The 57,671-nt window shown below is 44.4% G+C and carries 47 protein-coding genes, 1 tRNA gene and 1 pseudogene (2 of these 49 running past the window's edge); 21 read left to right on the top strand and 28 right to left on the bottom strand.

Annotated features, from left to right (window positions below):
• From EKM71_RS02830 to pglZ, 5 genes are all read right to left on the bottom strand, one after another.
• On the bottom strand, positions 1 to 665 hold the 5' portion of the coding sequence (locus tag EKM71_RS02830) for an ROK family transcriptional regulator (RefSeq protein WP_125573162.1). It extends 535 nt beyond the left edge of the window; only the first 665 of its 1,200 coding nucleotides appear in the window; its start codon is at positions 663 to 665; the stop codon falls past the left edge of the window.
• 278 nt (positions 666 to 943) lie between these two features.
• The gene (gene arsC, locus EKM71_RS02825) at positions 944 to 1,363 is read right to left on the bottom strand and encodes an arsenate reductase (thioredoxin) (RefSeq protein ID WP_125573161.1); all 420 of its coding nucleotides are present in this window, start codon (positions 1,361 to 1,363) and stop codon (positions 944 to 946) included.
• A gap of 51 nt (positions 1,364 to 1,414) precedes the next feature.
• Positions 1,415 to 2,749, bottom strand: a complete 1,335-nt coding sequence (locus EKM71_RS02820; protein ID WP_125573160.1) for a replication-associated recombination protein A — start codon at positions 2,747 to 2,749, stop codon at positions 1,415 to 1,417.
• Between the two features lie 56 nt (positions 2,750 to 2,805).
• Positions 2,806 to 4,188, bottom strand: a complete 1,383-nt coding sequence (gene brnQ, locus EKM71_RS02815; RefSeq protein WP_125573159.1) for a branched-chain amino acid transport system II carrier protein — start codon at positions 4,186 to 4,188, stop codon at positions 2,806 to 2,808.
• 360 nt (positions 4,189 to 4,548) lie between these two features.
• Entirely contained in the window at positions 4,549 to 7,089 is a 2,541-nt protein-coding gene (gene pglZ, locus EKM71_RS02810) for a BREX-1 system phosphatase PglZ type A (RefSeq protein ID WP_164504704.1), read from the bottom strand.
• Positions 7,090 to 7,205: 116 nt separating this feature from the next.
• Between pglZ and pglX (EKM71_RS02805) the strand changes: the two genes are divergently transcribed.
• Positions 7,206 to 9,341, top strand: a complete 2,136-nt coding sequence (gene pglX / locus EKM71_RS02805; RefSeq protein WP_225417982.1) for a BREX-1 system adenine-specific DNA-methyltransferase PglX — start codon at positions 7,206 to 7,208, stop codon at positions 9,339 to 9,341.
• A 53-nt stretch (positions 9,342 to 9,394) separates the two neighbouring features.
• On the top strand, positions 9,395 to 10,483 hold the full coding sequence (locus tag EKM71_RS02800) for a tyrosine-type recombinase/integrase (protein WP_125573157.1): 1,089 nt from the start codon (positions 9,395 to 9,397) through the stop codon (positions 10,481 to 10,483).
• A gap of 58 nt (positions 10,484 to 10,541) precedes the next feature.
• On the opposite strand, the gene pglX (EKM71_RS02795) is transcribed toward EKM71_RS02800, so the two are convergent.
• The 5 genes and pseudogenes from pglX (EKM71_RS02795) to EKM71_RS02775 form a co-directional block, all read right to left on the bottom strand.
• Complete coding sequence (gene pglX / locus EKM71_RS02795) at positions 10,542 to 14,039, bottom strand: BREX-1 system adenine-specific DNA-methyltransferase PglX (protein ID WP_125573156.1); 3,498 nt, start codon at positions 14,037 to 14,039, stop codon at positions 10,542 to 10,544.
• Positions 14,040 to 14,071: 32 nt separating this feature from the next.
• Positions 14,072 to 17,695, bottom strand: coding sequence for a BREX system P-loop protein BrxC (gene brxC, locus EKM71_RS02790; protein WP_125573155.1), 3,624 nt, complete (start codon positions 17,693 to 17,695; stop codon positions 14,072 to 14,074).
• A gap of 12 nt (positions 17,696 to 17,707) precedes the next feature.
• Positions 17,708 to 18,286 carry a DUF1788 domain-containing protein gene (locus tag EKM71_RS02785; RefSeq protein ID WP_125573154.1) on the bottom strand — a complete coding sequence of 193 codons (579 nt, stop codon included), beginning with the start codon at positions 18,284 to 18,286 and terminating at the stop codon, positions 17,708 to 17,710.
• 1 nt (position 18,287) lies between these two features.
• Positions 18,288 to 18,881 carry a DUF1819 family protein gene (locus EKM71_RS02780; RefSeq protein WP_125573153.1) on the bottom strand — a complete coding sequence of 198 codons (594 nt, stop codon included), beginning with the start codon at positions 18,879 to 18,881 and terminating at the stop codon, positions 18,288 to 18,290.
• 407 nt (positions 18,882 to 19,288) lie between these two features.
• A pseudogene (locus EKM71_RS02775) lies at positions 19,289 to 20,941 on the bottom strand (GmrSD restriction endonuclease domain-containing protein); the annotation flags it as partial.
• 200 nt (positions 20,942 to 21,141) lie between these two features.
• Here EKM71_RS02775 and EKM71_RS02770 point away from each other — a divergent pair.
• The 7 genes from EKM71_RS02770 (at position 21,142) to EKM71_RS02740 (ending at position 30,447) form a co-directional block, all read left to right on the top strand.
• Complete coding sequence (locus EKM71_RS02770) at positions 21,142 to 21,456, top strand: hypothetical protein (protein ID WP_125573151.1); 315 nt, start codon at positions 21,142 to 21,144, stop codon at positions 21,454 to 21,456.
• A gap of 604 nt (positions 21,457 to 22,060) precedes the next feature.
• On the top strand, positions 22,061 to 23,137 hold the full coding sequence (locus EKM71_RS02765) for a family 20 glycosylhydrolase (RefSeq protein WP_225417980.1): 1,077 nt from the start codon (positions 22,061 to 22,063) through the stop codon (positions 23,135 to 23,137).
• Positions 23,138 to 23,333: 196 nt separating this feature from the next.
• Positions 23,334 to 25,169 carry a DUF5776 domain-containing protein gene (locus EKM71_RS02760; RefSeq protein ID WP_125573150.1) on the top strand — a complete coding sequence of 612 codons (1,836 nt, stop codon included), beginning with the start codon at positions 23,334 to 23,336 and terminating at the stop codon, positions 25,167 to 25,169.
• A 217-nt stretch (positions 25,170 to 25,386) separates the two neighbouring features.
• Positions 25,387 to 26,433 (top strand): DUF5776 domain-containing protein, encoded by a 1,047-nt coding sequence (locus EKM71_RS02755; protein ID WP_125573149.1) that lies wholly within the window; start codon positions 25,387 to 25,389, stop codon positions 26,431 to 26,433.
• 641 nt (positions 26,434 to 27,074) lie between these two features.
• Positions 27,075 to 28,040, top strand: a complete 966-nt coding sequence (locus tag EKM71_RS02750; RefSeq protein ID WP_125573148.1) for a hypothetical protein — start codon at positions 27,075 to 27,077, stop codon at positions 28,038 to 28,040.
• Positions 28,041 to 28,425: 385 nt separating this feature from the next.
• Complete coding sequence (locus EKM71_RS02745) at positions 28,426 to 29,385, top strand: hypothetical protein (protein WP_125573147.1); 960 nt, start codon at positions 28,426 to 28,428, stop codon at positions 29,383 to 29,385.
• A 99-nt stretch (positions 29,386 to 29,484) separates the two neighbouring features.
• Positions 29,485 to 30,447, top strand: a complete 963-nt coding sequence (locus EKM71_RS02740) for a hypothetical protein (protein ID WP_125573146.1) — start codon at positions 29,485 to 29,487, stop codon at positions 30,445 to 30,447.
• 40 nt (positions 30,448 to 30,487) lie between these two features.
• Here EKM71_RS02740 and EKM71_RS02735 read toward each other — a convergent pair whose 3' ends face one another.
• The 10 genes from EKM71_RS02735 to EKM71_RS02695 all read right to left on the bottom strand — a co-directional run bounded on the left by EKM71_RS02735 (position 30,488) and on the right by EKM71_RS02695 (position 38,605).
• Positions 30,488 to 31,537 carry a helveticin J family class III bacteriocin gene (locus EKM71_RS02735; RefSeq protein ID WP_125573145.1) on the bottom strand — a complete coding sequence of 350 codons (1,050 nt, stop codon included), beginning with the start codon at positions 31,535 to 31,537 and terminating at the stop codon, positions 30,488 to 30,490.
• 137 nt (positions 31,538 to 31,674) lie between these two features.
• The gene (locus tag EKM71_RS02730; protein WP_125573144.1) at positions 31,675 to 31,968 is read right to left on the bottom strand and encodes a hypothetical protein; all 294 of its coding nucleotides are present in this window, start codon (positions 31,966 to 31,968) and stop codon (positions 31,675 to 31,677) included.
• Positions 31,969 to 31,974: 6 nt separating this feature from the next.
• Positions 31,975 to 32,589: a GH25 family lysozyme gene (locus EKM71_RS02725; RefSeq protein ID WP_263853559.1), complete on the bottom strand. Its 615-nt coding sequence runs from the start codon at positions 32,587 to 32,589 to the stop codon at positions 31,975 to 31,977.
• Positions 32,565 to 32,876 carry a GH25 family lysozyme gene (locus EKM71_RS11210; protein WP_125573142.1) on the bottom strand — a complete coding sequence of 104 codons (312 nt, stop codon included), beginning with the start codon at positions 32,874 to 32,876 and terminating at the stop codon, positions 32,565 to 32,567. Before EKM71_RS11210 ends, EKM71_RS02725 begins: the two co-directional genes overlap by 25 nt.
• A 15-nt stretch (positions 32,877 to 32,891) precedes the next feature.
• Positions 32,892 to 33,302, bottom strand: coding sequence for a hypothetical protein (locus EKM71_RS02715; RefSeq protein WP_125573141.1), 411 nt, complete (start codon positions 33,300 to 33,302; stop codon positions 32,892 to 32,894).
• A gap of 490 nt (positions 33,303 to 33,792) precedes the next feature.
• Positions 33,793 to 34,212 carry a transcriptional regulator gene (locus tag EKM71_RS02710; protein WP_164504702.1) on the bottom strand — a complete coding sequence of 140 codons (420 nt, stop codon included), beginning with the start codon at positions 34,210 to 34,212 and terminating at the stop codon, positions 33,793 to 33,795.
• Positions 34,213 to 34,468: 256 nt separating this feature from the next.
• Positions 34,469 to 34,843, bottom strand: a complete 375-nt coding sequence (locus EKM71_RS11030) for a hypothetical protein (protein WP_164504701.1) — start codon at positions 34,841 to 34,843, stop codon at positions 34,469 to 34,471.
• A gap of 491 nt (positions 34,844 to 35,334) precedes the next feature.
• Positions 35,335 to 37,629 (bottom strand): phage/plasmid primase, P4 family, encoded by a 2,295-nt coding sequence (locus EKM71_RS02705; protein ID WP_125573139.1) that lies wholly within the window; start codon positions 37,627 to 37,629, stop codon positions 35,335 to 35,337.
• A 488-nt stretch (positions 37,630 to 38,117) separates the two neighbouring features.
• Entirely contained in the window at positions 38,118 to 38,300 is a 183-nt protein-coding gene (locus tag EKM71_RS02700) for a hypothetical protein (RefSeq protein WP_125573138.1), read from the bottom strand.
• Positions 38,301 to 38,404: 104 nt separating this feature from the next.
• Positions 38,405 to 38,605, bottom strand: a complete 201-nt coding sequence (locus tag EKM71_RS02695) for an XRE family transcriptional regulator (protein ID WP_125573137.1) — start codon at positions 38,603 to 38,605, stop codon at positions 38,405 to 38,407.
• 279 nt (positions 38,606 to 38,884) lie between these two features.
• On the opposite strand from EKM71_RS02695, the gene EKM71_RS02690 reads away from it, so the two are divergent.
• The 3 genes from EKM71_RS02690 to EKM71_RS11150 all read left to right on the top strand — a co-directional run bounded on the left by EKM71_RS02690 (position 38,885) and on the right by EKM71_RS11150 (position 40,617).
• Entirely contained in the window at positions 38,885 to 39,292 is a 408-nt protein-coding gene (locus EKM71_RS02690) for a helix-turn-helix domain-containing protein (protein WP_125573136.1), read from the top strand.
• 14 nt (positions 39,293 to 39,306) lie between these two features.
• Positions 39,307 to 39,786, top strand: a complete 480-nt coding sequence (locus EKM71_RS02685; protein WP_125573135.1) for an ImmA/IrrE family metallo-endopeptidase — start codon at positions 39,307 to 39,309, stop codon at positions 39,784 to 39,786.
• A 582-nt stretch (positions 39,787 to 40,368) separates the two neighbouring features.
• Positions 40,369 to 40,617 carry a tyrosine-type recombinase/integrase gene (locus tag EKM71_RS11150; RefSeq protein WP_225417979.1) on the top strand — a complete coding sequence of 83 codons (249 nt, stop codon included), beginning with the start codon at positions 40,369 to 40,371 and terminating at the stop codon, positions 40,615 to 40,617.
• A 106-nt stretch (positions 40,618 to 40,723) separates the two neighbouring features.
• On the opposite strand, the gene EKM71_RS02675 is transcribed toward EKM71_RS11150, so the two are convergent.
• Both EKM71_RS02675 and EKM71_RS02670 read right to left on the bottom strand, forming a co-directional pair.
• A tRNA-Arg gene (locus EKM71_RS02675) sits at positions 40,724 to 40,795 on the bottom strand.
• A 45-nt stretch (positions 40,796 to 40,840) separates the two neighbouring features.
• Positions 40,841 to 41,167 (bottom strand): hypothetical protein, encoded by a 327-nt coding sequence (locus EKM71_RS02670; protein ID WP_125573134.1) that lies wholly within the window; start codon positions 41,165 to 41,167, stop codon positions 40,841 to 40,843.
• Between the two features lie 138 nt (positions 41,168 to 41,305).
• Here EKM71_RS02670 and EKM71_RS02665 point away from each other — a divergent pair, with 138 nt between their 5' ends.
• From EKM71_RS02665 to EKM71_RS02655, 3 genes are all read left to right on the top strand, one after another.
• Positions 41,306 to 41,761: a MarR family winged helix-turn-helix transcriptional regulator gene (locus tag EKM71_RS02665; protein WP_125573133.1), complete on the top strand. Its 456-nt coding sequence runs from the start codon at positions 41,306 to 41,308 to the stop codon at positions 41,759 to 41,761.
• A gap of 29 nt (positions 41,762 to 41,790) precedes the next feature.
• Positions 41,791 to 42,441: an NAD(P)H-hydrate epimerase gene (locus EKM71_RS02660; protein WP_191986158.1), complete on the top strand. Its 651-nt coding sequence runs from the start codon at positions 41,791 to 41,793 to the stop codon at positions 42,439 to 42,441.
• A gap of 219 nt (positions 42,442 to 42,660) precedes the next feature.
• A complete protein-coding gene (locus EKM71_RS02655) occupies positions 42,661 to 43,233 on the top strand; it encodes a M15 family metallopeptidase (RefSeq protein WP_125573131.1) in 573 nt (190 codons plus the stop codon).
• Between the two features lie 328 nt (positions 43,234 to 43,561).
• Here EKM71_RS02655 and EKM71_RS02650 read toward each other — a convergent pair whose 3' ends face one another.
• Positions 43,562 to 44,188 (bottom strand): LVIS_2131 family protein, encoded by a 627-nt coding sequence (locus EKM71_RS02650; protein WP_125573130.1) that lies wholly within the window; start codon positions 44,186 to 44,188, stop codon positions 43,562 to 43,564.
• A gap of 153 nt (positions 44,189 to 44,341) precedes the next feature.
• Between EKM71_RS02650 and EKM71_RS02645 the strand changes: the two genes are divergently transcribed.
• Both EKM71_RS02645 and EKM71_RS02640 read left to right on the top strand, forming a co-directional pair.
• A complete protein-coding gene (locus EKM71_RS02645) occupies positions 44,342 to 45,298 on the top strand; it encodes a linear amide C-N hydrolase (RefSeq protein WP_125573129.1) in 957 nt (318 codons plus the stop codon).
• Between the two features lie 160 nt (positions 45,299 to 45,458).
• Entirely contained in the window at positions 45,459 to 45,932 is a 474-nt protein-coding gene (locus tag EKM71_RS02640) for a C40 family peptidase (protein WP_125573128.1), read from the top strand.
• 270 nt (positions 45,933 to 46,202) lie between these two features.
• Here the strand turns inward: EKM71_RS02640 and EKM71_RS02635 are convergent, their stop codons facing one another.
• Positions 46,203 to 46,535: a helix-turn-helix domain-containing protein gene (locus EKM71_RS02635; protein WP_125573127.1), complete on the bottom strand. Its 333-nt coding sequence runs from the start codon at positions 46,533 to 46,535 to the stop codon at positions 46,203 to 46,205.
• A gap of 211 nt (positions 46,536 to 46,746) precedes the next feature.
• The gene (locus tag EKM71_RS02630) at positions 46,747 to 48,711 is read right to left on the bottom strand and encodes a S9 family peptidase (protein WP_125573126.1); all 1,965 of its coding nucleotides are present in this window, start codon (positions 48,709 to 48,711) and stop codon (positions 46,747 to 46,749) included.
• A 162-nt stretch (positions 48,712 to 48,873) separates the two neighbouring features.
• Here EKM71_RS02630 and EKM71_RS02625 point away from each other — a divergent pair, with 162 nt between their 5' ends.
• Positions 48,874 to 49,806, top strand: coding sequence for a ketopantoate reductase family protein (locus tag EKM71_RS02625; RefSeq protein ID WP_125573125.1), 933 nt, complete (start codon positions 48,874 to 48,876; stop codon positions 49,804 to 49,806).
• Positions 49,807 to 49,989: 183 nt separating this feature from the next.
• Positions 49,990 to 50,277 carry an EAL domain-containing protein gene (locus tag EKM71_RS02620; protein ID WP_125573124.1) on the top strand — a complete coding sequence of 96 codons (288 nt, stop codon included), beginning with the start codon at positions 49,990 to 49,992 and terminating at the stop codon, positions 50,275 to 50,277.
• 164 nt (positions 50,278 to 50,441) lie between these two features.
• On the opposite strand, the gene spx is transcribed toward EKM71_RS02620, so the two are convergent.
• Entirely contained in the window at positions 50,442 to 50,840 is a 399-nt protein-coding gene (gene spx, locus EKM71_RS02615) for a transcriptional regulator Spx (RefSeq protein ID WP_057879364.1), read from the bottom strand.
• A 528-nt stretch (positions 50,841 to 51,368) separates the two neighbouring features.
• On the opposite strand from spx, the gene EKM71_RS02610 reads away from it, so the two are divergent.
• Together EKM71_RS02610 and EKM71_RS02605 are read left to right on the top strand one after the other, a co-directional pair.
• On the top strand, positions 51,369 to 53,396 hold the full coding sequence (locus EKM71_RS02610; protein ID WP_125573123.1) for a cation:proton antiporter: 2,028 nt from the start codon (positions 51,369 to 51,371) through the stop codon (positions 53,394 to 53,396).
• Positions 53,397 to 53,986: 590 nt separating this feature from the next.
• A complete protein-coding gene (locus EKM71_RS02605; RefSeq protein ID WP_125573122.1) occupies positions 53,987 to 55,561 on the top strand; it encodes a bifunctional metallophosphatase/5'-nucleotidase in 1,575 nt (524 codons plus the stop codon).
• A 102-nt stretch (positions 55,562 to 55,663) separates the two neighbouring features.
• Here the strand turns inward: EKM71_RS02605 and rny are convergent, their stop codons facing one another.
• Together rny and EKM71_RS02595 are read right to left on the bottom strand one after the other, a co-directional pair.
• Entirely contained in the window at positions 55,664 to 57,274 is a 1,611-nt protein-coding gene (rny, locus tag EKM71_RS02600) for a ribonuclease Y (protein ID WP_125573121.1), read from the bottom strand.
• A gap of 100 nt (positions 57,275 to 57,374) precedes the next feature.
• Positions 57,375 to 57,671, bottom strand: the final stretch of a protein-coding gene (locus tag EKM71_RS02595; protein ID WP_225417978.1) for a YoaK family protein. 387 nt of this gene lie beyond the right edge of the window; only the last 297 of its 684 coding nucleotides appear in the window; the start codon falls outside the window, past its right edge — the gene reads right to left on this strand; its stop codon occupies positions 57,375 to 57,377.

The following is a 57,671-nucleotide window of genomic DNA, read 5'->3' as shown; positions in this document are numbered from 1 at the left end:
CCGGCTCCAATCCCACTGTGAATACTGATGGTAACCGCACTATTCAAGTGTCGGGCTCCGTTGAAATCCCGTTCATAAATAGCGGAAAGATTGGCTTCGTTTTCCAGAATCACGGGGACCTGATAAGCTGTCCCAAAGACTTGTTCCAAATCAACCCCGTCCATCTCAATAAATGGAGATGTCTTCACTTGATTATTATTTACAATTCCGTGAATGGAGAAGCAAATCCCCAGCAGGCCATGACTGGTCGTATCGCTGTGTTGCACCTGCCCAATGTACTGATTAATTTGATCGACCATTTCATGGATTGTTTTTCCCTGCATTTTGATTCGATCGTACTGGCGAACGTGACCATCAATCCCGGTAACCAAAGCGTGTAAATGACGATACCCTAGATCAAATGTCAACGTATAACCATAGTTCCGATTGATTTCGATCAATGTTGGCTTACGTCCCCCAGCCGTCGATGCCTCTCCTAGACCTAATTCCGTCAAATAGCCTTCTGCCATTAAGGTGTTATAGAGTGAGGAGACGGTCGACTTGTTCAAATGCAACTGATGTGAGATCTCAATTCGTGAGGTGGGGTGGTTGTTGAAAATTTGTTGTAACACTAGTCTTAAATTCTGATCATGTAATTGATTCCGATTCATGCTGCGTTGAACCATCCAATCACTCCTAAATAGTCATTTTATATTGAAACGATTGCCCTTCACTTAAAGTGATAATCGCGTTCCCAAACCAACCTGTCGCCGCGACTAACCATGAGTCGCCAGCATCCAGTGGACCTCCAATTGGTCTCACATTGGTTTAATGAACCAACCAACATCAGTATCCCCTATAAATGAAAAGAATTCAACCACTTATTCAATCTTTTTGAAACGCTTGCAAAACCTTTTTGGCCGCGAGAAAAAGAAGCCCCAATAATTGAGACTTCCTAAAAAGTTTATTTCGCTTGCAGTTCGGCCACAAGGTCGGTGACCCGTTGCTCAATCTCATCGCGGACTTCACGGAAGACCACTAGACGTTCAGCTTCACTCCCGGTGGCTTGTGCTGGATCGATGAATGGCCAGTGACGACGTTCCACAGAAGGCGGCGTCATGGGACACTTATCGCGGGCATCCCCACAGAGTGTCACGACGACATCACTACTCAGCAAGTAGTCCCTGTCAATTAACTTGGAAGCCTGCTGGCTAATGTCGATCTGTTTTTCGGCCATGGTCTTCACGGCTAGTGGATTTAGACCATGCACTTCGACACCGGCACTAGCAATCTGCCAGTCTTTAGGCGCTAGTGCACGGGCAAATCCCTCGGCCATTTGGCTACGACAAGCATTTCCGGTACAAAGAAAATAAAGTTGCGTCATAATAAAGCGCCTCATTTCTGGGTCTACCCAGTCGTTAATTTCTGCTAATGGCTATGAGTGATCCGCCTGATCGGCGGCATGCTCTTTACGCCAGTTCTTCACGTAATTCAGGCGTTTCTTGAAGAGCCCCTCGCGCCCCTGATCGGTGGGATCATAGTACGTGTGACCCACCAGATCATCGGGAAGCGTCTGCATCGTGGTTAACTTGTCCTTGGTGTCATGGGCGTACTGATAATCCTTACCGTAATCCAAGTCCTTCATAAGCTTGGTTGGTGCATTACGGATCTGTAGTGGTACCGGTTCGTCTCGTGTCTCCTGAACGTCCTTCTTAGCTGCTAGTCTTGCCTTATAGACGGCATTTGATTTGGGCGCTAACGCCAGATAAGTCACGGCTTCAGTCAGGTGAACATCGCACTCCGGCATCCCAAGAAATTGACAGGCTTGAAAGACATTCACGGCCACGTTCAAGGCATTCGTGTCGGCCAGCCCGATATCTTCACTGGCAAATCGAACTAGTCGTCGGGCAATATATAAAGGATCCTCGCCGCCTTCTAGCATCCGTGACATCCAGTAGATCGCCGCATCCGGATCACTGTTACGCATCGACTTATGCAAGGCGGAGATGATGTTGTAGTGTTCCTCACCAGATTTGTCATATAGCACGAACTTCTGATTAATAAGCTGTTTCAAGTCATCCATGGTTACGGTCACTTTTTGGCCTTGTTTATCACCGTTTAGGACCGCCATTTCCAGCGTATTCAACGCTGAACGGGCGTCTCCGTTGGCAAACTCTGCGATAGCGCGAATCTCATCGGGACCGATCGTAACCTGGCCCTTAAACCCGGCCGGATTGGCCAAGGCATTCTTCAAGAGTTGTTCAATATCATCGTTTTGAAGCGCCTTAAGCACAAAGACCTTACATCGAGACAACAGGGCAGAATTGATTTCAAATGACGGATTCTCGGTTGTCGCCCCAATCAAGACGATACTTCCGCGCTCCACATATGGGAGAAAAGCATCCTGTTGGGCCTTGTTAAACCGATGAATTTCATCAACGAAAACGATCGTCTTTTCCCCCACCGAAAGGTCATTAGCAGCCTGTTTCATAATTTTTTTAATCTGACTAATTCCACTGTTGACAGCACTAAATTGAAGAAATTTAGCCTGCGTCTGACGCGCAATAATCTCAGCTAGCGTCGTCTTTCCGACACCTGGTGGACCCCAGAAAATCATCGACGAGACTTGGTCATTTTCAATCAACTCGCGGAGAATCTTGCCCGGGCCCAACAGATGAGTCTGACCGACAAATTCCGCCAATGACCGCGGGCGTACTCGGCTAGCCAACGGCGACTGTTGTTGATTTGCAAATAGAGATTCCTGCTCCACGAGACTCACCACCCTTTTAGGTTAATGATAACCCGTTTAGCTTTGGAACAAAAGGGCTAACGGTCCTGATCAACCACGCTTATAGGCACCAACGCCCAACGTAGGCGCCCCCAAGCGATTCCCAGGACAAACCCCAGGAAGGTCGGCAAGATCCAGCCTAACCCCAAGCTGGCAAATGGCACAACTTGATGGTAGACCATTAACGCGGTATGGATTGGCGCTAACTGTGTTACAACGGCTGGCGAATGATTTAACATATCTAAGACGGCGGGAACCATGGTGAACGCAATCGTCAACTTGTAGACAATCCCCGCGTAAGGCCGATTCGAAACCGTTAGCGCAACGAGAATGAGGGCTAATGACAATGGATAGAGCAGCATGAGCACTGGCAACGACCAGTCAATAATGGTGTTGAGACCAGCGTTGGCGACCAGGAAGGAAACCAGTGTCGTGACACGTAACCACGCCAAGTAACTGACTCGGGGAAAGAGTTTGTGGAAGTCTTGGGCAAACGAGGTGACCAGTCCCAGCGCCGTGGTGAAGACACCCAGCGTTACTAGAACACCGAGAAAGAGCGTCCCAAAGTTGCCGAAGTAGTGGCCCACAATCTGAGACAGTGCCACCCCACCATTGTCGGATAGACTGAGTCGACTGAGGCTGAAGGCCCCCAATAGAACCAGGCCAAAATAGATGAGAATTTCCAGACCAATACTTAAAGCCCCCGCCTGAGCAGTCAGCTTAGTAAGTGCACGGTCGTGATAACCCAGGCCCCGAACGGCATGAACGAAGGTGACACTCAGAGCCAATAAAGCCACTGCGTCAACGGTGTTGTAACCCTCAAGAAAGCCATGAACCGTCGCATGCGTCTGGTAGGTTACCGTGGCAGCATGCTGAAGGTTTCCCATAGGATTGAGAAATGCCACGACGAAGATGACCGCTAACATCAGGAGAAAACCAGCGTTGAGATACTTCCCCACAACCTTGACTAGATTGTTCTGATGCGTGGCCAAAACGTAGGCCGCCCCGAAGAAGAGGGCCGTAAAAATCAGCATCCCCACTGGATTGAAACGCGTTGGCAGAAAAGGCTGCACGGCCATTTCATAAGCCGTGGCTGCCGTTCTGGGGGTCCCAAAGAATGGCCCGATGGTCAGGTGAACCAGGACTAGAAAGAGTGCCGCATAGTGCCGACCAACGGGCTTGGCGAGATCGAAGAGTCCATCACTTTTGGTTACTACGACCGCTAAGATCGCCAGCAATGGAAACAGTGACCCCGAGATGGCGAATCCCAACGCGGCCAGGAACCAATTGTGACCAGCCAGTTGCCCGAGATGCACGGGAAAAATCAAGTTGCCGGACCCGAAAAACATGCCAAAAATCAAGGAACTCACCACGAGTAATTGCCCCCAACTCTTCTTGGGGGTGACGTCTGCATTTTCCATATCGATGCCTCCATAGCTAGTCAATTTAATCGTCATAGCGTCAAAAAGAGCCCTCTCCCATTACGGGAAAAGGGCTCTACGAGTAGAACGGTACCACCTTTTATGTTGCGGTTACCCGCAACGCTCATCACGGACGAACATCCGCTAGCCAGATAATGGTGGCCACCACGCGTGCCTACTGATTCAGTCGCGAACTCGGAAATGATTTTCACCGGCAGTTATTGATCACTTTCCACTTGATGTGACTCACTTGGCAACGACCCGTCGGTTACTGTTTTCCTCAACGTTTTTGAAGTATTGAGATTGATTATAGGCGTGCAAAGATTAGAGGTCAATGGACATTTTAATTGTTTTCTAATTTTAAAAATTAAAGTCATTAAGATCGGCGATATCCATTGTAAATGGAATTTTCGTTTTCTCGTGACTACGTTGATTTTCAATTACCAAAGAATACATCTGGGTTTTGTCATAAGGCTTATCGGCTAAAATCAACTGAATACTTTGCATGCGATCCTTTACTGACTCCGAACGATTATTGGCGTTGATCGTCTGTTGGCCGGAGATCTGTTGGCCCTGCTCATTGACAAAATACAGAGTAAATTCAACCGGGATAACTGTCGCACTAATCGGTTGTGACTGGCGTAAAACTAGGGGCACCGTCAATGCCGTAATCTGCCGGTTCATACTGAAGAGTTCTAACGTCACGTCTTGTGCAGCTGAACGGTTAGAAGTCGTCTTCACTTCCAGCAGCGGTACTATCATTTCTTGCAGTGAGGAGCCCCCGTGAACATAGTTAAATGACCCGACTGCCTTGAAAACATTCGCTGTTTTTGGATAGTAAACATACCGCTGATCAGATCTATCTGCCAAAATATCACTTAGCTTTTGTCGACCGATCCCTGGTAAGTCAAAATCTCGTGCCGTCACCAAGTAACGTTGGGACTTCACATCATTTTCATCCGTCTCAATTTCGATCTTATCGGTGGCCTCCAATTGATCATGTCGATAGATATACCCATGGTCAGCCGTCACGTAGATATGCGCAATTCCCAACGTTCGTAGCCGCGTAATCAACTGGTGGATCTCAGTTATGGCCTCGTCGGTTGCCTTGAACACATCATCTTCCGTCTTCTGATTATCACCAACCGCATCGACCTTGTTGTGGTAAATATACACAACCTCTTGTCCGGCAAACTTCTCCCGCAACTCCTTGGACATGTCCCCCTTCAGTTCCTTCAAACTGTACGCGGCACTCTTAGGATTATGATGCCGTAAAATGGCCTGGCGTTGTTGTTGATTACCGGTCTTCTGGCCATCAACGATTAATTCTTTCTGCCGTGCCTGCAGGTCTAATTTGCGATTAGGAAGCATAAAGGGCATCCCCATATAAGTCACAGAAGGTAACCCTGTCACCAAATAATCCATCGACAGCGACGTCACCTGATCCTCTCGACTCAAACGTTTCTCTAATTCTTTAGCTGCCTCAAATCGAAAAGCATCGGAAATAATTACGACAATTCGATTCCGTTTTGGTGCAATGTAGAAACGGTAAAAATTACGTTGTAAGTGTTGCGGTTTAACCTCAGTCACATCGAATGCTTCATTCCACGCATAAATAGACTTATCTAGGTAATTATTGATATAAATCGACTCGATTAACGTCTTGGTTTTGGAAAAGGCCTCCGGTTGCCCGGTAAGTTGGTAGTCATAGGTAAACTTCCGATAATCGGTATCCATACGATAGTCTTGTGCCACATACCGGTCTATCATCGCCTGCTGCCCCTCAGCAGGCTGCTGATGACCTTTCCGGACAATGTTCCAGGCCCTACGCATCATGCGGTAAAGTCGAGAAAAACGTGGTTGACTGCCATAGTGCGTATTCAATCGCTGGCGGGTGAGCTCCGCTATCGTTTGATCATTCAACCGGCTATCCAAATCCTCAAGCTGTAACCGCTCTTGAATCCACAACAAGATCAGTTGGTCGAAACGTGGAAATATGTCAGACTTGGCCAAATCATCGATCTTAGTGTTTCTAAAGAGACGATCGCTATCTACCAGTTGCCAGACTAATTCAGCAATGCTGTCGAAAGTATCTTCACTAGACTCTTTCGTCTCGCTACGATGGCCGAACTGCTGAACGAAGGTCTGGACATTCGCCGCGTATTCACTAAGGTCATACTTCTTCAAACTAACCGGTACTGACTTTTCCATTTGCTGATAAGCCATGGTTACATAGAGATCTGCAACTAGTCCCTCAAGTTCTGGCGCTTCCTCAGTATATCCGAAACGAACCGCAATCTCTTCCCAGAACGATTGCAAGACCCCATACCGCGCAAACTCTTTTAAAACAGGATTGTCTTTAATGCCTTTAACCAGTAGTTCCTGTAGAAGATCAAAGAAGTCCACAATCGGTTGATTCAAAGGTGTCAAAGCAGCCATGATCGCTAACTCTGGTTTAGCTTTATAACTGTCAACGTCATACCGAGAAAAGACGGCCCGCCGGCGTGCATTAGCGAAGAAACTAGCATATTGCTTAATGAAAGGCTTTAGGCTCTCTGGTAATCCTAGCTCCTTACGTAAGATTTCTTTGGAATCAGCTGTAAAAATGCCAGAATACAGCACGATGTTTCGTAAATGGTCTTCCTCAAGTGCTGGTTCGGGGACCGGCGAATAGACCAATGCCTTCGTCTGATATGGTAAGGCCAATAACTGTTGCTTTGTTTCCAGCTGATGACCTGGGGCCATAACGATAACATCTGCAATCCCCGTTAAGGCTTCCTGAATCTCAGCAATACTCGTCGTAAAATCACCGTTGTCATCGTACCAGAAAACAAATTGCTGTTGATCGGTGAATCGTTTTTTCAAGGTTTTAATAATTTGATTAGTGTCGACATCTGCCACGATGCTTACTCCCTTTTAGTCGTTTTATGATATAGCCTAATCATAACGTAAACCCATACGACCTGCAGCAGAATTTATGAAATTAATCGTTCACTCCCAACTATCACGACGGGGTAATCCAGCATTTGATTACTGATGTTAGCGAGGATGATTTTAACGTGGCTGTTGGTGGTCAGGTGGAGATTATTGGGTGGCTGTATCAGTACTATAATACGGAGCCGAAAGATCAGGCATTCAAGAAGAAAAAATATCTTGAATCCGATATCCCTGCTGTGACCCAGCTTTTCACACCTGACTGGATTGTAAAGTACATGGTAGATAATTCACTGGGACGTTACTGGATTGATGTCCTGAAAGCTAGAGGAGATTACCGCTCCGACAAAGAAATTGCAGATGATTTTGGTTGGCGCTATTTCATGCCAGCCGCTAATCAAACGGAACAAGTTTCGATTCAGTCTGAATCAACTAAACTGTCAGCTGAAAACATTGAGAAGGTTACCCTTATCGATGCTGCAATGGGTTCCGGTCACATCCTGATCTATGCTTTCGAAGTCTTTATGCAAATCTATGAACGTGAAGGTTACTCACGTAGAGATGCAGCAAAGCTAATTATTCAAAAAAACATCTATGGATTGGATATTGATACTCGTGCCTTCCAATTGGCTTACTTCTCGTTAATGATGAAGGCTCGTGGCGCTAATCGTCGCTTTTTAACTTTGAACATTCGCCCAAATGTATTTGATATTCCAGAATCAGGCGAATTATCAAGTGCAGATTTTCAAGAATTTCTTCAGTCTGAGGATGAAGAAAAGCAGCTGGATTATTTGTTGGACAAATTTCGTTATGGAAACGAGTATGGTTCGTTAGTCCAGTTGGCTAAGCCCGTGGATTGGTCAATGATTACGCGGATTAGTAATCAGAAATTAAGTGCAGGACAACTGTCATTGAATTCTATTGTGTTAGTAGAGAATCAGGATAAGTTGCGTGAAATTAGTACCGTTGGGGAAATACTGTCACGACAGTTTACTATTGGTGCGATGAATCCACCGTACATGGGTTCCGGTAAGATGGATTCAGTCCTTGGAAAATATGTGAAAAAACATTTTCCTAATAGTAAGTCTGACCTCTTTGCGGTGTTCATAGAACGACTACGTAGTTTAACTGATAGGGATGGCTATTATGCCATGATTACACAACACGCTTGGATGTTTCTTTCGAGTTTTAAAAAATTACGTTCAGTTCTGAAGGCAGATACGCTGATTAACATGGCACATTTGGGTACACGAGCATTTGAAGAAATTGGTGGAGAGGTTGTTCAATCTACAACCTTCGTGTTCAAGCACCAGACTATTGCTAATTATATTGGTACTTATGAGCGATTAGTTAGTTTCGATTCACAGCAAAAAAAGGAACGGGCCTATCTAGCCGCAGTTAAAAACACTGATGTTAACTACCTTTATCGAACTAACCAAGCGAACTTTGCGAAGATTCCCGGGATGCCGATTGCTTATTGGATTCCTAAATCTTTAACTAACCAATTTAAAAACAACCCCTCAGTCTCGAACATATCTTTCGTGGGACTAGGTATGCGTACAGGAAATAATAGTCGTTTCTTAAGGCTATGGTACGAAATCAGAATTTCTTCATTCGATCCACATCTAACTAACCCTGATAAGACTTTCGATTATGTAAAGTGGGTACCTTATGATAAAGGGGGAAACTATCGTAAATGGTATGGTAATAATGAGTATGTCGTCAATTGGGCCAATGATGGCAAAGAAATCAAAGATGACACAAAGAGAAAATATCCACAATTAGGGGACAATTTAGGATGGAAAATCACCAATGAAAATTTCTACTTCAAGCAAGGACTAACCTGGTCGTTTATTAGTTCGAGTAATTTTGGTGTGCGATTTTCAACAATGGGATCGATCTTTGATGTAGCAGGTTCATCCTTATTTTCAGACAGTAATGATGTTCTTTTCTATTTAGAAGCACTATTGAACACAAAAGTTGCATTTTATATTTTGCAAGTACAAAATCCTACATTAAATTTTCAAGTTGTAAATATTAAGAATATTCCCTTGAAAGTTAAGAATACAGAAACTGTGACTATGCTTAGTAGTGCATCAAATAGTTTAGCAAAATTTGATTGGGATTCCTTCGAAACCTCCTGGGACTTCACCACCCATCCACTCCTAATTCACATCGCTGACGATAATCTATCACACTGTCGTTCTCCCGTTGGCTAACTAGTCAATCTGTGACAAAATTGTGCCAATAAACACGCAATGGAGGGAAAAACATGGTAAGTTATCGTAAACGTGGTAATTCTTGGCAGTATGAAATCTCCTATAAGGATCACAATGGAAAGTACAAGAAGCTTCGTAAATCAGGCTTTCTGCTCAAATCTGAAGCCATTCTGGCTGCTAGTAAAGTTCAGACAGAGCACCCTAACCTCACAACTGTCCAGTCAGGTAGTGAATCTTTAGTCTCCTACTACCAGCGCTGGATTCGAGTTTACAAACAAAATGCCGTAACACCAATTACCTATAATAAATATCAAAATACTGCTAAGCATGCCAACGAGCTATTTGGCGATCTCAAGTTAAAAGATTTAACCAAGCTGATCTACCAAGAACAGTTAAATAAGTTCGCCGAAGACCACGCTAAAAGAACCGTCTCTTGTTTCCACAAACAGCTTCGTGCCTGCATTTTGGAAGCGTTAGATGAAAAGATCATTACTACCGACCCAACTAGAAAAGCTGTGATAACTGGTAAAGAACGACTTAAGATTGCAAAAGCCTTGAACTATGATGATTGGAAGACGCTACTGCTCAATCTCGACACATCACAAATTGGCGAAATGATTGTTTACCTGGCGGCTGTCACTGGCATGCGTTATGGTGAAATCGTAGGGCTCACACCAAGTGACATCGACCTAAAAGATAATCTAATCACTGTGAACAAAGCCTGGGATTACAAGTATAAGACTGGGTTTATGAAGACCAAAACTCGATCCTCGGTCCGGGACATTGCCATCGACCAGCAGACCGTTCAAAAACTTCAAAACTTTTTAAATCTTCACTTTCTGAATTCAAATCGCCCCATCTTCATGAACATGGCTGGTCACATTTTGGTTAGTGCTGAAATCAATAAGATGCTGACAGAAAAGTTAGAACAACTTGGGATTCCCCGAATCACCTTTCATGGCCTACGACATACACACGCATCAATCCTGCTCTACAAAGGAGTTAGTGTCCTATCAGTCTCTCGTAGATTAGGTCACAGTAACATCACAACTACGCAATCAACGTACTTACACATCATCAAAGAACTTGAATCTCAGGACCAAGAAAAGATCATCTCAATCTTGAATAATATTTCAAAATAGTTGGCACATAACTTGGCACAAAGGGGACCTCTCATTGATTTGAGAAGTCCCCTTTAGCTTATTTCAGCTTAGATAAAATGGCGCTGCCATCTTGAAGTTTATCGTAATTGACGACAACCCCGTCATCTAAATCAAGTTTGATTTTCTGGTTAGCAATATGCTGAATCAATGGATCATACTTAATAATTTCAGTCAGTTGCTGATTTAAATGCTTGAGTTCTTTTTCATAGCGTTTCTTCTGACTTGCTACCGTCTCACTACTTGCTAGCTGAGTCAGCTGCTCAATTCGTAATTCATACTTTCCCTGCAGTGGATGTAGATAGTTCGTCCGAATCATTGCCAGTTCATCAGAATCGTAGCGATGGAGATACATCAATGCCTTAAAACCATTGTTCTTGCCACTACTAAATTCCCAGTATATTGGCCGCTTTTGATAGATCTTCTTATGATCCTTAAAGAAGTCTTCCACAAAATAGCGACGAATGGCTGTTTCATCTGAATCAGCCTTTTTACCAATCACAGAGGCGATATAGGCAACGTTCTCGTCAACTGTTTTTGACCCAAAAGTAGCCGCTAAGAATGTCTTCAAACGATAAATAATATCGCGTGAATCACCAAAGTAGTCAGCATCGTTTAGCATCAATAGGTTATCTTCGTTTGGCACAAATGACTGATATTTGCTTTGATCCCATTCGCCACCAGCAAAAGCCAATCCTTCAATATCTAATGAATAACGACCAAATACAACACCTACAAAGTACGACAGAAACGACTTAATGTCGCGTTCTTCATCAGCCAACCGTACAGAAACATCCTTGTCAGCTACTTCTGCCGTTAGTTCATCGTCCAGTCCATACAGATCAATAAAGATTCGATTTAACTCTTCTTCATTCGACTTGAGCTGAGCAAACCGCTCTCGGGTCTCACCTTGCCATAAGCTAAATGCGTTTTTAACCTTACCATCTATTTTATTTTGCTTATCGTCAGCGATGTGAATTAAAAGTGGATGGGTGGTGAAGTCCCAGGAGGTTTCGAAAGAGTCCCAATCGAATTTTGATAAATAAATAGCATTGTCAACCAAATCAATGACTATTGATGCATTATTCACTACAGGTAACCACGGAATCATTTGTATCTGACCAAGTCGATAGTCCAATGTTGGTGAAAGAAAAGAAAGAATGAATTCTGAAACTTTAGAGTTTAGCAATGCTAAGGCTATTTGATAAGGACTATTGATCGTAGAAAACATCATTGGTCCCTTAGAATCAAAGAAGTATTTTTGAATAGTGTATCTAAAAGAGGGCTTACCAGATGAAATGGCGGACCATGTTATGCCAGCTCTATTTTGGAAATCCAAATTTCTAATATTAGATTTAGGCATTGCTTTCATCGATGCACCATTATTTTGCCAATTTACGAAATATTCATTATTTCCATACCATTTTCTATACGATCCGCCCTTTTGATATGGATGCCAACCTCCATGTATTTCAGCAAGTTCAAACCAGAATCTCAAAAATTTCGCGTTGTTTCCGGTTCCAAGACCTTCTTTTCCTCGGAAATATTTAGAAAGTCTAATATCTTCTGAAAACAACGAGAATAATTTTCGACTAGCCCAATAAGCAATCGGCATTCCGGGAATCTTCGCAAAGTTCGCTTGGTTAGTTCGATAAAGGTAGTTAATATCAGGGTTGGCGATTGCCTCAAGAACCTTATCCTTCTGGACATCCATGCCACCTTTGAAAGCAGAAAGTTTTACGTAAGTACCAATGGATTCATTTGTCACATTCTTCATCACAAACGTATTAATTGGTACCGTTGCCTCCTCAAATGCAGAATACTCCATCTGAATGAGGCTATCAATTTTTTTCGTCTCAATCAAATACTTTCGTAATTTCTCATAGGTTTTGATGAACATCCATACAAATGGCGTCATGAAGGCGGAATAACCACCCGATTTAGCTAGATTACTGTTATTAAAAATGAACACTGAGAATAAGTCTCCAGAGTAGTCTGCATAGTGCTTCTTAACATACTTTTTCAGCGCCGCATCCATCTTGTTCATGTATGGTGGATTCGTCACAACCACTTCATAGTGATTCGTCAAAACTTCAGCAATTGACAGAACTCGTAATAGCTTCTCTTTAGTTTCTCGTAAACCAAAAACATCCAATCCCTCAACATCTACCGATGCAATGGCCTTTCGTAAATCTTGAAAATCATAGTCCTTATTGCCAAAGTCAATGATTGACCCCAATTCACGGGCATTACTGAATTTATCTATGATATCCTTCAAGTCCGCTTGAAATTTCTCGGGTATTCGCATCATAAATTCTTCTGAAATATCGTCAGTATCTTCAAAGACAAAAACGTTCGGTTCAAAATCACCATTCCATAGGGCGCGACGATTAAATTGACGAGTCTTCATCATCAACGCAAAGTAGGACAGTTGATACGCCCGCTGGTCAATTTCCAGCCCGAATAAATTATTCTTGATAATCAGGATAGCGGCATCTCTGACAGAATAACCTTGTTCTTGATAGATCTGCATTAAGACATCAAAGGCATACACCAAAATATGACCTGATCCCATGGCATTATCAATGACTTTTAAATCTTCAACAGATTCGCCATCGCTAATAATTTCGATATCACCAGGAAGTAAAAGCTCCAGCTTATCTTGGAGGCTACTCTCAGGATGGCGTTCCAGCCAATACTTTCCCAAGGAGTTATCAACCATATATTTAACAACCCAGTCCGTTGTAAAAAGCTGAGTTGCTGCGGGAATGTCAGCTTTTTTAACCGGGCCACCGGTGATATTGACGACTTGATCATGAGGTTCCGTATTATAGTACTGATACAGCCACCCAATAATCTCCACCTGACCACCAACAGCCACGTTAAAATCATCCTCGCTAACATCAGTAATCAAATGCTGGATTACCCCGTCGTGATAGTTGGGAGTGAACAATAATTCTGCATAATCATTAGTATTTTCGAATAAATATGGCAGGTTCTTGTTCAAAGCATTGGCCTGTTTAATAAATAACATATGATACTCGGCATCCATGTCTGTCGGTTGCTCAGTATCTAAAGCTTTATTGATCAGATCACGTTCTGTGGAGGAAAACCCACCCAAGTCACTTTCGACATCTAATGCATGGACCATGATATCTGGTTCATTTCGATTCTCAGTACTGGATAAGACTCGTGTCCGACTCGGCAGATAGTCATTCACTTCCATAAAACGAATCGCAATAATTCGGTTAAACCACGTATAGGCAACTTCTTCTACTAAATCATGAAAGGCTGTTTTAAAGTCACTTTTCGTTGCTCGTCGTTCTAACTCATCGACGAACCGTTGCCGCTTAACGATGTTCTGACCTGTAATCCCGCCTAGTTCATCCTTATAGTATTCAACTTCAGACGTTGAAATCGGTAACTTATCTGCCACACCTGCTTCAGAGATCCCCAACGAAGCCGCTTTAAGCTTAATGTCCTCAATGAGCGATCGGCGCGCGTTAACTGCAAATTTTTTAATTGCTGTTTTATCCATAATCTCTTCCTTCACTCTGACTGGGAACTTAATTACAGTTCAAAATTAATTTTGCCGTTTTCTTCTAGTTGCTGTTTAAGAGCAGCTCTCAGACTCTCAATCTGAACATCAATGTCCGTCGAATTATTCAAATCCCACGACTGGTTAATTCCTAACGCCCTAGCACTGATTGTCTTTCGTTGCATGATGACAGGTTTAACTTGATCGGAACCGCCATCATCATTTTCTTTTCCAATGGTTGGTGGTGTTATATGGATCACCTTTTTATTGCGATTGCGTTCTTCCAATAATCGGTCCATGCTATGAACTAAGCGCATTCGGACAGAACCCGCCTGTTGTGGAATAATAAACAATCCATTTAAGGTTGTCGCGTCCTGCGCATCATTCAGTAAACTTGCAAATTCACGTCGGATCTGGTCACCGAACTCCTCTGTGAGGTGCTCATCCGCACAATATTTTTCTGTCGCAACCTGTTCAGTTTGAATGTCTTGTTGTACCTGACTCAGGCCAGCATCAAATTCATCACTGAAAGCCTCACGAAATGCGATAACCAAGTCTTTAAGTGGCTTAATGTTTCCTTGTGGACGTTTCTTCATCAACTCATCAATTTTAACGATTAAGCCCTTAACTGCTGTACCGGTGACAAATTTTTGTGAGCGATCATAAACAACTTGCTGCGTGTACCCTGATTCCCAGATCTCTTGTTGCGTCTGACTCTGATAGAATTCGTTGATGCCACCCTCATCCATATCATCATGCCAGTCTAGTAAATCATCATGCTTTTGGCTCACTAAACCATAGAATCGGTCCGTATCAGTTTGTGCCAATAAAAGATCCATTAGCTCTCGCCCAGTCTCCAAAACATCTTGTCCGGGATAGTAACTCGGCTTTTGCAGGTAAATGTTTAAAGTCTTGCGCGCTTTGTTCAAACTATCTTGAAGTTCACGCATCAACGTGTCATCTTCATTATCACTAAAGATCTGCTTCTTAAACAGTTCTAGTGCAATGTCTCTCAGGTCTTTCTTCTTGCTCTCACTCACGGCATGGCGTGGTTCCATTTGAACCGCATCCAAATATTGTCGTTTCAAGAAGTACTTCGCCATTTCATTGGCTGGCACTCTCGCCTGCAAACTCAAGGCCTCACCGTTGACGTAGACTTTTAGCTTAGCATCAGCGAAAAGTTTTGCGACGAGCCACCTGGTATCGATTTCACGATAACCATATGGAATCTTATTGAAACGTTCCAGCACCGACTTAAACGAAATCTTGCTGTGACCAGTGTAATCGCGACTAATGCGTTCTAAAACCGCCTGAAGGGCACGTTCATTTTCAGTGGTTTTGACTAATTCACTGCTGTCCTTGAACAGCGCCACAATGTCATTCTCTTGCTTAACGACATCGATATAACTTAAATTCCGATAGATTTCATCAATTAATTGTTCTTCCGCTTGCCCTAAACTGGTAAAGAAATCCTTCTTGCCAGCATCGAGCCGATCACCTTGAACGTAAATATTGGCCTGTTGGAGAACATCTAGTAATTCCTTAGCCACCCGTTCCTTCAATACACCTAGTTCCGTCTTCTTAACGTTCACAATTCGCTGTGAGCGAGCATCTTGGGATTGTTCTTGCGGATTCAGGATAAATTTCTGTATCCGCAAAATCTGCTGTTGGTCATCGACGTATTGTGATTCACCCGGTAAATCAATAATGATTTGGGGCTGTTCTGGTGAATTAGACTGTCGCCGCAACTCACTGTCGTCTCGGTTATCGTCATTAGCTGCCGTAACAATCTTCAAATTGATATCTTGATTGGTTTTACCCACTGGTCGATTATCAACCCATTGATTAAAGACAAACGTATACTGCTGATTTAACTTAGGGTATGTGTACCGCCGCGAAATAGCAGCTGTGCTGAAGAGGTAATCCCCAATTGCTTGAGAAACCTCTCCAGAATCCACTCCTTGTCGCTGAATTTGCTTGCTAATGTCCTGTTCAGCATCGGTTAAGAACTCATACCCTTTGCTGGTCTTCTCTACGATGTTCTGCTCTTGCAGGACCTGTAAGGCTTGCTTAACCTTAGCTTCCAACTCAATTCGATCAGTATCAATTGAATCAATCATAAGCGTCACTAAATTATTCAAAGTTCCATCGAAGTCCTGAACGTATTTGATCATGAATAACGTCTCTAGAACTTGAACAGCAAAGGGATTGTCCTCACCGCTAGGATTAATCAATTCATTATTCTGTGCCCGTTGAATCACAATCATATGCGTGTGATCCAGGAAGTGACTGAGTCCCTGGAAGAAGATACTGAACGGCACTAATGCCCGTGTATCCTCGTTCTCCAAACGCCGGGCAGATTCTTGGAAGACTGCCAACATTGAACGTTCCCCGTTAGCCAAATGCTTCCCATCAGACCCATTCTCACGAATGGCCGTCAATGTATCCTGTAAGAGCACGACTTGATAGGGAACGAACGGATAAAGATCGGCAAACATCTTAGCATCGTCGTACCGTTTCCGTTCTTCCTTACCATCAAAGCTAATCAGATTATTAATGACATGTTGGTTTTCATCAAAGGTGGCTTCCAATAACTTCTCGCTAGACGCCGTCTTCGCCAGTAATCGTTTCTGAATAACTTCATCTACGTTGGCAGAGGACATGGCAATCCGGGTACTGAATCGTCCTTGAATCTTGGAAAAGTCTTGCCCATTAATATTCTTGGTCACCTTATCAATGGCTTGTTGACTGGTAACAATCACCCACGCTTTACCATGTGTATAGGTTCCCAGATCCTCAACGATGCTTTGGAGATTAAGCATCCGCTGTTGACTAGATCCGATATATTGACCAACCTCGTCCACCAAGAATGCCATGTGGTAATTTTCGTTCTGACTCTCAATATACTGATTGACTAATTTGGCAAAACTCTCAACACTGATGGGATACTCTTTCTTAAGTTGATCAATGAATCCATTGGCATCAGCTTCCGACATAAACCCAATTGCAACTAGCGTGTCTCGAATTGTCCCCTTCAGAAAAGCATATGCATTCCGCGCATCAAGCCAGTCCCGATTTTGCCGATCCAATTCCTTGAATTTTTCTTGGAATTCTGTGTACTTTCCTTGAGCAATCAAGTCTCGTTCGAGATCAGCAATCCAAAAGTCAGCCCCGAACAGTCCTAATTGTTCGTTAAATACCTGTAGAAAGACGTTCAAAATAGCATCTTTTTGAGATTTATTACCGTTCTTGGCTTTGGAATCAATGTTAAATAACATTACCTCATTTGGAATAGATGCGGCTAACTTCATGTTTGCCAGTGTCCCTTGATCATGAACCTTGGCATCATCAATAAAGTAATCTAATGCCGATTTTCCGGCTACCTCTCGATTCTCCAAAAGATAGGCTAAAATCTTCAGAAAATGCGATTTCCCAGACCCAAAGAACCCAGAAATCCAGACACCCATATTCGTCGTATCATGCTGAATGCCTTCAGCATATGCTGAAAAGAAATCCTTAAAATGACCGTCCAGCTCTTTGGTAACTACATATTCTTCAAGTTCCTGTTTTACATTAGCATCTTGTTCATCACCAATGGTAATAACACCCTTGATATTACGATCAATCGATTTTTCAAAAATATCTTTAACCTTCATTACGGCTCTCCCCTAATTGATTTGAAATGCTCGGTAGTAGTTATCCTCTTTGGATTCACCAAACATACTGAGACTTAGACTGTCATAGGTTCCCGGATAAAAGAAGACAACGGGAATGCCAGTTATCACCTGATGCATGGTATTTAAAACTTTATGGGCTCGAATTAACGGAAAGATATCCCCAATTCCTGTAACAAAGACAATCACTGGGTCCTCAGGTAGATGCTGCTGCATGTACTGAACCAGTAGGTTCTCAGAGCTCGTCATCTCCAAGGCATTATTCAGCTGCTCCGTCAGGTAGTCGATACCATCACTGGCTTCCATTTCTAGAACATCCTCTTTAATTCCCATACCATCTAGCAATTCCCACATAATCTGGTAGAGATTGAACTCAACAATATCCATGCCAACCGTTTCACGGTTCAGTTGTTGGCGCATGTTACTAACCTCTTCAATAACCAACGGTTGATCCTGTGGGTCAAAAGCTAAAATATAATACGACACTTCATTTGATAGACCTCGGCTCTGTTGAAAGGCTGGATCAGCTACCTTTTCTCGTAAATGTTTGAGTTTTTCTGCTGTTTTTGTCATGCTATCTCCCCAAAAATGCCGCTAACTGGCGGGTCTGCCCTTTTGTATGTAATAGAATCTCTAGTCGCGTATCCAGTAGTGGTCGCTTCACTTGATCATAATCATCTTGTTCTTCTAGTAGGCCTGCCTCACGTAAGAACGTCTTGAAGGTTCCGGCCAATCGCCTAATTGTCTGCTCAGTCCATGAGGCAACCTTGGAACTCTCAACCTGTTTCTGATTGAAAAAGGCTTCAATCTCATAACTATAAAGCTTAGCATCCCCCAAAATTAATTCATTTCGGTAGACTTCGTACAAAAAATCATCAAATAACGAATCCAGTTGTAGGATAGCCGATAAATTCATCAGTTTCTGATTGGTCAGATCTAGTGACGGAAACAGATCAAAGTAATCTTCATCAAGAATATTCACGCGTCGCTTTAGTGTTTGAACCATTCTTAGTGAGCGTGACGTTGTCTGCTGCTGAAAATAGTTTCCCTCTACAGCTAAATACCGAATATCTGCATCAGCATTCCCTTGTTCGCGTAGATCTAAATATTGCGAAAATTCATTGAACCAAAAAGAATGTGCCACCATTGCGGCGCTATATTGTTTCATCGGCTAGTTCCTCCCATCATAGTCATTTCGTTGACAAGCCTCTCACCTGACTTGCAGTTCATTCAAACAGCTTGAATCAGATTCACGCATTATCATCTATTCGGAACCTAATCTTTACCGCTAGCAATTAATGCGAAACCTTCACTAATTATATAAGATTAGGGACTCGGACGCGATAGATTCAACGAAATATACTGCTTTTCCGATCGAATCGGTTAAAAGAATTCTTGTGAAATCTCTTTTTACAAGAATCCTTCTACTTTCATACAAACGAAATTTGCCACTAATTTTTCGCATTAATTTTGATAATCGGTCAAATTCCCTATTACCTCACTTATGACAACATTCCCAGGTAAGTCCAATAAAATAGAGCCCACTGGCCGAATGACCAATACGCTCTACGATGATTATAAACTTTCGAAATAGCGACGAATCTTCTGTGCCATTAACTGCCGTCTCATCCTTAGAAATTCATCATAATTCGAAGCATCGAATTGGCGAACTTCTTCCGGAATGGCATTTTTTCTAAAATTATCTAAAGTCACAAACTCCGTAATATGGGGATTTGCTAAATAGTCCCGCGGAATCTGGTCACTTACTTGTAGGTTCCGTGGCTGTGTGATCTGCGTATAGTTTGCCACCTGGTTATACTGTTTCTGGGTTAATCCTTCACGCTTAAGATAGGCCCGTGGAAAGATGTGGTGCACGTTCCCCTGCTGATTCAAAACACTTTCTACGGTATGGTCTTTTTCCAACCACGCTATGTCTCCACCTTTAACTTGAGCCATTTCAAAGACACGGCAAGAATTTGACCGTGTGGAAGATGTCACTAATTGTTGTGGCAGCTTTACTGCCCAGAAATCCTCTGAAAGTTTCTGACGTAAAACATCTTTCAATACAGCCAGTGGATCTTCTTTAATGAATCGAGTAATATCTTGCCAGCTCTGAGATTCACTTGACCCAGCATAGCGATGGGTTAGAGCCGACATAATAATCCATTTTTTAACAATCATTTCAATTTGGGAATTGGTTATTGCCGCTTGTGCCTGTCGTTTCAATAAGAGGTATAGCGAGTAGCCAAAATTCAAAACACCTAGTCCATTCAATACAAGCGTATCCCGCGTTAGCATGCCAAGACTCTTCAGAATCATTAAGTAACGTTCAAAGTTGGACTGATTAACAACGGCCAGAACCCCTTCTGACAATTTAGCATACGCCGTCTGCATGGCCTCTTCTGTATACGTCTTCTTGTTAAAGTCACGGCCAGAGACCAAACTAATTAGATCCGCGTGACGGCTTCGCCCAAACTCAAATCCCAAGATAACATGAAAAATGTCACCAAATCGCGGATTATAGAGGTTGGTTCGTTCCTTAGTCGCCCACTTAATCTTGGCATAATAGTCTGACGTGCTGAATTCTATGTCGTTCACCATCAGGTTCTGTAGAATCATTGGATCCTCCAGCAGGGTGACAAAATATTCGACTGTTTTACGTAGATCATTACCGCCATGTTCAGTGTCGGCAGCTAACTTTGACATAATAAAGTCGGCGGAACTAAGCTCTGTTCCTTTAGAATTAATGCGATTGAAAATTTCCGTAACCGCACTGATATCCAAATCAGATGACAACATAATGTTACCAACATCATTATTGACTAGATCTTTTAAATGCTGGATCGGGCGTGAAATTTCCATTGCATCATATCCATTGTCTTCTGCGAATTGTGAGACAAATTCGAAAAAATTTCCTTCACCAAACAGTACTGAGATGTCGGAAATCCACCGCTTATCTTTTTCAATCGGACTAGTCAGTGTCTGAAATTCACTCGTCTCCAGCTTAAACGCAATTCTAATTCGCCGCTTTTCGAATTTCTTAGTGACAACCGAATCCCCCATTAAGGCCGCCCGTAAAGCGGTAATTCGTTTCTGACCGTCAATAATAATCCGTTTGCCCTGACCGATACGCCCATCTTTCAAGCGAGCCTTCGGATTATCCCACGTAATGATGTATCCAATCGGGTACCCGTGGTACAACGAATCAATCAGATCACGTACTTTAACTGTGTTCCAAACATTTCATTTCCTATTTTCACGCTAGCCTTGCAAATAGGTAACATGAAAAGTCACGATTCCTTGCAATTATTTTTTAATTGCCACAAAACTGACATATTATGACACACCACCCCACTATACTTACTTTATCAACTTAAATAACAACCAGTCATCGCGTTTCTCCTTCACTTTAACCAGGAGGTTTTTCAATGATTCTATCCTATGCGAAACTCTCTCAAAATCTTTACGATGCCGATCTTAACGTCCTGTGTAGAACTTATGCGCACGACGATTCGCACCGCGTCACTACTTCAAATGCGACTTCACTTTTCTCCATCACTCCTGACGAATCACCCCATCACGCTGCCCGTTATCAACTGATCGGTGAGAACAACGCCAACTACACGTCTTATCTAAAGCTACGTGACCTCGAACAGGTTCTCTCGACGCCTACCGATGGCTCACCGAATTTGCAATACATCCCACCGCAATCACCAATCTTAACGATCTGGGCTTCACCGTGACTGGCCATCGCGACCGATCGACACTGCCGATATTCCAGCCCTAAATAGTGACAACGACTACCTGTAAAATCAGAACCGCTATACGATTTACGACCAATCAAGTAAACCTGTTCTTGAAAATTCTCATCCCCTCCTCCTGGGTGAGGTCATCGGCTGTCCCTACTTGAAGCTGATCTCCAAACTACCAAGTACCTCCTCATATGGTCAAACTGCAAGTTAGACCCCGCTAACAGTGACCTTTACATTAGGGTCACAGCCTACCGAATATCCGCTGACTACCTGATCACCAGCCGTGCCGACTGTACCTGTATAGCTAAATCCCCAATTTCTAAAAGCAGCCGTATTATTCAGTCCTACAGTTGCCCCCTATTATGCCCTATGCCCTGAACTGTATCTCACCGATTGTCTCAGTGTCCTTTGATTAGCGATTGTATTTAGGTAAAAATCGTCGTTGTCTATCCCCGTAACCATCCTCCCCAACACGTCCTCACAAATTTTCTACCAAATATGACTCAGTAATCATCCTTTCATTGACCCCACTAAGTCATAAACAGTATGCTAGGGGCAACTGTATTATCAGTGACTCACCAGAGGAGGAACCCCATTGAAGCGTCGTTCATTCATCATGATTATTCTAATCAGTTTCTGTTTAGCGCTCATTCCACCAATAGCCACTACCGCTCACGCGACGCGGCGTTCCCAGCTGGATACAAAACAAGGACTCCTCATCGATCTCGGCCGGCACCCTCTTTCCGAGAACGCCCTCAAACGGGTCATTTCGGCCGCGGCCGATCAGCATTTTACCTACGTAGTCCTTCACCTCAGCGACAACGAGCATCTCAGCTTTCAGTCGGCCTATCTGGGAAACCGGGCCTCGAAGACGGTCTTGTCACCCAAGGCGCTTAAACGGCTGGTCACCTATGCCAACCATCGCCAAGTCCAATTGGTCCCAGACGTCGATTTACCTTCTCATGCGGGCGCAATTCTCAGGCAGCTTAAACGCAAGCATGGCAAAACATACCGTGCCGTCAAGCTTGATCGTAAAACCCTCGATTACACAAATCCCAAGACCATCGCCGTCGCCAAAAAAATCTATCATGAACTCGATGCGAGCTTTAAAAATCAACCATTGCACGACCTCATTATCGGTGCCGATGAAGTTCCGGGAACAGACGGCGATTACCGCTACCTAACTAAGTTCGTCAATCAGCTCAATCGCGATCAAAACCAACGCGGCTTTACCACCGTCGTATGGAATGACTCAGTTTTAAAGAAACAGTTGCCTAAATTAGATGCCAACATCGTGATCACCTACTGGTCCCAGTCTGGTAATCACACCGAGCGTGCCGAACTCGTCAATCGTCGATCAAAGCGGGTTTCAGTTCCCGACCTAATCCGCCAACATCGCCAAGTCGTCAATTGCAATAGCTATGCGACCTATTATCAATTACAATACATCGGCAACGCCGCCTACGACACTTACTTCTTAAACTATCTACGCAATGACTACACACCCAATATGTTTAATGAGATCGATCAGACCCATCAAAATGACAATCGCCGCCTTGAACCAACCGTTATGACTCGAGGGACCCTCATCAGCCTCTGGGGCCACGACTCTCAGCACACTTCGACGACCGCAATTGTCACTTTCATTCACCGTTTAGTTGTCCCTAAATAGGTCACGACATTCCGGCATGAGCGAGTCACATACTTAAATCTGTGAGTCTTGTTTAATTCGTTAGACCACTTGATTTACTGAGTACCGTCCAATAATTTAAACGTTGTAATAGCGGGCTTACTTCCACCATATTAGTTTGTTTATATGATATACTACACTTATAGTAACAGTGCAAAACGTATAAGGGGTGTATTAAATGAATCGACTAATCCATCAACTCACTATTTCCGGGCTGACGTTGCTGTTACTAGGCGGCGTCGTCAGCCCCAGCGTAGCTTTTGCCGACACAACTAGCCCAACACCAACTGTCACCGCCAAAGCGGATAACCAACAAGTCTATCCGATCCGCGCCATGGAAATGATGTATACCCTCATGAGTGGCAAAAACGGCAACGAAAAACTTTATTGGTACCCCAAGTGGCCCACCAGCATCACGCAAAAACAAGCTCAAGATCCGCAATTTATTCAAGGTCTCAATGACCTCTATCCGGAGATTACGGATATTGAAAATCTCACGCGAACCTTCGCAGATAGCATGGTTGACATCAGCATCCTGCCCGGTGAGTCCATCGTTGACTATCAGTTCCGAGAAGTGGGCGGCGAAGAAGAGGCTGGTATGACCAAAGCCGAGTTTATCGACAATAGAGTGCTAACTGCCTATCTACCCGCCTGGATAATTGGCACAACGGCTAAATTTATTACTGGTCAGATCACGCGTTCAGAGATGCAAACGAGTTATGAAACGAACTTCCGTCCTAAAATAGTCGGCATTGCCGGTATGGAAGCCATCCTGTCTGTTTATGATAATCTCTTCAAAATTGAGGACGATGACCTCTTCCTTAATAACGCTCAGGGATTAATGAGGGGAAGCTTAATGAGCGCTCATCTTGGCAGCCAGTCGAACGAACAGCTGGCCACAATCGATCCGGAAGCCGGTGCCAAACAAACACGAGCACTCATCACCGCACCGATGGCCAATTATCTTCATCCTTTAGGCGATGGAACCTATGAAATAGACGGTTTGGTCAGTTCTGAATTTCAAAACTTCAGTTCCTGGTTTGAAGACGCCGTCACGCCAGATCCTGACCCCGATCCCACACCAGTGACAAGCCAACCGGTGACTGTCCACTACGTTGACGTCAAAGGAAAGTCGCTCGCTCCGGCTAAACGGTTAACGGGTAATTTAGGAAGTTCCTATACAACTTCTGGTCTTACCATCAAGGGCTACAAGCTTTCAAAGGTGCCCGCTAATGCCAAGGGGATTTTTACCAGCCAGGCACAGACCGTCACCTATATCTACAAACCCGAGACTCAGACTGGTGGGTCCGGTGCAACGGTTTCTCCTAAGGGGAAGACCATATATGGCATCAAGAAACTGGGTCTATACAAAAAGCCAACTTTTACTAAGAAAAATCGACTCACCGTATATGCCCAAAAATCACGTCAGAATCGGCCTAGGTTTGTCGTGACCGGCTATACAAAATCAGCCAGTGGTGCTGCTCGCTACAAAGTTCGTGATGTGAACCATCACAGCAAAACTGCAGGCATGACCGGCTACATCACAGCTAAGAAATCCGTTGTCGCCCCAGCCTACTATACGAAGACACCTCCCAAAATAACGGTGACTAATCCCAAGGGAATCAATGCTTACGCTAAAAAGGATCTGACCAAGAAGAAAACACACTACCGCCAGGGACAAGTTCTCAAGGTCAAGAAAATTGTCCACTACAAATTAACAACCCGCTTTGTCCTAAAGAACGGTCGCTACGTGACGGCTAATAAGAAGTTAGTCATCGCCGGAAAGAAGACCATGCCTAAGAGAATTGTCACCAAGACCGGGATTAACCGGTATCGGTCAACCAATCTGACAAAGCACTCTCGTACCCGTCATTATCGCAAAAACACCGTGATCAAGGTCACCGGCTGGACCTACTCCAATGCCAACAATTTCAAGAAGCGTGATACCTTGCGCTATAAGGTTAGCGGTGGCTATGTGACCGGAAACTCTCGATACGTTCAAAAAATAAAATAGTTAATGCTTTAAAACGTCCAACGTCCGTGATGATTCATCGCGAAATTGGACGTTTTTTGACTTTTCCGTTATTGCAGTGTCTCCCCTAAGAGCAGCACTTCCTAATCTCTTTCAATTGATCTATAATCAAACTATTGATACGGTTACCGTCTAGCCATCGTGACCACGCACTCGTAATCGCACTTTACAAACTCATACGCAATCGGAGGCTTCAATTATGCATCGTTCAACATTACTTCTGACCCTTGGTGCCCTTCTTTCCTTGGGCTTCGCGCACCCTATCTCGGCTCAAGCCAAGGCTAGTTACTATACAACTAATCCTGGTATTATCCGGGTCAAACGAACCGCAACCTACTTCAAAGATGCGGCTCAGAAACATCGGGCCTCGACCGTTCACAAGGGCCAATTTGCTAAAATCTCAAAGGTGATCGTAAAAAACGGTCAATCTCCCGTTTTAAAGACCGCCAAGGGCAGATACATCACCGCCAATAAGAAATATGTTGCCAAGACGTCAGGTTATCAAAACCCTAAGCGTTACTATCAGGTTAACTACCGTCAGATCAAGGCTTCCCAAACCCGCGGAAAAGTCGGCTATACCGTCAAACGCAATTATGAAGGCATTAAGACTTGGAAAATCATGCGTCGGCTGGGAACTGCCAATGGCTACAATAAGTACAATTCAGCAACCTACTATGCCGTTAAGAATTTCCAACGCAAGCATCACTTAAAAGTGACGGGAAACGTTAACGAAAAAACCTGGGTCAAGTTAGGTTTCTCCAAGTCCAGCTGGACCGGAATTGATTCCTACATCGCACCATTAAAAGCCCATGCCTGGGATGGTCGTCAAGCACATATTGAAGCAATGATTCACCAAGCCTATCAGTATAAGGGCAAACCATACTTAGTGGGTTCATCTTCTAAACCAATCTATGGCACGGACTGTTCTGGACTCGTCATGCAAGCGCTATACGCTGGTGGGATTAACATGAAGTCCATCAGCTCTATGCACCACGCCTACCCCGGCAATGAGTGGAATTCCCGTAACATGTGGGCAAGTAAAAAATTCATGCACGTTGCCTACCGCCACAAACGTCGCGGTGATCTGGTCTTCTACTACCAACCTGGTACCCACACCATTTGGCATGTTGCCATCTATCTAGGTAAGGGGAAAGTTATTGAAAGTTGGCCACCACGCATCATGGTCGCCAATATTCGAAACGGCCAACGCTCAGATATTGCCGGCATCGCTCGGGTCTTTCACTAGCTGAGTCTTTGACTGTCAGCCACAATGAACAAAAACGATTAGCTAGATAGCTATTAAAAGGGGCTGCATCCCATAATTACGGGATGCAGCCCCTTTTAATCTGTTACTAAACGAGGTTGTCATAACAAAAATTTCGCGCTACACCGACTACTTCCAACTGCAATTGGCACCTTCCGAAGACTCTACATCACTCGCCAGGAGGTTCTACAAGTCACTAAAATAGCCGCATTCTTCAAAAATCATTATCCAACCAGAACCCGCAACCAGTTTCAATCTGTCACCAATTTCATGCACAGATACTGAGCCATTAGCTTACTGACTCGCAACTATTTAACAGAAGAAAAGACGCCACTTTAAAATGGCGTCAAATCTGCGATACTGTTCATTTCTTTGAAAAAGAATGCCGCGGCAAAAGCTTGGGCTAAAAAACAAAGATGCTAGAAAAGTCATTAATGCGTGTTCGGCGGCAAAAAGTTTTCTCCGAAATTATGCTACCACAGACGATTTACAAGAGCTTAGGAAGCTCATTTGTTAGTGTGCGACATACCCTACTGATTAAAATAGCGCTTTCCAACACGACTCAAATGGCGTTATAATAGGATTGTAGGGATTGTCAGGGGAAATTATTAGGGGGTATTAGATTGTTTAAACTAAACGGTAAAAATGCTTTATTGCTCACATTAGCTGGCATCATTGCTGGCAGTTTGAGTATCACGAGTGCAGCTGCTGAAAAAGTAAGGCTTGTAAACACAGGAAAGCACGTCGATAATTTAATTCATAAGGTTGATATTAATAAACTTTCCTATTTTAGGACTGATTATGATTATTTAACAAAGCCCTCAGTACTGTACAAACATAATATGTATCAAACTTATAAACTTAAAAAGTCAATGAAGTTAACTGACCAATCGAAACGTAAAACGGTCACTTTGCCCAAGGGAACTGTCGTTGCAGGCATGAATGACGGCCATGGAAACCTGATTAACGTTAATAGTACGGCTTTGAGTATCCAAAATCAAAAAAAGGTATTTAAAACCTTAAATAATTGGCGTTTGAGTTATCCTCTAGAACAGAACAACGGAGGGGCTAAACAACCCTACACTAGAAATACAGCCTTCTCTTACCAGTCACTCGCAACTTTTCCTTTTTTATCTGTCAAATCTAATAACAGATTTGACGTTGGTGGTGCACCGTTACCATTCATTTCAGTTACCGCGGATAGTCAACTTGTTTATCACACAAAAGGCTCAAGATTCAAGCCAACACGTTATGTCAAAATTAAAAAGTATAAGCGAACTCACTCTGCAGTAACCTACTATCTTGCTAAACCAATTAAAGGCGTTGCAACCCAAAAGGTTAAGTCTGGTAAAACTCATCTATACCGTGTCACTCTTAAAATGGGAAATGTTTTCCAAGCATTTTTCAATTCTACTGGCGACAGTGATGGCTATAACATTACCATAGATAATGGTCGTCAAGCTTTCTTCTTCCCATTAGGATATCTTGGAAGCAACTACATTAGACCTAAAATGGGTGTTACAGGCGTTGATTATGTCTCTCCTACTGATGAAAAGATAGCCGCAGCCTTTATCCAAAAATTGTACTAAAAAATAGCTACCCTTGAGGTAGCTATTTTATATGCAATTAATTAAATAAGCGTCTTGTCAAAATGGTAAAGTCGGTTCTTCTGCATGTGAGCAGTATGATTGACCGTATCACGATAAGTGGCACTTCGGGCTAACAAAAAATGGGACAAAAAAACAAAGATGCTAGAAAAGTCATTAATACACGTTCGGCGACAAGAAGTTTTACCCGAAATTATGCTACTACAGATGACTTACAAGAGCTTAGAGGACTTATTGGCCAACGTGAGACATACCTGTCAGGACGACACCCTAACGATTAAAATAGCGCTTTCCAACAGGCTTCCAATTGCGTTATATTAGACTCATAGGAATCTCCAGGAGAGATCATTATTAGGAGGAATTGGGATTGTTTAAAATAAAAACAAGTGCCTTATTGCTCACGCTACTAGGTGCTATTATGGGGAGTTTAGGTGTTACCAGTGCATCTGCGGAAAAAGCAAGGATCGTAAATACGGGACAGCATGTTGATAGTTTAATCCACAAGATTGATATTCGAAATCTCTCATACTTCGATACACCGTATGATTCAACTAATCCATCCACTATGCGTAATAACAGTCGTTGTCAAACTTATAAATTAAAAAAATCAATGAAAATTGCTAATCAAAACAAACATAAAGAAGTTACCTTACCTAAGGGATCTGTTGTCACTGGACTTAGCGATGGCAAAGGAAATCTAATCTCTATTGAGAACCCCTCTCTAAGTATTAAAAATCAAAAGATGGTTTTCAAGACCCTCGGGAATTGGCATGGGAGTATACCGATATCCAAGAACAATGGTGGTGCTCAACAACCTTACACTAGAAACACCGCATTTTCTTATAAATCTTTAGCTATGTTTCCATTCTTATCGGTTAAGTCAAACAACCCTGTATACGACGCTGGTGGGTATTCGTTGCCTTTCGTTTCGATTTCAGCAGATAGTCAACTTGTTTACCACACCAAAGGCTCAAGATATAAGCCAAAGCGTTATGCCAAAATTAAGAAGTTTAAAATGACTCATTCTAGCATCACTTATTATTTGACAAAACCAGTTAAGGGTGTTGCAACTAAAAAGGTTAAATCAGGTAAGTCTCATCTTTATCGCGTGACATTTAAAATGAGCCGCGTCTTTCAAATGATGTTCGCTGATTACGACACCGACGGTTACAGTCTCACGATTAACAATGGCAAGCAATCCTATTTCATTAATCTCCGTGAAATAGGTTGGAATTATATCGGTTCAATTGTTGGCTTGACAGGCGCAGATACTGTTTCACCTACTGACGCAAAAATCGCTACCGACTATGTTCAAAGCTTGTACTAAAAGTGCTATCTACTTAAAGGTAGCGCTTTCCAATGAGTCTCAAATGGCGTTATAATAACAATGTAGGATCTTCAGGGGAAACCATTAGGAGGTATTAGATTGCTTAAACTAAACGGTAAAAATGCTTTATTGCTCACATTGGCTGGCATTATTGCTGGCAGCTTAGGGTTCACCAGTGCATCAGCCGAAACGGCAAGAATTGTAAATACGGGGAAACATGTGGATAACTTAATCCATAAGGTTGACATTCGAAAACTCTCCTATTTGGGAACACTTTACGACTACTCAACCAACCCCATCACACCAGAACATCAAAATCCATTTCAAACATATAAACTGAAAGAACCACTCAACTTGACCAATGAATCTAGACACAAGGTGGTAACACTCCCCAAAGGAGCTGTTGTGTCTGGCCTTAGTGATGGTCACGGCAACCTCATCGGCGTTAACAATCCTTCATTAAGCCTCAAAAATCAGAAAAAAGTCTTCAAGACTTTGGGAAATTGGAATCAAAGTTATCTGGTTTCAAAGAACAACGGTGGTGCTAAACACCCCTATACTAGGAATACCGCTTTTTCTTACAACTCACTTGCTAGTTTTCCTTTTCTTTCCGTAAAATCAAATAAGCCGGCTTATAGTGGCTATGTCTCATTACCATTCATTTCTGTCTCAGCAGATAGTCAGCTTGTCTATCATACTAAGGGATCGAAGTTTAAACCCACACGATACGCCAAGATTAAGAAATTCAAGCGAACCCACTCAACAACAACCTATTATTTATCTAAACCGATTAAGGGTATTGCCACTAAAAAAGTTAAATCGGGTAAGTCTCACCTTTATCGCGTAACTTTCAAAATGGGACACGTTTTCCAAATGATGTATACCGACAATGACACTGATGGCTATAACCTTACTATCAATAATGGTAAACAAGAATTCTTCTTTTATCTTGGAGATCTCGGTTGGAAGTACATCGGCTCAGTCGTTGGTTTGACAGGCGCGAATTCCGTGACAGCTGAAGAGGCTCAAATAGCTACTAATTATATTCAAGGACTGTACTAAAAAGAGCTACCTCAAGGTAGCCCTTTTATTTTGCAATTAATTAGATAAGCGTCTTATCAAAATGGTAAAGTCGATTCTTCGCCATATGTGAAACACCATTCTTCACATCATGGTAGGTAACACTCAAGTAAATATCACCACCGATAATCTGAATGTTTTCAGTTTCAACACCAGTATCCTTAATGCCCTTCGGCGTTAATTTATCCACAAACTGTGTCCATTTACCATTATAAAGACGGGTAGGATTACCGCTCTTATCCACCCCAACCTTAAACTTCCAGATCCCTTTAGCGCCTGACGTCTTCTTTGGATCGCCAATACCATTTTCACAAACTACGTACACAGACCCTGCACTTGTTAATGCCAACCCTTGCAAGGAACGGTGTGGCCAATTTTCACCTGTCGACGTAGACAGGTCGAACATTTTTGCCTTTGTATATTTCATGAAGTTACTTACAAGGCCCTGTTTGGTACCCTTAATGGTAACTTCTGGATTAGCCTTATTAAACAGTGCGTCAATATCATCAAGATTGTAAAGTGCCATACGGCTCTTAGTATCAGGATCAAATACCCACACTGCAATATTTTTTTCATAGTAATCAATTGCAAATTCAACACGATCGGGTGTACCAAGACTCGCTCCACCAACGTTTTGAAGAGAACCAATTCGCTTCAACTGATCATAATGAACAGCGGGATTGTTGTTACCAAAGTCCTTAACCGAAACTCGAGTGAGTTGTGTCGCATAGTTATTCTTCACCGTAGCAGTCTTCTTGGTCGCAACAATTAGATAAGTTTGTCCATTCCGATGGTACACTTGTAGTGATCCAGAGTGCCCAACAGGATGTCCTCCATCGAGACTACCAGTAATCTTATAATTAGATACTGGTGTAATATGATTTTCTGTAGCTTCTGTGCTAGATACATCATAATTATACTTAACGAGCCATAACTCGGTACTGTGGTTATGTTGAAAGACACCATACCCAACACCAGGATCATCCTTATCAATCACAAAGCTTTGTAAGGCATTTTCAGGAGTAAGATCAGAAGTTCCAAAATCAGATAGCAAATGAGGAGTAACAGACATAATAAAACCCTCCGAATAAATTTATTTGCCATCAGCGCTGATAACAATATTAAGTATATTCGGGCTCAAACCTTGATGCGTGCGACTTTCGTGCTTTTTGAAAACCAAAAGAGCCGAGCATAATGCTCGACTCTTTTTTAGATATCTCTATCCACTTTGAACAAGGTTTTTAGTTCTTCATCGTGCCGAGCAATCTTAATATCGTGCTCATGTAACTTGTCGTCTATGGTTCGGTGCTCCCGATCTTCAATTTCACGCATCGCATGAAATTCATGTGTTAAGGCGTTGAGTGCATCACTTAGGTTGCGATTTTCATCACGCATGGGCTTAACGACAATCACGCGAAATAGGTAAAAAATTCCTCCGCAAATAGTCCCAATAATACCTAATAGGCTCGCAATATCCTCAATAGTCAGACCGAGTAAACGCAAATTAAATCACCCCTTTTCGTATTTGACCTTTGCCGTATCAGCTGTAATGTACATATCACGGCTAATCATGAGGCTATGAGCAGCTCTGTCGGCAGGAACACAAACTAGTGAGCTCCCCTTAGACAATGACTCACCAGCTGTGCCGGTCAGCGTAGGATCGGTATATACGGGGACAGAGTCCGCTGTAATCGTATATCGCCCACTTTCTTGTACAAACTTACCAATGTCATTTTCGATTGGTACTTCATTCTTATTAGAGTCAGGCACTTCATCAGTTCCGATATCCGGTTTTGAGGCCTCAATTGTCCCACTCAAAGCGCCAGTGAAATCATATGAAAAATCCGTATTGAGTCCGTGGCCGTTATCGGTATATTGCCAGGCTGAGGCCCCATTAACGCCAGGCTGGTTAGTTCCGTATGCGGCTACCCAGATGGGTGTATTGTTGTATAAAGCACTCTTATTAATCCGGCCACTGGTAAACCAACTACCTGACGCGTAGACCATGAGATTTGCATAGCCTTTCCCCGATAGGTATTTTAAAAACAAATTGATGTCATGAGTCACGTACTTTTGTAACACCTTGTCTTCAACATCAATTACACAGACCGTTGTTTTATCCAAACCAAGTGCCCGTATCTTTTTGTAAAACCACTTAGCTTCATTGACCGGATCATTATCCCCATATTTTGCGAGTTACCTAAAAAATAATGGTAAACGCCTACGGTCGGAAATACCTTAAAGGCATTAGCCACTTGTGTTGGTGCCTTGGGATTAAAGTATGCACTACCACTCTCTGACCCCTCAGTTAATTTAATAATGACAGCGCCTGCGTATTGACGAAGTTGCTTCATATAGCTCAAGCTATCGCTTTGATAGGAGGCAATATCTGCTACTTCTTTAAAACTCATTTTCAGTACCCCTTTCTAATTGACTTCACTTTGATCATCCGGGTCAGGATCAGCTGTGGCTTCAATTGTTTTCGATACTTTATGCACATCTCCGCCAATATTATTCTTGTAATTCTGATAGGCCGCTTCAACCTTTGCCCCCGCAGTTTCGGTAGAGATTGTCTTGCCAAGATCCTGCATCGCATTAATAACGAATCGCACAGCTTCAGTTTTTCGATCGGCACTAGACAAGTTAGCCATGACCGCCATTTCTGCAACAATAGCAGCGGCGTAGTCATCAGCGATTTCTAAATCATGTCTTGTATTTTCACTCTTCTGGGTCTCAATCTTGGCTGTAATCAGTGGACGTAACAATTTATAAATTGCCGGTACAATAGTCAATACAAAAGTCAGCACGGACGCAATATCAAAAGTTCCTTTCATCATAGGTAACACCCCCCCTTCATTTTTTAAATTTCTACAAACCAGCATCAGTAGTGTGTGCGCTTTGTCGGACTACTTTTCAAATACTTTAGTCGGGAATCTTAAATCAAAAAAATCTTTACCAATGTATCGGCCATAATCGCTTTCTCATCACCATCCAAGTCACGAAAACAACCAAATCATATTTAATCCCACTCTCTACAGCAAAAAGGCGCAGCACCAGCTACGCCAATTGTGTATATAAGGAAAGAAAAAACTAGTTGTTTAGAGACAAAATATAATCGGAGCACCTAGGAAGTAGTCGCAGCATATTGAATTACACCGCTAATGTCATGATGGGAATCGAACCCATCACGGCATAACCGGAAGAACCATCATAGACATGACTCACCGGCAATCCCTTGACGGAATTACCATATTACAAGTATATGTGGCTTTGAACTGTCGTGCGTGCAAATTTTGTATATTCTTTCAGCTACACATTTGATTTGTTCTAGGGTCTAATACCTAATTGATGGACTACCTTCTCGAAAAAGCTCGTTCGCTTACGACTAGCAACTGTTCGTCCAATATGAAGTTTCATTGCGACCCCCGTAATTGTCAACGTCGAATTACGCTTGAAATACAGCTCGGTAATGATTTCCTGCGTAAGATCATCAGACTCAGCCAAAGTAACTTCAACGACGTATTGATTAATACGCAAATTATGAATTGCTTTACTAGTCGCAATTGTCATGGCTTGGTATTCGACACCTCGTGAGCTTCTATTCTGTTTTCGCCGACCACCAATGCCCACATCAGGTTCGAGATTAAATGGGCCAAGGACCTCTTGTTGAATATATCGAATGTTTTTTTCTGTTTCAGGATAGTCTCTCAGAATTTCCTCTACAAAATGAAACGTAGCTGTCCTCACAAGCATCACCCTTTCATCGTTATTTACTTTTATTTTTCAACCTTAACTAACCTTTGCTAACCTAAGAACATAGAATACTTCTCTGGCTTTCTCAAACTGAATCAAGCGCTCAATATAGGCGTTCGTTTTCTCTAAATTTTTTCAGGGACTCTAATAGCGTCTTCGACTATAAAACCTCTGAACCATTGGCGCAGGAATATCTGCATAGAATGGTCAAATAAATTGTTGCCTCCCTTTTGCGTACAACTATGTTTTTTCATAACCGCTTCATCATCTCTCGTAGCCAGCTTGGCTTACGCCGCATTTCCTGACAAATATCTTTAAACGTGGTCCCTGATTCAATCAAATGTGATAAGTGCTTTCGATCCCCTTGCGTCAATACATAAAACGTCTCTTTCGGATGTTTCTGATTAACCCATATTCGACTTTTACCCATTCTTTTCTCAATGTACGACTCCACAAATCCACGCTTATATAGCCAAATCGTTTTGATGAGACCTACACTAACTGGATCTCGAATTCTATTAGCCAGCCTATTTAACTCTTTGGTAACTTTAGGCGGCCATTCATTACTTCCATATCTTGCTTCAACTTCTCTAAGCCGTGATAATAGTGGCTTATTTAGTGTCATCGTAATTACCTCACAATTCTCACTGCCTCATCCACACTCCTAACAACGCCATATAAAACTAAAAAGAGTTGAATAAATGGTGTGAATCTCTTCTAGCTAGTTACTCGCCCTCTTCTAAACATAGGAATCATCCATCTGAAGGTCCAAAACCACAAAGAGCAGTAAAATTTCTAGGAAAAAACCTAATTTCCGTTTTGTATTTTGTATTCACTTTCTATAAAGTTATCTCCATTGCCTGTAGGTGTTATGCAGGGGCATTTTCACATCTACACTGCTTCCCATCCCTTGATACACGTGGGATATGTAGGCAATGTAGTAAATGTAGGCACTTTTATCCATTTTCTTATATATCTTTATTTATATTAATTGATGGTATATAGAAGAAAGTATGCATAACTGTACACAGCTCAACGGGGCCAAGCGATTGAGGGGGCCTACAGCTGCCGACACACCCCTACATACCCTACATTCGTTACTTGTTAGTCACCATCTCAAAAAGGCTTTGCATTCATTCTCAAGCTAAGACCCACATAATAAACGCCTCGTGAATCTCGTTTCTTGATATACTTATCACCCATTTCTGTACCAAACTTGGTTGAATTCATCAAGTATTGAGAATTGTCATTAGTCCATTGCTTATACCGCTGATATAATTGGCTGGCCCGAACCAGTTCACCTTTACCAACCGTGCAACACTCCTCCATAAATCCTGCAGTTACATCCATCTCATTTCGATAGTCTTGGCTTGCTTGAACCACACTTTCTGGTGGCTTAAGCCCTTCACGTTGCCATTTGATTGCTCCCTCAACAGCCCAATTAAGAATTCCAACTTCTTCACGTTGAAGCTTATACTTGAGATCCTTATCAACACGATTATCTGAAATCTTCACAGCAAATGGGATTAACATCAGTCGCCGCCAAATACCATCATCGGTTCCCCTAATGAATGGCTTGTGATTAGTCGCTAGCCACAATTTAAACTCCGGTTTGAACTCAAACTCTTTTCCGTATAAATAGCGTGCTGTCACCGTATCGCCACCAGTCAATTGCTTAACTAGTCCCTCATCTAGTCGTAGTCCATCGTTGGGTTCACTAGAAGCAACCAATCGTGCTCCCTCAAGACGAGCAATGTCTGAGTTAACTGTGGAGCTATTGTTCTTAACCATAATTGAATCAGCCTGCATCGAACGTGCATAGTTTCCTAAAGTGTCAACAATCGTATCAATAAATATTGACTTACCATTGCGACCATTCCCATAAAGAATGAACATAACCTGCTCTTTTGTGGAACCAGTTAGTGAATAACCCACTGCCTTTTGAACGTAATCAATAAGTTCTTGATTATTGTTGAAGATCTGGTTGAGAAACAGTTTCCACTTTGGGGCATCAATCGTCTCGCTATACGCCACCGATGCCTGCCGTGAGAACAGCTTCTTAATATCGTGATCATTCAAAATTCCATTTGAAAGATCAATATAACCATTTGCCACGTTAAGCAATGTCTTATCATTATCAAACTCACCATGAAGAACGGGAACCCGGTGTTTCAGCTCTTCCATCATGGCCTTCTTTCCAGAATTAGAACGAGACCTTTGGATATGTTTTTGAAATTTCTCAGTAGCATGTTTTTCAGATAATTCGCTATTCGGTGGAATGCCTACTTTTTCATTCTTCATATTTTCCACAACATTATCTACTAAACTGTGGACTTGGCCGGTTTCATCTGTCACCCAATAGCTACCGTTGTACACAATCCAAGTCTTGTCCGTGAAAGAATATTTGACCAGTCCACCATATCGATCTATAAAGCGATCCGCATTCCCTGTGTCATCATAACTACGAGGCGGTGTGTCTTTCTTTCCTTCAGTTTGGGTACCAAATTCAGAATTGTATTTCAACGGTGCTTTAGGGTGATTGAATACATCATGCGTTTCATTAATCGCTTTGTTCAGTGTCGCAACCCCGTAGGTCGTTTTGCCATGCTTCTCATCCCACTTTCCACGTATCAGATTCGACTGCCGAAAGATACTGTCCATCTTCGCAAAATCTCGACCGGTCCAGAAAGCCAAATCATTAGCGAATGCTAGGTCAGCTTCAGATTGGGAAGTATAGAACTGTTCCCAACCACCTTCCATGAACATCCGGAATCGCTGACCAGTTCGTGAGGACTCAGCTCGCGCTATAACTTCCGTTTCTGACAAATTATTCAACTGTGGTAACTGATTATTTGCTAAAGGCACCTCACTGCTGGTTCTTAAATAGCGGTCATACAACAATTCCATTAGCTTAGGTTTTGGCCGATTGATTTCGTTGTATGGACCGATTTGGTTACCTGTCATGGCAAAGAAACGCCCTGACGTGTACATCTCAACATTACCTTTACGACGCCGATCACCCGGAATTTCTCCCTTAACAATGATATGAATTCCCGTTCCTGATACACTGGTTTCAGCATAAGATTTCGTGATGGTAAGAAAGTGTTGAACTTCATTTTCATCAACCTCTCCTGCGCGCCAGCGATCAAGATCTTGGTCTAAGTGATCAACATCAATACCAACGTATGGGGGCTGAAAATAAAATCCCAATCCATCCATACCATAATCACCCATCGCTTGCAGGGCGGTCTCAAAATCTGACCAGGTAGCCGGGTCATTAGATTTTCCATTCCCACCATTGGATGGATCTTTGGGGTATTTGGTATACTTTCCTCGTTCTGGTTGCCACTCGAGTTTATAAAGCCCCCACCGTTTCAGGGACTTGAGCTCCTGTGGAATTCGTTCATACATTTTGACACTCCCTTCTATAACGGCAAATCATTGTCCGAAATTCCAATGGAACCACTAGCATTAGCGAATGGGTTACGAGGATTCGTTTAGGAGTGGCTTTAGCTGGTGCACCTGTTGCCTGGAGGATATATTGAAAACCATCTAAATCGTATTAATTGGGTGCCCGGCTTTTCCAGTTATCCATGAAGTTGATAAGCTCGTTAGCGTTGCAACGCTAATGGGATTTTCTTTTGCCTGTGGCTTAAAATTTTGAAATAATACCTTCCACAATCTAGTAACTGTCTTTTTAGTTTGAATAATTATTTTCGCCACCTTTCATAGGCAACTCTCAGTATGCCGCCTAGCCCAAAGACTAAAATAAAAATTAATGTTGCTTCCATTCAATTCATCCCTCGCACAGATCTTTAATATTCATTGCTATGGTAAAAATCATCAACTGCCTGTTTTTGAAATTCACTCTGCACCACCACCCTCCATGGTGATTTTAATTAGTCCCTTTTGATATAATTGCGCAAGGTAATTGGAGCAATGTTGGCATACACGGCTTCTCCCTTTTTCATCCAGAAGGGAAGTCCCTCGCGCTGAGCCGCTTGTTTAAATGCCTTGGAAGCAATTGGCAATAATTCCATAAAAAGCTGATCCATTACACTTTCCGGAATATCTAACTTCATTACCATCTCTCCTAATCAAATACATTCTCCCAACCACAATGGCCACTCGAGTATGAACAATAATAGGGTTTCGATTGCTAAAGTCATGACAAGCCAAATATCTCCTATTCTTTTGGCCGAATATGGAAATCATTAATAATTTTCAAAATTAATTGATTGGCTGCCGGATTCTTCTTTTTACCATTCAGCACTTCAGCCATGTACATACGGCCTTTACCATAAGTTGCACCCAGACTTGTAATACTGATATTGTTGTCATGCAAATATGTGTTGACTAGCTCACGTCCTGCTAATAACTCTGGCATTCTGTTGCCTCCCTTCCATAAGGATGTAAGCTAATTCGTTACCAAATTTGCTAATACTCGTTGACTTTTTTATGCAAATGTTTTAATATCAAGACATAGCTAAATAAGCCGCTTATAGGCAATCTTTCGTTGGGAACGACGTTGATTAGCCTTTAATATTCGCTCATTTGGCTATTGAATTAGCTTACAAGGACCATATTAAAACATAAGTATAATTTAGTCAACGATTTTACACTTATGTTTTAATTATTTTTCCTTGAGATTGTGAGGACTGGCTCTATGCCGCTATTTGATAGAATTAAATTATTAGCTGAAAACCAAAAAAAATCTATAAATGATGTGGAAAATGACCTTGGATATTCTAAAAACACGCTTTACCGTTTAAAACGAACCAATCCCAGCGCAAAAAAATTAGAAGAACTTGCTGACTATTTCCACGTTTCTACTGATTATCTTCTGAGCCGAACGAACACACCTTCCTTTACAGAAGCGGATGAGAAGGATATTCAAAAGACCGTTAACGATATGATTAGTGGTCTTTCAAATAAAAGTGCCCTCGCTTTTATGAAGAACGGCGGTGAACAAATCTCTGACGACGATGCCGAGTTACTCAGATCCTCACTTGAAGTAGTTGCGCGAGAGTCTCTCATTCTCTCTAGACAACGCAACAAAAAAAATAACGAGTGAGCTGGTGACCCTTTTTGAAAAGACAATTAATCAGAAAAAACGCTTGGTCATTAGTCAAAAAGTACCATACTAATGATCCTATTAAACTATGTAAATACCTTGGAATTCCTGTTTATTACCATGAATTAGGTGATGAGATACTGGGGTTTCGTACATCATTGTACGGTATCTCCTCAATAGTCCTAAATTCTAGGAGCGATAGTCAGACGCAGCGAATCACGTGTGGCCACGAATTAGGTCATGATCGCTGTAGCCATGATGAAAATACCGACTTTCTTAAAAAATCATCTCTTTATACTAAGGTTTATGGAACGGAGTATGAAGCCAACTGTTTCATGGTCGAGTTAATGCTGACTAGAACTGATATTGATGAGTCTATTGATACTCAGGAAGGCGTGTTACGTTCTGTTTCCATCCCTACATGGGCTGCCAAGTATGTAGACTGGGCCCATGTAAAAAAGCTGCTGATCAATCAGACCAGCAGCAATATTTAGGAATTCAAAAGAACATACATTCGCTTGAACGGGTTGGTTCTCCTTATGTGGTAATACTAATCTAACTTAAAAATTATATTAAAGTGCTGAAATAATTCAGAGAAAAATGGTCCTACAAACCTTATACCGTAGTCGTCCAAAACCGATAACGTTAAAAGCTGACTATAAAAAAGTTGGCTATGTTTTCCCTCCTTGGAACTTAGAATTGGGGTGACTCCGATTAGGAAAATAAAAAAGCAACTTATCATTCTTTATACAATTTAATTCAGAATAGAGAGACCCATCATTAAATGAAAATTAGTGACTTCATAAAGACAGGCAGTCAGCGTCTCTATGAAGTTACTGGGTACCTTGGCTGCTAATACTGACACACATGGTCAACTGAAATAGAAAAACTTTCATCGATGAAATCTCACTTCCAGCCATGCTGCAAAGCTCGCTTTTGATGAGGTCAAACAATCATTTGGTAAACACCTGACTGATACACCAACGGTTGTTACTGCTCATTTCACATATCGAGAGATATATAAACGGTCTTATCGATTAGGCATAAAAGAAAGCACCCTCAATCGAATTGTGAGTGTGTTTAAACATCACATTCTTCCCTACCATTGGCTAAACTCAGTCCTGATGCAGACCAGTCTCCCACATATTACTGTTCATGGTCTACGTCATGCCTTTGCCTCGATTCAGGTTGCTAATAACATCAACGTGAAGACTCTTCAACTTCAACTAGGATACTTTGACATTCAAACAACACTCGATATTTACACACACTTCACTCAAAAAGAAGCCACCGCAAACGTATATACGATTAGCCATATTATTTAGCTTCTGGTTTAGCTTTGTCCCTTAATTAATCCGCTTCTATCATTATCAAAAAAAGCCGTAATAGCAACGTTTATCACGTTCTATCACGGCTATTCACGACCACAATTGCGCCCCCCGAGAGTCGAACTCGGATCATGAGGACCGAAATCTCATGTGCTATCCATTACACTAAGGGCGCACAACACCTCTATTTTAGTACAAAAATTATCAAATGGCCAATTTTCTAGCGAGCACCGGCCGCCTTAATAGCCGCCTGCTCCAGATCGGAAGACATCTGATCGGCATCCTTACGAAAATCCGCAATGAATGTGGCTCCCTGTGGCTGAACCGTAGCGGTCTGATCCCCATTGATATCCGTCACGATCAAAGCCTCACCATGCCAGGTTGCCGTGTCATAGTGGCCATCTTCGATCTGATCCAAGTATGCCTGGAAGGTATCCAGAACGGCCTGATGAATAATCTGATCCTCACTCCAGGTCTCCCCTTGTTGCTTCAATTGTAACTGACGCATTTGAACCTCATCCATATCAGTTGGAATTTGAATGTACATGCGATAGTGCCTCCCATAAATTAGGTTTACTGCTATTCTAGCACTTCTTTGTCCCAGATAAGTGGCTGACTTCATCCCCATTGACGATCTGGTGTAAACTAAGAGTAAGCACCATAACGACGATTGAGGAGGTGGCTCATGGAAGACTCGATACTAGACTTTACCACGAATTTGGCCATTCTCCACCGGCAATTTCAGCGGGCGATGAACCAGATTCTGGAAGCCGATGCGATGCCGGTAAATATCACTGAATTCTACTTATTAGTGCTCGTTTCCGAAACTAGTCAGTTAAATCAACGCAAGGCAGCTTGGACCATGGCTGTTGATGAAGGCCTGATGGCTCGAATGGTTCAACATCTAGTTAAACTGTCCTTGATTGAAAAAGAAACTGACCCCCATGACCGTCGTAACCGTCGACTGACCCTCACTGAGGCCGGCCAGAGATTAGTTACACAGGCCATTGCCGTCCTACATGATTGGTGGCAACAGGTGACCCCAGATGCTGACTTTGACTATGCCAGCATCACCACCCAACTCCAGTATCTCTCGAGTCGGGTTCTGCAATCCGGTCCAGTCACGGAACAGCACTCATAAGTTCTCATACCCACCTAAGGAGGGGATCAATGATGAGTAAAGCCATTACCATTGCCGAAGCCCAACGCTACGACGCGCACACCACAAACGAGATCGGTATTCCCGCGTTGGTTCTCATGGAGCGCGCCGCCTTGGCAACGTTCAATAACATTTTAAATGACGATTTCGATCTCAGCCGTGTCGTTGTCGTCGCCGCCGTTGGTAACAATGGTGGTGACGGTATTGCAGTCGCTCGCCTCCTACACATCCGGGGCATTGACGTTGAGGTCTACTTGCTGGGCGACCCCGATAAGGCGACCCCTCAGACGCAACAACAGCTCAAGATTGCCAACTACTATCACATTCCATTTACCACTGACCTGAACCACGTGGTCAATGCGACGGTCATCATCGACGCTATCTTCGGTGTAGGCCTCTCCCGCGAGGTTCACGGTAAGTTCGCCGACGCCATCAATGCGATCAATGCCGCCGATGCCAAGACCGTTGCTATCGATGTACCGTCAGGCATCAATGCCGACACCGGTGAGGTCATGGGCGTCGCCGTCGTTGCCGACAGTACGGTCACTATGGCCTACAACAAGATCGGCCTGCTGACGGCTACTGGAAAACGTCACAGTGGGACGGTTCATGTTGCCGACATTGGGATTTATGCGCAAGATCATCTTGAGCATGCGCGGTAAACACTTGGTTATGCAACGATCCTAACCCCACCTAATCATGCCAGGTGGGCCTTAAAATATGCGACACTAGATGATGCGAAAGCTGAGTGACTTTCGTGTTTCTTGACGGGAAGTCCGGTCACTAATCGGGCTTCTTTTTTGTGTCATCGGTAAGCCTTTTCACAAGCTTTTCGATAACAAACCCGATATACTGAACATAATTCTTATTGGAGGTGCCCCATGTCTCAACTCGAAACTGGTTTTAGCAATATTCAAGCGCTAGATCCCAGCATCCTAGTCGACCTGCGCTACGCCACCACAAATAACTTTACCAGCCAAATTGTCTACGACTTTACTACCGCCATCGCTCGTACTGGTACGGCTAAGAAGCTCGTGACTGCCAGTGCACAACTCCGTAACCAAGGTTATCGGCTTAAGGTCTGGGATGCTTATCGTCCTGTGACAGCTCAGGAGCGGCTCTTCGAAGTCTACCCGGACCCGGCTTTCGTTGCAAAACCCAACCCTAACTTCTCACATCAGAAAGGCGTGACCTTTGACCTCACGCTCTGTGACTTGAACGGCAATGAACTCGACATGCAAACCCCGTTCGATGATTTCACGGCAGCCGCCCATCGTGACGCCCGCCGTACGGCGATCCAAGAACATCATTATCGCATCCTAGATGATGCCATGACTGCGGCTGGCTTCGTGGGCTACAGCAATGAATGGTGGGACTACCGCGACAGCCAGATGGACGACTACGGCCCCTTGGCGGCAAATCCTAACGACTATCAGTTAGATGAAAGAGCCTAGTTGGCCTTGCTTTAAGCGTCAGGTCACGGTTTGTCGGACTCACCACATGCTCGCTCGTTAGTCATACTGAGTCCATAACTTTATCTCTCAGCTACAAATAGGTATCAAACAGTTATCTTGAAGATAATCGTTTGATACCTATTTTAACTTTTTTCTGCAAACTAAATGAATCAGACTCGCAACACCCGAACGAGACCCACGTCACCAGTTTGGAGGCACTGCACGTTTCCGGTTGGCCTTCATAAGTCAGTTATCGCCACACTAAGTGGCCAAGACAAGCTGCGAGACACAAAAATAGCCGAGACGTTAAGGTCTCGGCTACAACTCATTATTCCTTTAACATAAATGAATGATCCGGAATCCGGATCAACGTGAAGCGATTGGCCAATCGGCCGGCATGCAACCCAATTCCATTGACGAAGGACTTTTTGTAGGTCGTCTCGATGACCCCGACCCAAGCCTTCTGGTGTCGTTGATCATACTTTTTGACCTTCTTCTCGTCCCATCGGTAGGCCGAGGCTGGCAGATTAATGGCCTTCTTCCCTGTCGCAACCGTCGCATTCGTACTGTTAACCTGATATTTTTCGCCCTCGGTCAGATACGTATACTGTTGGACCGGTTTTTGACCGTCACTGTTGTGGACCACAACATAATAAGCGGAGCCATTACTAGTTCCCGTGGTGATTACCAGGGGTTCATATCGCGTCGTTTCGCTGACTCGATTGCCCAACTGGTTCACATTTTGAAAGAACGTCGTGTAACTCATTCCACCAAAGAACAACAGCCACACCACTAACTCAACAGTCGAAATGGTGAAATTACGCCACGAAAAGCTGTGATGTTCCGTCACGATAAGGTGAATGCGGCGAACCCGCATGTCGTGGACCATCCAGACCAACGCGACCAGGACTAGGACCCACAAGGTCATCCCCACTAAGTTCCAAGTTGATTTCATAGTTTCCCAATTCCCTTCCAAAAATAGACCCCTCTATTATGGGTATTTCTGTTCTCTATTAGCTTACGAGATTCACGCCGGGAATACAAGCCACAGCGGCGAAAATTAAGTTATACTGAGGGTAGCTCTCATCTTAGAAAGGAGGCGTTCCCTGTGTGTACTAGTCTAACCTATACCACCGCGTCTGCCCACCATTTTTTTGGCCGAACAATGGATTTTCCAACCACTACACCTTGGCGCCCCCTCTTTCTACCCCGATGGTATCACTGGCAGCCAGCCGTTGGCTCCACGCGAACTAGCCAGTACGCCATGCTGGGCGGTGGTCGTCAAGCTAGTGATGACCATGCCTTTCTCCTCGGGGACGGTGTCAACGAGACCGGTTTGAGCTGCGCCGAACTGTATCTGCCTGGTGCTGCAACCTACGTCGACCAACCAATCATCGGTCAGATTAACCTGGGGCCCCAGGACTTCATCACCTGGGCCTTAGGTGAACATGCCACTTTAGCCGAAGTTATCGCCGATCTTCCGCGGGTCACACTTCTCAACCGCCGTTGGGGCCAAGCGACGACCGTGTATCCCTTCCACTGGATTCTAAGCGATCCCACCGGGCAAACGATCGTCATTGAACCCACTGGCGGTCCGCTTCAATCCCAGATCGATTCGGCCGGCATTCTCACCAATACCCCAACACTGGCTATCCACTTAAAAAATCTCAACCGCTATCTTGGCGTATCTGGCGACGATTTTACCTCCGAAACCATTCAAGTTGCCAAAAAATTCATTGCGTCAGGTCGGCCGTTACCAGCCAAAACCATTCCCACCGATCGCTTCATTCACATGGCAATTCGTCGTTGGGGGACCCCAATCGCCGAGAATGACACGCTCATCACTCGTGAAATCTTCCAATGGTTAGCAGAGGTTAGCCTCCCATTTGATCCGAAAAGACAGGGGCAATCCAACCATAATTACACACATTACCGCGCAATTTTCAATTTAGAGCAAAAAAAGCTCACTTTTCAGTCCCGTCAATCGCGACGTTTGCAACAAATTATTTTGTCCCCTGAAATAGCGTCATACCAACGTTTCCCCCATGTCTATTCAGCTGATTAATCGAGAATGTTGCAAAGCTTAACGCTACCTTTAACGTGATTGATATTCGTTTGAGACACTTCTGTAACAACTCCCTGATAGTATTAGTTCTGTTGAATCGAACGGAACAAGTTTTCAAAACTAAAAATACTAATTAAAAAAGAGGAGTTTGTTTACATTTATGAAGAAGACGTTAGCTAAAATTGCATTATCCCTGATCGCCATGGCCGCATTCGTGCTGGCAGGTTTTGCCTTGACCCAACCGGTCAGTGCATCCGCAAAGACGATTTCCTACAGCAAATTACACAAGGTTGCCAAGAAGCAATTAGGTAAGCCTTATGGTTGGGGCTCAGTGGGTCCTTCCCGCTTCGATTGCTCTGGCTTTACCAAGTACGTTTACAAAAAGGGTGGTAGCAAGTCTATTCCACGGACTGCCCAAGCCCAATACAACCACTACAAGCACGTTAGTTACAAGCACATCAAGAAGGGTGATTTGGTCTTCTTCGGTGGTTCAAAGCACTCCATCTCTCATGTTGGCCTTTACGTTGGTGGCGGTAAGATGATTGATTCTCAAAACCGTGGTGTTGTGACTGAAAAGGTTCACGCCCCATGGTGGCACGCTGTTGGTTACGCTCGCGTAGCAAACGTTAAATAATTTCAACTTTGACTAACCTTCATAAGTAAATAGACTGTGTCCCCCATCGTTCGTCGCGATGGGGGATTTTTTTTGCTGATCAGCATCTCCCTGAACCGACTAGGGACCTGTCGCAATAAACACGTCTCAGAGACTGCCAGCACCCGTGCGAGCGACGATCCCGTCTTACACGATAACGCCGGACACCCCCTATAAACTTCATGCCAACCAAGAAAAGAGCCTTGCCAACCAAGTTCCGGTCAACAAGACTCTCTAGTCAGTCAAGACTGCTCAACGCATCAACCACACAATTCCCAAGATCGGGATGACCGTCCACCAGTTATTTGACAGGAACTCCCAGAAATTCATCGCCATTTGACTTTGTTGTGGTTCCTCATGATGACGATCGCTTGCTCCCATTGCGTCACCACTAACCAATTCATTCAAATCAACCTGCAATAAATTGGCCAGTTTAACCAGCGTTCCAATATCTGGAGATGTTTCCCCTTGTTCCCATTTTGAAATTGATTGTCGTGAGACAAATAACTGACTTGCTAACTGTTCCTGAGACATATTTTGGCGACGACGAATCTTCACTAACTGCTGACTAAATACATTTTCCATTGTCTCCATCCCCTTTTAATTAACTCACATTATAGTCGAGACCCCCGGGGGCGACTAGCAAATAAAGGCATCCATCACGCACTTTGCCCGGGCTAGTTGCGCCCGTATCACGGGCAACATCGGTTGCAAACCTTATAATAACGGGATTCCTCTCTTTACCACGAAAAGCCGTTAGTTTCCATTAATAACGGAACTAACGACTCATTTTCAGTCACTTTTTAACTGATGGATGCGCATTAAACCACGCTGTCATATCATCTATTCGTTGAACTCGGAGGCTTGGTAACCCATGACGCGACACCCCATGAAAGCTCTGAGGATAGCGAATCATATCGGCATCGACCCCGTGCCGTTTAACCGCCGTAAAGAACTCCTCGGATTGGCTAATTGGGCAACGCATGTCCCACTCACCATGTAATAGCCGAATTGGCGTCGTCACATTCTGAGCATAAGCGAGTGGCGAACGTTGCCAATACTCACTCACACCGCCTTCATCGAAGAGATCCCCAGCCAATTCATCCGGATTGAAGTAGAACCCAATATCACTGGTCCCAAACAAGCTAATCCAGTTGGTCACAGACCGTTGGGCAACTGCTGCGGCAAAGCGTGTCGTGTGTCCCACGGCCCAAGTGGTCATGAACCCTCCGTATGAGCCACCAGCTATGTATTGCCGGTCGGCATCTAATTCGGGAAACTTCGCGAGCGCCACGTCCAAGCCACTCATCACGTCGCGATAATCGTGCTCACCGTAGTGACCGATCACTGCGTCCTGATAGGTCTGACCGTAGCTGGTTGAGCCCCGGGGATTGAAGAAAACGACGCCATACCCGCGACTGGCATGTACCTGGAACTCATGGAAGAAGGTCTCCCCGTAGTTCGCATGTGGTCCCCCATGAACGTAGAGTAGGACTGGCGTCTTCTTAGCAGTCGTTTGGGCTGGAAGGTACCACCCTTCCAAGTCCTGACCATCAGTGGCCTCAAAGTTGAAATGCTTCGGGTGCGCGTAAACATGCGTATCTTCATAAGCAGCGTTAGGATTCACCAGAATCCGTTCATTACTATCACTCAGTGTGTGCCGAACTAACAAGCTGGGCCGATCCTGTGCAGAAACGGCGAGAACCACAGAATCATCATCGATAACCGCAAAATCAACGATTTCTCTTGCCTGATTATCCAGTAAGCGAACCCGTTCACCATCCCCAACGTAAAGTTGGCTATGCCCATGAAAGGCTGCGGTAAAGACAAAGTGCTGGCCATCCAGCCACTGTGCCAATTTACCACTTGGATTCTGAGCAAAATCAGCCGCAAATTCCGGCACGGGGTCTGCATCCAAAGATGCTGTCTGATTGACTAACTCTCCGGTCTCTCGATTGGAAATATAAACGTTAGCCACCGTATGTAACCCATGCGATCCATCGTTACCCACGACAAGCACTCGGCGACCATCGGCGGAGATCGTGGCATCCGCTACCTGGCCTTTAAGGTCACTGGTCAGATCGATTTGCTCGTGAACGGCAGTATCCAAACAATAGGCGTGGCGAGTGAAGTCTCGGTCGTTATCCGGCTGACTATCTTGAATCAAGGTGAGCCAGCGACCATCCGCACTGGCACTGGTTAACTCAAAGTCCGTCCCCTGGCTCAAAACCTCTCGCAGCTGATCCGTCTCCGGCCGATAACGCCAGACACGATAGACCGCGTGTTGTGGCAGCCAACCGTGACCATCAGCTTTATTAACCAAACGAGAAATGTGCCGCGTTTGTGGAAAAGTCTCGGTCTTCAGGAATTTAGGTTGTTCCGTGGTCTCAGTTGTTTTAAAAAAGATTGTCTGCTGGTCCTCACTCGCTAACACGGTGCTGACCGCTTGGTCTGGCATTAAGAGCGTCACCGCCAGCGCTTGACCACCATTGAGCGCCGTTGTAAAAAGTTGTGGTTTGGCCTGACCGACCTTCGCGGCAAAGTAAAGCCGCTGACCGGCCACCGCCGGTCGGGTGTTCTGATCACCAATGCTTCCAGCCGGCCAGGTCTCGCCGTCACTCACACCGCGAACCTCCGCTCGATACGCATTACTGGCCTGATCGACGCTATTTTCTACAAAGAAGATCCGATCACCAGCCACGATTGGTTGTGTGACTGATTTTAAGATAAATAAATCCTGTGCTTGCACGCTCTGGGTCATCTCACCACTCCTTGAATTTCTCATTATTTTCTCATTAAACGGTTGCGTTTTATCTTACGCTCCCACTTTGGCCCCTGTCAAACGCAATTACAGCCTTCACGTGCGTCCACAGCGGAAAACCGCTACACTAAAAGTAACTAATGTGATAAGGAGTGAGCAAGTATGAAAATCGCAATTGCGGGTGCTGGCGCCATGGGGTGTCGTTTCGGGGTCAAGCTCCAGGATGCTGGGCACCAAGTTACCCTGATCGATAATTGGCAGGAGCACGTTACTGCCATTCAGAAACACGGCTTAATCGTCACCACGGATGACAACCAAGACCACGTCACGCCAATAACCGCTAAACGTCCTGAGGATGTTACAGACCGATTCGACCTGGTAATTCTCTTCACCAAGGCCATGCAAATGGACCACATGCTCCAACAACTCAGCGGCATCTTAGATAACCAACCCATCGTTTTGACTTTAGCCAACGGCATTGGAAACGTGGAAACTATTGAACGCCATGTCCCTAAGGAACGCGTCGTGGCCGGAACAACAGTTTGGTCCTCTAGTCTGACAGGTCCGGGTCACATCACGGTTACCGGAACCGGGAGCATCTCACTCCAAGCTATCGTGCCAGAAAAATTCAACGACTTGCCAGCCTTGATCACGGCGTTGAATGCTGCCCACCTCAACGCTAGTCCGGCCGAAAATGTTCTGGCTGCTATCTGGAAAAAGGCCGCGTTAAACAGTGTCCTTAATACCTACTGCACCCTCTTTGACTGTAATATTGGTGAATTTGGGGCATTGCCAAATTGGCGACCCCTTAACGATGCTGTCTTAACAGAATTTGCCGCCGTGGCTAAGGCTGCTCATATTCAATTCGATGCGGCGGCCGACACCGCCCTCATCGCGGCACAATTTGATCCCGACAAAAATGGCGGCCATTATCCGTCTATGCACCAAGATATGGCAAAGAACCGGCCGACCGAAATTGACTTCTTAAATGGTTACGTTGCCCAACTTGGTCAGAAGCTCGGTGTTCCGGCACCAACCAATGCCTTACTGACACAACTGATCCACAGTCAAGAGTCTCTCCGTGGTATCAACTAACTTTAAAAAGCGAGCACCACGCTCTGTCACTTTCATACTATATGTGGAAATTTCTCACACTTCCGCTCTATATCTAGTTGTAATTTTCTAAAATTCATCGTAACATAGACTTATACTAATTTTTGACCGGGCGTTAAAAAGAGACACTAACGGGTTCGGCAAACCCTAGGAGGGCTAGAGACGATGGATGTTTTAAGACGATCACAAACAACGATGTATCCGGGTGGTCTCACCGTGGAAAATACAGCAGGAAAGCACATTCCGTTTAACTCGCGAAAGATTCACCGATCACTCACAGCATTGACCAATGATCCCACAGTCGTTCATCGCGTTGAAAGTCTCATTGTTGCCCAATTGGCAGGGTTTGACGTTGTTGCAACGGGAACGATTGAAGCGACAATTGTAGAGACTTTGGAACAACTAGGCTATGGGAATATGGCCCATAATTACCGTCGCCGTCAACACGCTTAGTTGGTCGTGGCTGGTAATCATTAGCCGGTTCAATCGCTAATCGCATCATTTGATTGCGCACAAAAGCCCAGGACACGGTGTCGTGTCCTGGGCTTTTGTCGTCTAACTATAAAAATATCAATAAAAAATCGACCAGCACTCCCCCGAGAACTGATCGACTAGGTCTATGAGCTTAATTGTGATTCTAAGTGGTGTAATTCAGCGGTTCGTACCTCACGTGGTAAGAAACGACGAATTTCCTCTTCGTTGTACCCCACTTCAAGTCGTTTATCATCAAAGATGATTGGGCGCTTGATTAAGTCTGGATACTTAACAACTAAGTCAACTAATTGGCTGACCGATAGACTATCCAAATCAATATTTAATTGCTTGAAAATATTGGATCGGGTAGAAATGATATCCTCGCTCCCATTTTCTGTGAGCCGAAGAATCTGTTTAACCTCGGTAGCATTCAGTGGCTTAGACTTGATGTTACGTTCCTTGAACGCAATCTCATGTTCCTTAAGCCATGCACGTGCTTTCCGACTGGATGCGCTACTTGGCGCAATGTACAAATTAATCATATCTCAGCACTTCCTTATCGTTGGATTGAGTAACGATAGAAACACAGACAACTTGATTCTCCCAAAATGTTTCATTGAACTATCTAGTAGAACCAACTTATATGTTACCACAATTGAATGAATAATCAACCCTTTTTGGAAATCTTCTAAACAACCCTCATCTTTTTTCAACGTATTAGTTGGTCTTCGCAACTAAAGCAACGTTCATCGTTTTACTTGTGATAAATTGGACGAAAGCCCACAAATGCGTCCGTTACCTTGCCACAAAGTTACGACACTTACCCAATTATCCCTCGCCATTTTTAGGTTCCGTTAAGGTTGGACTTGCCACGCGTGTCTTTTTTACAAGAATGTATGAATATTCATTTCTAGTGATATATTATTCAATTGCCATTTCTTATAACAAGTTAAACCGTTCTCCCACCTCCATTAAAATGGTTATTTTTACCTTTTCAAGCGATCCTCTACCCGTTCTCCCGACGAATGGCGTAAAATGGTGGCATCAATTATTTTCGGGAGGAACTTGTTTTGGAAGCCTTTTATTCCGTTCTATTACTGATCTTGGCGACAATCGTTGCCAACACCGTCTATCCCTACTTTTCTGTCATCCCTCAGGCATTCTACCAGATTTTCGCCGGGGCCTTACTCTCGTTAATCCCCATGTTTCATCATTTTACGCTGGAGCCTGAAGCCTTTATGCTTCTAATTATTGGGCCACTCATGTTCTACGATGGGAAGAACGCCAGCGCCAAGGATCTTCGACGAAACATGGGATCCATCGCTTCTATGGCGATTGTCTTAGCCGTCCTGACTGTGGTGGCGATGGGTTACCTGACTCACAGCATGTTGGCAGGGATTCCCCTAGCCCTGGCATTTGCCTTAGCAGCGATTGTAACCCCAACCGATGCCGTAGCCGTCTCCTCGATTACCACAAATATGGCGGTCCCCGAACGAGTCATGAGTATGTTGGAACGTGAATCTCTATTCAATGACGCTTCTGGTTTGGTTGCCTTCAACCTTGCACTGACGGCCTTCACCACTGGTAAATTCTCGGTTGGCCTGGGGGTTAAACACTTCCTCCTTGTTTTCTTCGGCGGCCTGCTAATCGGTGTTATTCTGGGTGGCTTAGCCGTTTGGGCCCGTGTCCTATTAGTCCAGAGTGGTATGGATTCTTCCAGTGTCATTGTCCCTTATGACCTCATAGTGCCCTTCCTCATCTACCTCGCCGCTGAACATCTCGAACTCTCAGGAATTCTCGCCGTCGTAGCTGCCGGGCTCATGTATAGTTTTTCTTCAAACCAATTACGACTCTCCAGTACACAGCTTCAGTTGGTCACACGTTCTTCATGGCGCATTGTAACCAGCATTTTAAATGGATTTGTGTTTGTTCTCTTAGGGGCGACACTTCCCACGGTTTGGGTAAATATTCAACAGGATCACACCAAGGACCTGATCACCTTTCTCATCCTAGCCGTCGTACTTTACGTGGTGATGACTATTTTGCGTTATCTTTGGATTCGCTTCGACTGGGCACTCATCCATTCCAAGACTGAGGAACGGCGCTCAAATGCCCTTGTGGGGGCCTTGTCTGGCGTGCATGGGACCATCACTTTGGCCATGGCCTTCTCCTTGCCTCTGACGTTACACGGGACTGCTTTCCCTTACCGGAACACCATGATCTTCGTGGCGGCCGTTGTGATTATCCTCAGCCTCTTAGTTCCGACTATCGTTCTGCCCTTCTTCCTGCCCAAGAAGACGGCCACGGTCGATCCCGACCAGCTCCTTCATGAGCGTAAGGCTCTGGTCGCTTACGCAAGTGAACGACTGGCTCAAGAAAATCCAGACACACCAGCCAGTGCCCAGGCTGTCATTCAAGTCTTAAATAGCCAGGCTAGCGTCTCTCGTCCAGACAAGAAGGCCACACGACTCCTGCTCAACCAGGCCACTCAAATCGAGGTTACCGCGGTCCAGAAGCTTGCCGATGACGGTACGATCCCCGTTCCTTTTGCCAATCGCTACGTGCGCTTACTTCTGATGAAATCACAAATGAGCAGTCGTAATCCCCTGGTTAACACCAGTATCTGGTTTCGCTTCGTGGGACACCGCCTCTGGCATCTTGTGACTCACCACGGTGATCGCCGCAAACGGCGAGAACGCCTTCAAACTGGTCAACGACACAGTCGTCGCGGTGAAGACCGTTCACGTCCTGGCCACGTTTCTGCCGCAGAACGTGAACGTCGAGAAAACTTCATGACCATTGAACAGAATATTTACACGCAAGTCATGACCTTTCTCACCAAGGTGACCACTGTGGATAACCAAGCCGAAGTCAACGCCGTGCGTTACTACTACAACGCACGCCACCGCCGCTTTGAATCCACCGATGCTGCAGACGAACAAAGTGAGCTCTTTATCCAGGCTTTCCAATACGAATACACCTACATTCGTCAACGTCGATCATCCAAAGAAATTTCCACAACCCTGGCGGATGAACTTTATCAACAAGTCTCGACCGATCAAATGCTCTATACCCAAGAAATTGCTGGGGAAGAATAGATTAACGACTCAGCGTCACATTTTCTTCACAATTGAATGCTATAGTAGTCGCATAACTTACGAATTAAACAACGAATAAGTTACCAATTTTACTCCTCCAAAAGTAAAAAACGGGCGGACCGCTACGGCGATACCGACCCACTCCAAACGTAACATGTGTTTTTATTTAGCAGTGATGCGGACAATTACGGTCCGATCGCTGTTTTTTTGTGCCTTTTTTCTTAAATTAAAAATCTTGACGGTTGAGGTAACTCAAAAGATAATCTGACAGATACCGCCAACACTGACGTCAGTCTAAGCCAATTCGTTTAGCCCACATGAGTTGTAATTTATCCATTGCTCTCGTCATTTAGTCGGAATCCCTCTGGGCTTATCGCAAACGCCAGCCCCCACATAAAATATGTTAATAACTGAAAATTCCAGCCGATAATAGTCAATGGCCACCCATTTGTTAGAAATTTACTCATAATCTAGACGAATGCGCTCTCATAAATTTACAGCGTTAGCAAACTAGCTTATAATTTCTTTAACACGTTATAGATTCGGCGTTGCGCTCAGGGTCTGTTAGACGTAATGGAGGGTGAGAATTCATGAAGCTGACAATTTTATCGACAAGCGATACTCACGGGTATGTCTTTCCGACAAATTATGTAAAGAAGGGCAGTCGCCAAGGCTTCGGCCTGGCCCGAGCCGCTACCGTAATTGCTCGCGAACAAGCGCAGGCTAAGTCACTGGGCCCAGTCCTTACTGTGGAGAATGGCGACTTTCTTGAGGGGTCCCCATTAGCCTACTACGTGGCTCGGGTTAAGTCCGAACGCGATCCAGCTCCCTTGATGGCCATCTATAACCAAATCGACTACGATTGCGGCATCCTCGGCAATCACGAATTTAACTACGGTCAAAAATATTTACAAACCGCTATTCGTGACGCGAAACGCTCTATTCTCTGCGCCAACATCTTGGATCATACCGGCGAGCCCGAATACGGGCAGCCCTACCAAATCATCGAAAAAGACGGCATCAAAATTGGCGTTCTGGGGCTCACCACCCAAGCCGTCTATAAGTGGGAAAAGGCGACTAACATTAGTGGCCTCCAGTTCGAGTCTGCCTACCTAGCCGCCAAAAAATACGTTCCCATCATCAGAAAGCAGGCTGACGTGGTAGTTGTTTGCTATCATGGCGGTTTTGAACGTGATTTGACCACCGGTAAGCCTAATGACATTCATGTTGGTGAAAATGAAGCCTACCACATTCTAGAGGCCATTCCCGGCATCGATGCTTTAGTCACCGGTCACCAACATCGACAGTTAGCCACCGACGTTTTCGATACCCCCATCACCCAACCGGGTTTTCGAGGCCAAGCAATTGGTAAAATCACATTGGAGCTCGACCGCAAGGCTGATGGTACGGTGACCGTTCTCAGCCATGAAAGCGAACTGGTGCCCACCAAACATGCACCGTTAGATCCTAAGGTCTTAGCGGCCGCCAACGGATTGAATAGTGAAGTCGGCCACTGGCTCGATCAACCACTAGGTCACATCAAAGGTGACATGACCTTCAACGATCCCTTTGCAGCGCGAATGCATGAGACCCCCTATATCGAATTTATCCAAAAAGTTCAAATGGCCACGATGGGGGCGGATATTTCGGCAACAGCGCTCTTCAGTGATGAGTCCCGTGGTTTTGAAAACCCAATCACGATGCGAAATATCATGACCAATTACGTCTATCCTAACGGCCTATCTCTCCTAAAGATCACTGGTGCCGACCTACGTGGAGCGCTGGAAGTTTCTGCACGCTATTTTGCGATCGAAGATCAAAAGATTACAGTCAATCCAGCCTTTGTCCATCCTAAGCGGCGGCAATATAATTACGACATGTACGAGGGTGTGAACTACCAGATAAACGTGGCCAAACCCGAAGGTCAGCGTATTGAAAACCTCACCTATCACGGGAAACCCGTGACCGCTGATCAAGAACTGCGAATCGCATTAAACCAATATCGCGCAGTTGGGGGCGGTCACTACGCCATGTACAGTGCCGACAAGATTATTGCTGAGAGTCAGGGCGCAATGAGTGAGATTATTGCTGACTATTTGCAGGAACACCCTACGATTTCAGCGACGACTAATGATAACTTTACAGTCGTTAATCGACCTGGATAAACCGGTTTATGTTCTTTGGTCTGGAACGTCGATTAACCATACATATTCATAAAAGCCACGCGTTTCTCCAATGAGAATCGCGTGGCTTTTGTATTGCCAGCCTTAAGCGTTGGCAACCTTCTTCTTTTTATTCTTATGTTTCTTCTTTTTCTTTTCATCGCCGACATATTCGACCGCCGTCAGCGTGCGAATCGTCGTAACCTTAATCTTACCAGGATACGTGAGTTTGTCTTCAATCTGCTTCGCCACTTCTCGAGTCAAGCTAGCCGCAGCTTGGTCATCCAACTCATGCGGCTTGACCATGATCCGCAACTCTCGCCCAGCCTGAATGGCATAGCTCTCTGAGACACCCTTCTGCTCGTTTGCAATTTGCTCAAGGGCCCGCAACCGGTTAATGTAGTCTTCCACCGATTCACTCCGTGCCCCAGGGCGCGCACCCGAGATAGCATCGGCTGCCGCAACTAAGTCGGACAATGGCGACGTCTTCTCGATGTCCCCATGGTGCGCTGCAATAGCGTTGATGACAATTGGATCTTCTCCGTACTTCTGGGCAAATTCCGTTCCGATTTCCACGTGGGTACCCTCGACTTCATGGTCGATAGCCTTCCCCAAGTCATGCAGAAGACCGGCTCGGCGTGCTAACCGAGTATTGTACCCCAACCGAGCCGCCATAGCCCCCGTCAGTTGCGCCACCTCAATCGAATGAAGTAACACATTTTGACCGTAACTGGTCCGATATTTAAGCCGGCCAATCAACTTCATCAAATCAGGATGCATCCAGCCCACATGAAGCAGGCTAACGGTCTGTTCGCCGGCCTCCCAGAGGCTGTGATTAACATCACGCTGTGCATTCTCCACCTGCGTCTCAATCTGGTTGGCTGAGATACGGCGACTGGCAACTAAGTTGGTCAGCGCCACCCGTGCAATCTCACGGCGGATCGGATCATGCGTGCTAATAAACAACGTCGTGTTGTCATCCGGCACAAAGATTAGATCCGTCCCTGTAAGCGTCTCTAACAACCGAATATGTTGCCCTTCACGGCCGATAATCTTACTCCGAATGTCACCATTCGGCACGGTCACGGTGTGTTCCATATGTTCCTTCGGTAAATCCTGGGGACCACTCTCCGTAGCAGATAACACAACATCCTTGGCCCACTTTTCAGCGTTGGCAACCGCATTGTCGTTAAGTGCCTTGACCTCGATATCTCGGTCACGCTTCAACTCTAATTCAGCGTGATCCAGCACCGTTTTTTTGGCGACATCTTCAGTCATACCTGCGCGCTGCGCTAAGGTCTGATGACGTGTCGTTGTCAATTCGTCCGCCTGATCACGAAGTAAATGAATAGCCTGCCGTTGCTCGCGGTTAGCCTGACTCCGTTCATCTAGCATCTCTGTTTGATCATCGAGACGGACCGTAGCCTGTCCCATTAAACGCTCTCGCTGTTGCCGTCGTTGTTCTCTAACGCGAATATCACTTTGTTGTTCGGTCAATTCGTCCTTGACGGATTGCTGATAGGCGAGTGTGGCTTGCCGACTCTTCTGCGTAAGCTGGTCGACGCGCTGCTTCGTCTTCTCGGTCTCCTGAGCAATGATGGTTCTTGCCTTGGCCTGAACCGCCAATAATTCCGCACGATGTTGTCGTTGCCGAACCAGGTAACCGATCACAATCCCAATCAACAACAGACCGATAGTCAGTCCTGTTATTAACAATATAATGTGCTCCTTAATTTTCAGTCCCGGATGTCCCGGGGGGATTGTCACTTTTCCCGTTAATTATACGCTATTTATGGTCACAACCCAACTGTTCAAGCTAAGGGGTTTCCATAGCTACCGGTAAAAACAACCAGCCAAGCAGGATTAATTTGAAGCCGCTCGCAACCCACAGAACATCCAGAGCTGCTAGATCGGCTAAGCGAACACCGATCGCACACCCCAGCAGGAAGGTCACCAGGACGGCCCCAACGCGTAACACCCGTTGTCCCGCCTGATGATCGCGATTGACCACTGCCCGATAAAAACTCGTGGCAAAGGCCTTGGTGTTTCCCGTCATGATGCCGTTATTAATGGCGATGCCTCCGACCTGGCGAAAGATCGTGAGTTCGTAACC

Source organism: Levilactobacillus huananensis (genome assembly GCF_003946145.1).
Classification (GTDB): Bacteria; Bacillota; Bacilli; order Lactobacillales; family Lactobacillaceae; genus Levilactobacillus; species Levilactobacillus huananensis.
Note: the sequence above shows the minus strand (reverse complement) of the source record. Positions and strands in the feature narration are given on the sequence as shown.

Coding starts and splice junctions, on each gene's coding strand:
- EKM71_RS02800 (WP_125573157.1), top strand. CDS start 9,395: ATGGTAAGTTATCGTAAACGTGGTAATTCTTGGCAGTATGAAATCTCC.
- pglX (WP_125573156.1), bottom strand. CDS start 14,039: ATGGATAAAACAGCAATTAAAAAATTTGCAGTTAACGCGCGCCGATCG.
- EKM71_RS02605 (WP_125573122.1), top strand. CDS start 53,987: ATGAAGCTGACAATTTTATCGACAAGCGATACTCACGGGTATGTCTTT.
- EKM71_RS02625 (WP_125573125.1), top strand. CDS start 48,874: ATGAAAATCGCAATTGCGGGTGCTGGCGCCATGGGGTGTCGTTTCGGG.
- EKM71_RS02735 (WP_125573145.1), bottom strand. CDS start 31,537: ATGTCTGTTACTCCTCATTTGCTATCTGATTTTGGAACTTCTGATCTT.
- EKM71_RS02620 (WP_125573124.1), top strand. CDS start 49,990: ATGGATGTTTTAAGACGATCACAAACAACGATGTATCCGGGTGGTCTC.
- brxC (WP_125573155.1), bottom strand. CDS start 17,695: ATGAAGGTTAAAGATATTTTTGAAAAATCGATTGATCGTAATATCAAG.
- EKM71_RS02700 (WP_125573138.1), bottom strand. CDS start 38,300: ATGAAGTTAGATATTCCGGAAAGTGTAATGGATCAGCTTTTTATGGAA.
- EKM71_RS02650 (WP_125573130.1), bottom strand. CDS start 44,188: ATGAAATCAACTTGGAACTTAGTGGGGATGACCTTGTGGGTCCTAGTC.
- EKM71_RS02660 (WP_191986158.1), top strand. CDS start 41,791: ATGATGAGTAAAGCCATTACCATTGCCGAAGCCCAACGCTACGACGCG.
- EKM71_RS02655 (WP_125573131.1), top strand. CDS start 42,661: ATGTCTCAACTCGAAACTGGTTTTAGCAATATTCAAGCGCTAGATCCC.
- brnQ (WP_125573159.1), bottom strand. CDS start 4,188: ATGGAAAATGCAGACGTCACCCCCAAGAAGAGTTGGGGGCAATTACTC.
- EKM71_RS02705 (WP_125573139.1), bottom strand. CDS start 37,629: ATGTATGAACGAATTCCACAGGAGCTCAAGTCCCTGAAACGGTGGGGG.
- EKM71_RS02640 (WP_125573128.1), top strand. CDS start 45,459: ATGAAGAAGACGTTAGCTAAAATTGCATTATCCCTGATCGCCATGGCC.
- EKM71_RS02770 (WP_125573151.1), top strand. CDS start 21,142: ATGATTCTATCCTATGCGAAACTCTCTCAAAATCTTTACGATGCCGAT.
- EKM71_RS02780 (WP_125573153.1), bottom strand. CDS start 18,881: ATGAAACAATATAGCGCCGCAATGGTGGCACATTCTTTTTGGTTCAAT.
- EKM71_RS02695 (WP_125573137.1), bottom strand. CDS start 38,605: ATGCCAGAGTTATTAGCAGGACGTGAGCTAGTCAACACATATTTGCAT.
- EKM71_RS02630 (WP_125573126.1), bottom strand. CDS start 48,711: ATGACCCAGAGCGTGCAAGCACAGGATTTATTTATCTTAAAATCAGTC.
- EKM71_RS02665 (WP_125573133.1), top strand. CDS start 41,306: ATGGAAGACTCGATACTAGACTTTACCACGAATTTGGCCATTCTCCAC.
- EKM71_RS11210 (WP_125573142.1), bottom strand. CDS start 32,876: ATGAGTTTTAAAGAAGTAGCAGATATTGCCTCCTATCAAAGCGATAGC.
- EKM71_RS11030 (WP_164504701.1), bottom strand. CDS start 34,843: ATGACACTAAATAAGCCACTATTATCACGGCTTAGAGAAGTTGAAGCA.
- EKM71_RS02785 (WP_125573154.1), bottom strand. CDS start 18,286: ATGACAAAAACAGCAGAAAAACTCAAACATTTACGAGAAAAGGTAGCT.
- EKM71_RS02755 (WP_125573149.1), top strand. CDS start 25,387: ATGCATCGTTCAACATTACTTCTGACCCTTGGTGCCCTTCTTTCCTTG.
- spx (WP_057879364.1), bottom strand. CDS start 50,840: ATGATTAATTTGTACATTGCGCCAAGTAGCGCATCCAGTCGGAAAGCA.
- EKM71_RS02670 (WP_125573134.1), bottom strand. CDS start 41,167: ATGTACATTCAAATTCCAACTGATATGGATGAGGTTCAAATGCGTCAG.
- EKM71_RS02690 (WP_125573136.1), top strand. CDS start 38,885: ATGCCGCTATTTGATAGAATTAAATTATTAGCTGAAAACCAAAAAAAA.
- EKM71_RS02760 (WP_125573150.1), top strand. CDS start 23,334: ATGAATCGACTAATCCATCAACTCACTATTTCCGGGCTGACGTTGCTG.
- arsC (WP_125573161.1), bottom strand. CDS start 1,363: ATGACGCAACTTTATTTTCTTTGTACCGGAAATGCTTGTCGTAGCCAA.
- EKM71_RS02715 (WP_125573141.1), bottom strand. CDS start 33,302: ATGATGAAAGGAACTTTTGATATTGCGTCCGTGCTGACTTTTGTATTG.
- EKM71_RS02635 (WP_125573127.1), bottom strand. CDS start 46,535: ATGGAAAATGTATTTAGTCAGCAGTTAGTGAAGATTCGTCGTCGCCAA.